The organism is Bacteroidota bacterium (genome assembly GCA_016183775.1).
In the GTDB taxonomy this organism is placed as follows: domain Bacteria; phylum Bacteroidota; class Bacteroidia; order JABDFU01; family JABDFU01; genus JABDFU01.
In genome coordinates this window covers 1-42345 of sequence record JACPDY010000090.1, presented here as the reverse complement: position 1 = coordinate 42345, position 42345 = coordinate 1, and the positions used below count along the sequence as shown (strand labels likewise).

The 42345-nt window shown below is 40.8% G+C and carries 33 protein-coding genes and 2 pseudogenes; 14 read left to right on the top strand and 21 right to left on the bottom strand.

Features of this window, described 5'->3' with window-relative positions:
* The 6 genes from HYU69_11415 to HYU69_11390 form a co-directional block, all read right to left on the bottom strand.
* On the bottom strand, positions 1-1253 hold a 1253-nt coding region (locus HYU69_11415), incomplete at its 3' end, for a tetratricopeptide repeat protein (GenBank protein MBI2270942.1).
* A 5-nt stretch (positions 1254-1258) separates the two neighbouring features.
* Complete coding sequence (locus HYU69_11410) at positions 1259-2170, bottom strand: type IX secretion system membrane protein PorP/SprF (GenBank protein ID MBI2270941.1); 912 nt, start codon at positions 2168-2170, stop codon at positions 1259-1261.
* Positions 2167-4557: a gliding motility-associated C-terminal domain-containing protein gene (locus HYU69_11405; GenBank protein ID MBI2270940.1), complete on the bottom strand. Its 2391-nt coding sequence runs from the start codon at positions 4555-4557 to the stop codon at positions 2167-2169. Before HYU69_11405 ends, HYU69_11410 begins: the two co-directional genes overlap by 4 nt.
* A 48-nt stretch (positions 4558-4605) precedes the next feature.
* Complete coding sequence (locus HYU69_11400) at positions 4606-4842, bottom strand: YqgE/AlgH family protein (protein MBI2270939.1); 237 nt, start codon at positions 4840-4842, stop codon at positions 4606-4608.
* On the bottom strand, positions 4839-5120 hold the full coding sequence (locus HYU69_11395) for a YqgE/AlgH family protein (GenBank protein ID MBI2270938.1): 282 nt from the start codon (positions 5118-5120) through the stop codon (positions 4839-4841). The genes HYU69_11400 and HYU69_11395 overlap by 4 nt, the downstream gene beginning before the upstream one ends.
* Positions 5121-5149: 29 nt before the next feature.
* Positions 5150-7171, bottom strand: a complete 2022-nt coding sequence (locus HYU69_11390) for a tetratricopeptide repeat protein (protein MBI2270937.1) — start codon at positions 7169-7171, stop codon at positions 5150-5152.
* 273 nt (positions 7172-7444) lie between these two features.
* Between HYU69_11390 and HYU69_11385 the strand changes: the two genes are divergently transcribed.
* The 4 genes from HYU69_11385 (at position 7445) to pdxH (ending at position 14015) form a co-directional block, all read left to right on the top strand.
* Complete coding sequence (locus tag HYU69_11385) at positions 7445-9784, top strand: tetratricopeptide repeat protein (GenBank protein ID MBI2270936.1); 2340 nt, start codon at positions 7445-7447, stop codon at positions 9782-9784.
* 14 nt (positions 9785-9798) lie between these two features.
* Entirely contained in the window at positions 9799-12948 is a 3150-nt protein-coding gene (locus HYU69_11380; GenBank protein MBI2270935.1) for a SpoIIE family protein phosphatase, read from the top strand.
* Between the two features lie 87 nt (positions 12949-13035).
* Positions 13036-13350: a hypothetical protein gene (locus HYU69_11375; GenBank protein MBI2270934.1), complete on the top strand. Its 315-nt coding sequence runs from the start codon at positions 13036-13038 to the stop codon at positions 13348-13350.
* Between the two features lie 8 nt (positions 13351-13358).
* Complete coding sequence (pdxH, locus tag HYU69_11370) at positions 13359-14015, top strand: pyridoxamine 5'-phosphate oxidase (protein ID MBI2270933.1); 657 nt, start codon at positions 13359-13361, stop codon at positions 14013-14015.
* Between the two features lie 32 nt (positions 14016-14047).
* On the opposite strand, the gene HYU69_11365 is transcribed toward pdxH, so the two are convergent.
* The 7 genes from HYU69_11365 to HYU69_11335 all read right to left on the bottom strand — a co-directional run bounded on the left by HYU69_11365 (position 14048) and on the right by HYU69_11335 (position 20047).
* Positions 14048-14236, bottom strand: a complete 189-nt coding sequence (locus tag HYU69_11365) for a 30S ribosomal protein THX (protein ID MBI2270932.1) — start codon at positions 14234-14236, stop codon at positions 14048-14050.
* A gap of 62 nt (positions 14237-14298) precedes the next feature.
* Positions 14299-14976 carry an RNA methyltransferase gene (locus HYU69_11360; protein MBI2270931.1) on the bottom strand — a complete coding sequence of 226 codons (678 nt, stop codon included), beginning with the start codon at positions 14974-14976 and terminating at the stop codon, positions 14299-14301.
* A 63-nt stretch (positions 14977-15039) separates the two neighbouring features.
* Positions 15040-16089, bottom strand: coding sequence for an agmatinase family protein (locus tag HYU69_11355; GenBank protein MBI2270930.1), 1050 nt, complete (start codon positions 16087-16089; stop codon positions 15040-15042).
* A gap of 149 nt (positions 16090-16238) precedes the next feature.
* Positions 16239-16514: an HU family DNA-binding protein gene (locus HYU69_11350; protein ID MBI2270929.1), complete on the bottom strand. Its 276-nt coding sequence runs from the start codon at positions 16512-16514 to the stop codon at positions 16239-16241.
* A 225-nt stretch (positions 16515-16739) separates the two neighbouring features.
* Positions 16740-17714, bottom strand: a complete 975-nt coding sequence (locus tag HYU69_11345) for a methionyl-tRNA formyltransferase (protein ID MBI2270928.1) — start codon at positions 17712-17714, stop codon at positions 16740-16742.
* A gap of 11 nt (positions 17715-17725) precedes the next feature.
* Complete coding sequence (locus HYU69_11340) at positions 17726-19660, bottom strand: tetratricopeptide repeat protein (GenBank protein ID MBI2270927.1); 1935 nt, start codon at positions 19658-19660, stop codon at positions 17726-17728.
* A 27-nt stretch (positions 19661-19687) separates the two neighbouring features.
* Positions 19688-20047 carry a hypothetical protein gene (locus tag HYU69_11335; protein MBI2270926.1) on the bottom strand — a complete coding sequence of 120 codons (360 nt, stop codon included), beginning with the start codon at positions 20045-20047 and terminating at the stop codon, positions 19688-19690.
* Positions 20048-20214: 167 nt separating this feature from the next.
* Here HYU69_11335 and HYU69_11330 point away from each other — a divergent pair, with 167 nt between their 5' ends.
* The gene (locus HYU69_11330; GenBank protein MBI2270925.1) at positions 20215-21687 is read left to right on the top strand and encodes an SLC13/DASS family transporter; all 1473 of its coding nucleotides are present in this window, start codon (positions 20215-20217) and stop codon (positions 21685-21687) included.
* On the opposite strand, the gene HYU69_11325 is transcribed toward HYU69_11330, so the two are convergent.
* The 4 genes and pseudogenes from HYU69_11325 to HYU69_11310 all read right to left on the bottom strand — a co-directional run bounded on the left by HYU69_11325 (position 21675) and on the right by HYU69_11310 (position 26886).
* Positions 21675-22874: a class I SAM-dependent rRNA methyltransferase gene (locus tag HYU69_11325; protein MBI2270924.1), complete on the bottom strand. Its 1200-nt coding sequence runs from the start codon at positions 22872-22874 to the stop codon at positions 21675-21677. The genes HYU69_11330 and HYU69_11325 overlap by 13 nt on opposite strands.
* 33 nt (positions 22875-22907) lie before the next feature.
* Positions 22908-23534, bottom strand: coding sequence for a DUF4159 domain-containing protein (locus HYU69_11320; protein ID MBI2270923.1), 627 nt, complete (start codon positions 23532-23534; stop codon positions 22908-22910).
* Between the two features lie 59 nt (positions 23535-23593).
* Positions 23594-24267: pseudogene (locus HYU69_11315) on the bottom strand (16S rRNA (uracil(1498)-N(3))-methyltransferase).
* A 72-nt stretch (positions 24268-24339) separates the two neighbouring features.
* The gene (locus tag HYU69_11310; GenBank protein ID MBI2270922.1) at positions 24340-26886 is read right to left on the bottom strand and encodes an ATP-dependent Clp protease ATP-binding subunit; all 2547 of its coding nucleotides are present in this window, start codon (positions 26884-26886) and stop codon (positions 24340-24342) included.
* 294 nt (positions 26887-27180) lie between these two features.
* On the opposite strand from HYU69_11310, the gene gyrA reads away from it, so the two are divergent.
* The 6 genes from gyrA (at position 27181) to HYU69_11280 (ending at position 35248) form a co-directional block, all read left to right on the top strand.
* The gene (gene gyrA / locus HYU69_11305) at positions 27181-29757 is read left to right on the top strand and encodes a DNA gyrase subunit A (protein ID MBI2270921.1); all 2577 of its coding nucleotides are present in this window, start codon (positions 27181-27183) and stop codon (positions 29755-29757) included.
* Positions 29758-29919: 162 nt separating this feature from the next.
* Positions 29920-30204 carry an insulinase family protein gene (locus HYU69_11300; protein ID MBI2270920.1) on the top strand — a complete coding sequence of 95 codons (285 nt, stop codon included), beginning with the start codon at positions 29920-29922 and terminating at the stop codon, positions 30202-30204.
* A gap of 1 nt (position 30205) precedes the next feature.
* On the top strand, positions 30206-31363 hold the full coding sequence (locus HYU69_11295; GenBank protein ID MBI2270919.1) for an insulinase family protein: 1158 nt from the start codon (positions 30206-30208) through the stop codon (positions 31361-31363).
* Entirely contained in the window at positions 31335-32672 is a 1338-nt protein-coding gene (locus HYU69_11290; GenBank protein ID MBI2270918.1) for an insulinase family protein, read from the top strand. Before HYU69_11295 ends, HYU69_11290 begins: the two co-directional genes overlap by 29 nt.
* A 104-nt stretch (positions 32673-32776) precedes the next feature.
* On the top strand, positions 32777-33949 hold the full coding sequence (locus HYU69_11285) for a tetratricopeptide repeat protein (GenBank protein MBI2270917.1): 1173 nt from the start codon (positions 32777-32779) through the stop codon (positions 33947-33949).
* Between the two features lie 12 nt (positions 33950-33961).
* A complete protein-coding gene (locus tag HYU69_11280; GenBank protein MBI2270916.1) occupies positions 33962-35248 on the top strand; it encodes a hypothetical protein in 1287 nt (428 codons plus the stop codon).
* Here HYU69_11280 and HYU69_11275 read toward each other — a convergent pair whose 3' ends face one another.
* From HYU69_11275 to mnmE, 3 genes are all read right to left on the bottom strand, one after another.
* Positions 35249-36904, bottom strand: a complete 1656-nt coding sequence (locus HYU69_11275) for a tetratricopeptide repeat protein (GenBank protein MBI2270915.1) — start codon at positions 36902-36904, stop codon at positions 35249-35251. It abuts the gene before it with no gap.
* Between the two features lie 257 nt (positions 36905-37161).
* Positions 37162-37302, bottom strand: a complete 141-nt coding sequence (locus HYU69_11270; GenBank protein MBI2270914.1) for a hypothetical protein — start codon at positions 37300-37302, stop codon at positions 37162-37164.
* Between the two features lie 271 nt (positions 37303-37573).
* Positions 37574-38977: a tRNA uridine-5-carboxymethylaminomethyl(34) synthesis GTPase MnmE gene (mnmE, locus tag HYU69_11265; GenBank protein ID MBI2270913.1), complete on the bottom strand. Its 1404-nt coding sequence runs from the start codon at positions 38975-38977 to the stop codon at positions 37574-37576.
* 176 nt (positions 38978-39153) lie between these two features.
* Here mnmE and sucD point away from each other — a divergent pair, with 176 nt between their 5' ends.
* The 3 genes and pseudogenes from sucD to HYU69_11250 all read left to right on the top strand — a co-directional run bounded on the left by sucD (position 39154) and on the right by HYU69_11250 (position 41406).
* Positions 39154-40035, top strand: a complete 882-nt coding sequence (gene sucD, locus HYU69_11260) for a succinate--CoA ligase subunit alpha (protein ID MBI2270912.1) — start codon at positions 39154-39156, stop codon at positions 40033-40035.
* Between the two features lie 15 nt (positions 40036-40050).
* A pseudogene (gene fabG, locus HYU69_11255) lies at positions 40051-40765 on the top strand (3-oxoacyl-[acyl-carrier-protein] reductase).
* A gap of 5 nt (positions 40766-40770) precedes the next feature.
* On the top strand, positions 40771-41406 hold the full coding sequence (locus tag HYU69_11250; protein ID MBI2270911.1) for an aquaporin: 636 nt from the start codon (positions 40771-40773) through the stop codon (positions 41404-41406).
* Here HYU69_11250 and HYU69_11245 read toward each other — a convergent pair.
* Positions 41403-42179 (bottom strand): phosphatase PAP2 family protein, encoded by a 777-nt coding sequence (locus HYU69_11245; GenBank protein MBI2270910.1) that lies wholly within the window; start codon positions 42177-42179, stop codon positions 41403-41405. The genes HYU69_11250 and HYU69_11245 overlap by 4 nt on opposite strands.
* Positions 42180-42345: the final 166 nt, after the last annotated feature.

The following is a 42345-nucleotide window of genomic DNA, read 5'->3' as shown; positions in this document are numbered from 1 at the left end:
AGTTTCAGCTGAACGAAACTGTAAATGTCATCCGCGCCCTGGCCATCAGCCCTGTCGGATGAAAAATAGCCGGATATATTATCCTCTCCGAATAGAATACCGAAATCGTCTGTGGATGAGTTAAGTGGCGTACCCAGGTTCTCGGGCTCATTCCATTTACCATCGATCTGTGATGATGAAAAAATATCAAATCCTCCCAGGCCTGTATGACCGGTTGAACTGAAAAACAAAACATTGTCCTTACGGATATATGGGAATACCTCATCAAGCACAGTATTTATAACAGGTCCGAGATTTTGCGGCGCGCCCCATTTGTCACCTTCTTTTTTCGATACATAAATATCTTTCCCTCCAAAACCTCCGGCGATATCCGCCGCGAAATACAATTGCTGTCCATCGGCCGACAGGCTTGGATGTGAAACCCAGGCGCTGTCGTTTGCCAGGGGAACAAGTTTTCCTTTATCCCATTTACCATTGGAAGCCTTGGAAGAATAGATATGCGGCTCAAATATTTTGTTCGATGCCGAACGCGTTTCAATACGTGTAAAGAACATTTGCGTCTGATCACTATTGAAGGTTGCAATACCATCATGATAAGGACTGTTAACCTTTTTGGAAAAGCGTTGAGAGGACTTGAATATAGTTTTATCTTTCGGATCCTTTTCGGCAAAGTACAGGTTGAAGTACGGATGCTTGTTCCATTCGCTATTCTGAAAGTTAACGAGATCGGGCTCGCGGTCGCTGGTATAAACCAGGCCATTCTTATAAAACGCCGGCGCGAACTCCGAGCGGAGCGAGTTGAGGGCTTTTACGTTGATTACCTCATAATGGGATGGCTGCGACATGATGAGTTTTAATTCCTGCATCGATTTTACCGAGAGGTCGGCCTTTTTATCGGAAGGTACCAGCTCCATATAACGGTTAAACTGTTTTTCGGCTTCTTCATACTTTTTATTGTTCTTTAAAACCAGGCCGTAATAGAAAAAGGTAATGGGATCAACACCCATTTGCTGCACAGCCTGTGCATAGTAGATCTCCGCCTGGGTATAATTTTTTGTGAGCCTGTAACAGTGAGCCAGGTTTTGTAAAGCAGGTAGGTTAGTTCCTTTTTTAACAACTTTTAAATAGCAGGGTATGGCATTAGCGTATTCGTAATTCGAATAGTATTTATCGGCTTTCGTGAGCTGCGCGTTCATCTTCGCGGAACAGATCACGGCAAGAATAATAAATAGTATACCTGTTTTTTTTACCATACGGATCAGAGAAATCTGAATGACTGCATTTTCCTGCTAAATAAACTAAAATTATATCCCAACATGATTTCGTGCGATGAACCGCCAATGATACCGATATCATTGCGGCCGAGATCATACGCGTAACCTATTTTGAATTTTTCGGTGATATTGTATTGCATTAACAGAACGTAACCATATCCCATTCTGCCCGATATGCCTAACCAAAGTTTATTGCTGATAAGGAAGTTACAGTTTAAATCAACACCCATGGCACCCTGAACCAGTTTAACTAAAACGGAAGGGTTGATTATCAAATTATCGGATATGCTGAATGATTTACCTGCTGTGACAAAGAAATGGGGGAGAAGCAGCTGGGAATAATTCAGTGTGGGCATTCCTGTCCCGATTAGGTTTGTGGCGCTAAGCCCGGCGTAAAATGTATTGTTGTGATAATATACACCGGCGTCGGAAAGCACACGGGAAACATTTGTAACCCCTGCTCCTAACAACGCGTCAACTTTATCCTTTACGTCGACATCCTCCCAGTTATAAGAAACATTCGCGACACCCAGGCGTAAGCCAAACGACAATGTACCGGTGGGCATAATAAGACGATAAGCATAGGTGCCAAAAACCGCATTTGTTTTTGAGAACCCGATCTCATCGCTGAATACATTAAAGCCAAGCGCGACCTTTTCGTTTTTCAGGCTGCCATGAAATGAGAGGGAAGAGGTATTGGGCGCATTCTGTATACCTACCCATTGATTACGTATCATGGCTGTAGCCTGGAACGTGTTGTAATTACCGGCATAGGCAGGATTGATGGCGAACCGGTTGAACATATACCCGCTGTACTGCGGGTACTGCTGGGCCGACAGGGTGCCGGCAAAAAATAAAATGATAAAGTATAAAAATAAGTTACCCGTTTTTATCATTTCAGAAGTTCTACCTTTCCCGAATATTCAATTGAATTTACTTTAACAACGTAAAAGTAGGTTCCTTCGGGCATTGCTGTTCCGGATTGATCAGTGCCTTTCCACGCACGATCTGTGTTGTTGTACCCATCCGTCTGCCATATCCTGTTGCCCCAGCGGTTAAAAATGGCGACATTATTTAAGGCGTACGCTGTAATGCAGTCGATGTGCCAATAGTCATTATTGCCATCGCCATTGGGTGTGATCATATTGTAAAAATGCAGGTTGCAGCCATTTAGTGTATCAGAGAGCACGACACTGTTCCTGAACTCACAGCCTTGGCTATCTGTAATTGTATAAGCATAAAGTCCGGTGCAGAGACTGGAAATAACAGCGGTTGTAACACTATTCGACCATTGATAAGAATAAGGCGGAGTTCCGCCGGATGCCGCAGAAGTGATAGACCCATCGCAGCTTGTTGCTGATGCAGCATTTACTATAGATACAGCGTCAGTAAGCTGAGGTGGCTCGGCTATTACGGCAACAGTGGTGAATTTGCAGCCGTTGTTATCAGTGATCGTAACAGTATAGCTTCCCGCAATAACTCCTGAAATTGAAGAATTTGTTGCTCCGTTATTCCATGAATAAGCGGAAATGAGATTTCCGCCGGATAAAACGGCACTTGCGCTTCCGTTACTGCCTCCCTTACAGCTTACATTAGACAGAACTGTGGCTACAGCTGTACTTCCGCCTGAATAGACGATATTAATTGTTGTGCTTTTAATACAGCCATTGGCATCAATTGCGGTTACGGAATGTGTGCCCGGTGTAAGCCCGGAAACAGTTTGTCCGGTCGCGCCGCTGCTCCAGCTGTACGTGAAGGTACCGGTTCCGCCCATTGCTGTTGCAAGAGCGCTGCCATTTACAATAACGCAAGGAATGGTTAATGAGTTGGCCGTTAATGTAATTGCAGGAGGTTCTGTAATAACGACTGATCTGCTTGTAGCACATCCGTATGAATTGGTTACTGTAACAGCGTAAGTACCGGCCGTTAAACCGCTGATACCTGTTGTTCCTGTTACTCCATTGCTCCAACTGTAGGTATAAGGCATACCTGTGCTGCTTGCAACAGCAATTGTTGCAGAACCATTGCTATCACCATTACACATCAACGGACTGGCAGTTAAAATTACAATTGGAGCTGTTATACCCAGCAGCATTGCGACATCTGAAGTTTTACAATTATTTGTGTCTGCAACAGTTACGCTATAAGTTCCCGCCGGAAGCCCCGATATGGTTTTGGAGGTGGCGCCGTTACTCCAACTGTAATTATATGACCCGGTACCCCCGGTTGCATTGGCAGAAGCATTTCCATTTGCCGAACCACAGATGGGTTGGTTGACTGTCAGAGTTACTTTCAGGGGAGGAGGTTGGGTTATATTAACAATAGAGCCGGTCAGGCAGGAAGCGGCATCACGCACTATTACATAATATGTTCCTGCCGGAAGCCCGCTGGCGACCTGTGTGGTCGCTCCATTGCTCCAGCTATAAGAATAGGGAGTGATTCCTCCCGACATATTTACTTTGGCGGAACCATTGTTCCCGCCAAAGCAACTTACATTTGAAAGTCGAAAAGCACTGGCAGTTCCGCTGCCCGCGTTGGGAATTAATGTGATTAAGACTTTTGAGCATGCATTAACATCTTTAACAGTCACTATATAAAACCCCGCTGAAAGTCCGCTTGCAACATTCCCTGTTACTCCATTACTCCAGAAATAATTATGTGTACCGGTTCCCCCTGTAGAACTTACGATTGCAGAACCATTCGAAGCTCCGCATGTTGCCGCTGCTGGTATTACATTGGCACTTATTGCTGATGGCTGGCTGACCATAACTGTGGCTGCGGCGGAACAACCTTTGCTTTCTGTCACAGTAACTTTATAAGTCCCGGCACCCAGGCCCGAAATGCTTGGAGTTGTTTGACCGGTATTCCAAATGTATATAAACGGAGGAGATCCGCCATTTACCGGGGTAACAGTCGCGATACCATTAGTGTCACCAAAACACTTTAGCATTATTGACGGGGCCGCTATATTTAAGGGAGGTTTTACCGTTACCAAAGCGGTTGTAGTTGCTAAACCACCGGAAGCATCAGATAATGTTACTGTGTAATTAGTACTTGTTGAAGGACAAACACTTATAGTTGAAGCTGTTTCCCCATTACTCCATAAATAGGTGTAAGGAAAAGTTCCGCCAGCTCCTGTTGCCACTAATGTAGCGCAATGGCCCATGCAAACTGTAGCATCATTAACAGTAACGGTTTGGGCACTTATTACACCTGTTGAAGCTGCAATAAAAGCGGATAGACACTTAATAAACAAGGATATACGCATACCCGTATTGTTCATACGCTAATTTAAGCATACTTAATCAGATAACAAAGTCAGTACTTTTGATTAATTTAATTGTGGATCCTCCGGGTAATTAGCCATCATTTTATATTCTCCGCCTAACGATCTGATCACTTTTGGCCACAGTTCATTTGCCTTCGGATCCATGATAACATTTATTTTTGGTTCTGCCACGATCCACGAATTTTCTTTCATTTCTCTATCCAGCTGATCGGGATCCCAGCCTGCGTAACCAACAAAAAAACGAATTTGTTCGGGACCGATCTCTTTCTTTTTGATCATTCAACACCTTTTGTAATTACATCACCAAGGGTGTGAATATAAAACAGCTGATCGGTCGCTACAGGTCCACCCAGGTAAATGGGTTCTGTATATTCAGGAAAGTCAATAACGGCATCATATATTTTCATCTCAATGGCTTTGTTCAGTATAAAACCAAATGATCCTTTCTCATTATGATCGGCAAGGATAAGCACCGACCTTTTAAAATATGGATCTTTCATGAAGGGCTCCGCTATCAGTAGTTTTCCCTTATCCGGCTGAATCGTTTTCTTACTCATCGCGCAATATATTCATTAATTTCCAATTTTTATCTCGACTGTTTTAACAAGACTGACCTATCATTGTATATCCTTGCATTAACAGTATCTCCCATAAACCCATAGGTCATGCCAATATAAGAATACAAGCCGGGGTCATTATTTTTTATTTTAAGCCCTTTCAAAAAACAACCCAGCGCTTTAGTGTAATCCTTCATTATTCCGTAACAATTGCCCATATTGACGTAAGCATCGTAAAAGCCGGGGACGAGTGCTATCGCCGTTGTATAGCTATCAATGGCTTTCTTTTGCATCCCCCGCGCTGTATAAACAGCTCCTAAGTTACTGTATGCTTCCGCATAATCGGGCTGCATTTTAATTGCTATGTTCAGGTATTTCATGGCGCTATCCAATTGGTTGAGACGGTAATAATTCGTTCCCAGGTTGTTGTACATATAAAGGTATTGGTTGTTTCTGGACATTACTTTCTTATAATATTCAATTGATCTTGCATAATTTTTTTTGTAGCCTGCCAGTTGTCCGAGCAAATAATAAGGTTCAACATACCCATCGATTATTTGCAAAGCGCGATTAGCGGCGGTTATTGCTTCATTATAAACCCGTTCCTGTTCAGCTGGTGTTTTAATTGAATCGTGTACAAGTTTTGTGGTGAGATCTTTTGCATAGTTAAACTGGGCCCGTGCGCTGTTGGGAATATATTGCAGATCGGTGCGAAACAACGTGAGGTTATCTTTCCATGTTTCAGCCCTCTTATATGTTTTAAATGAATAGAGGACAAGCAGCACTCCGACCAAACCAAACAATTTCATATTGTTTTTAATAAGTGTTGAAATGCTGTAAAAATTTCGTTTGACAATTTCTGTTCCTGTGACTTTTGCCAACAGTAAGGATGCGATGATAGCGAATCCAAGTGAAGGTTGGTACAAAAAACGTTCAGCAGCAGTGGAGCGGGTAAGAAAGAATATATTTGAGACAAGGATCACAGGAAGCAGGTAAATGATCAGGCTAAAAACGATCGTATCCTTCTTCAAAAAATTTCTGAAAATATAAATACCGATGCTTACATACACCAATACCGATAATAGTGCCCAAACATTCCCGGGACCAACAATTTTAAAGGTGGCGAATGAGTAGTCGTAAACAAGTGGATGAGGAATAATCAACAGCTTAATATAGGTTCCTATAATTACCATAGCGGTAGCAAAACGATGTGGGTAATCGCTTGCGGAAACTGTATTGTCAATTACCGAAGCTATTTCTCCGACCATCTGCCTGTCAAGCACGGAAGCTCGTATGATCATGTATATAACCGCGGCAAACACATACCCGGCCATAATTACCGCATTCTTCTTAACCGTAGCACTTGTATAGTAAAATACAGCAACGGGGAAAATGACCAGGTACAGGATCGATGATTCTTTCGACATTAAGGCAAGAAAAAAACAAAACAACGAGATAATTAATTTACGCGGCACATTATTTCTCACATAGTCCAATAGCGTATTTAATGAAATAAGGAGAAACAAAAATGACAGGATCTCATCGCGGCTTTTAATATTGGCGACCACTTCCGTATGCAGAGGATGAGCAATAAATAAAAGGCTTGCGGCAAAAGGAATAAGCGGACTCATGTCAATGAATAATTTCCGCAGCGTAAAAAACAGAATGAAACCTGTCAGCGCGTATAGCAAAACATTGATTACATGTCCCGCAGTAGGATTATCAGGCCATAACTCCCATTCCGCCGCGAACATTACCACAGATAGGGGCCGGTAAAACATCTCATTTTTACCATCACTTCCGTACCAATATGCCGTCTGTAATAATTTAGGGATCCCCGCAAAACCTTGTTTAGTAAGAAAATTCCCCTTTATGGTTGGGATATCATCCAATACAAATTTGTGATTGAATGTATTTGAGTAAAGTACAAAACCAAGCAATGCTACAATCAGCGCCATAATTACCAGCCGCTTTTTATTAAGCTCGGGATGTAAATTTTTATTTACTACGGCAGGATTGCCCTGTTGTTTATTGGTGCTTTTTTTTACCATTTCCGCTATTGATGTGTTAAAAATCGCAATTTATCCTTAAACAAAAGCTAAAACATAAAAATAAGGGGATTGCAAGGACACGAGCGCTGAAAATTGATAATAAATAATAGTAATTAAGCCTTCTATAATACAGTATTTTTATATTTTTGTCTGTATAATATATTGGTTTTTATGGAGTTTGCCATGCGGACCATGTGGGAACTGATTATATCAGCAGCATAAGAAACCAGATGTAGTTAAATTACCGATCATCCATTTGTTAAGCGCATAACTATGTTTAAGAAAACACTCCTGTTATTTTCCCTTCTGATATGCACTTTATTTGTAAAAGGGCAGAGTGCAAAAAAATTTTACAGCACCGGAGGGAAATTTCTTGAAAGTCTGTCCTACCAGGATGCAATTGCCAGTTATACGAAAGCAATAGAACTTGATCCCAAGTATGTTAAGGCTTATCAGGCCCGCGCATATTGCTATGAAAAAACAGGAAAAAGTGCTGATGCGGCCGATGACTACAGGCGCGCAACTGTTTTTGCACCCAAGGATAAAGAAAATTATTACAATGCAGGACGTCTTTATTATGATCTCGGTAAGTATACGGAAGCCGACGCAATGCTCAGGGATGCCATTGTTAAGGATAAAGAATATAGTGAAGCCATAGAGGTTTTTCTCAAGGTTCTTTTGAAGCTCAAAAATTTCAAGGATGGACTGGAGGCTTCACAACTCTGGATTGATAATAAAAGAACAGCACCGGCCTATTACTATCACGCGGTTATGTTGGACAGTCTGAAAAATTATATTGAAGCGGAGAAGGACTATAAAAATTCCAAATACTATGACTCAAAGTTTATCCCAGCTTATGTCGGACTTATTCTTGTACAGGATAAACTGAAAAAGTATGACGAAGCATTAAGCATTGCTGATGTAGCGATATCGAAAGATCCGACCAATAAAGATATTTTTTATGCCCGCAGCTGCATCTTTGCCAGCAAAAATGATTTCGGAACAGCTGTGAATGATATTTCAAAGGTAATTGTCAGCGATCAGAACAATGAAATGTTATTCATGAAGAGGGGAGAGTATTACGAAAAATTAGGTCAATACCAGAACGCGATATACGACTTCTCAAAAGTGATCGGGATGAACGGGAAGGATCTTTTGCAGGCTTATTACAAACGCGCCTGGAACTATGAACAGCTTACCAATTTTAAATCGGCAGCGGTCGATTATGAAAAGATAATGACACTTGCTCCGAATAATGAGAAAGCCAGAGAGATGATGAAGGCCGCTATAGAAAAACTGTTCGAGTTGAACCGTGAAAGTTATAAACCCGAAATAGAACTTCTTACACCTAAAGCAAATGAAAAGAATGTAGTTAAACTTCCCGGCGATAAAACGGAGATCGTAGTAAGGGGGACTGTTAAGGATGCAAGTAAGATCAAGGCTATAAACATCAATAATGTTCCTGCTAATTTTAGTAAGGACACTCTTAATCCCGATTTCAGTGGAGGAATTCAGATAGGCACCGGAAATGAATTTTCGATAACGGCAAGCGATATATACGATAATACTAAAAAAATTATCTACACTATCGATCGCACGGAGATCAATAAGCCTTTGGTTGAATTAATATCGCCGATGGCTTCGTCTGACAATGAAATATTCATGGATAATACCAACCCCGAACTTTATATTGAAGGCAAAGTAAAGGACGAGAGCCTGATCGAATCAATTATCGTTGAAGGTGTTTCGGCCAGTTATGCGCTTGAAGCTTTAAATCCGACCTTTTCCATCAAAGCGAGCATTGCCAATAAAAACGATATAAATATCAGGGTGAGAGATATCAATGGAAATGAAACAAATGTAAAATACAAACTCAACAGGGAAGGGGCGCTTGTGGCCAGGGATAATCCTATGGGTATTACCTGGGTCGTATTTGTTGAAAATACCAATTACAAGAACTTTCCGATACTCGAAGGACCCGGTAAGGACGTGACCATGATGAAATCAGCACTTGTAAATTATAAGGTGAATAAAATAATTCATAAAAAAGATCTTACCAAAGATGGTCTTGAAAAATTCTTCTCTATTGAATTGCGCGATCAGTTAAGGCTGAATAATGTAACATCAGTTGTTATCTGGTATGCCGGTCATGGTAAGTTCGTGAACCAGACAGGCTATTGGATACCTGTGGATGCCAAAGTGGATGATGAGTTCACTTACTTTAGCATAAATAATTTAAAAGGATCGCTCCAGGGATATGATAAATTGGCCCACCTCCTCGTAATAACTGATGCATGTGAATCCGGTCCCTCATTTATGCTTGCCATGCGTGCAACACCTAAGGAAAGACGCTGTGATGATTGGGAATCAACAAAACTGAAATCCTCCCAGGTACTTTCATCCGCCGGTTTCGAATTGGCTGCCGACAACTCCCAGTTCACAAAAACATTCGCTGCCTCATTGAACAACAATCCGGATGGCTGCATTTCAATTGACAAGATTTCGGAAAAGGTAGCCTCTGCTGTTCAGAAAACAGCTAACCAGGCCCCGAAACTTCGTAAGATCAAGGATCTCGAGGATGAAGACGGCACCTTCTTTTTCATGAAAAAATAATGTAGAAATGACTCATGTATCGTAAAAAAGATGGTTTCTTTTTAATTCTCCTTTGCTTCCTTTCAGGTCAGTTATTCTCACAACTTTATTCATTCGACAATTACTCCGTAACCGAAGGTCTTATTCAATCCAATGTCATTGGTATTGTACAGGATAAAAAGGGGAATATATGGCTCGGAACAGAAGGCGGACTTTCACGATTCGATGGAAAGACTTTTTACAATTACACAACCGACGATGGCTTAGCTGATAACAATATCAGCGCCATGCTCTTGACCAGTAACGACGAGCTTTGGCTTGGGCACAGTTCCGGTACCATAACCCGTTATATCGACAACAAGTTTGAAAAGCTATCACCTGACAGTATCAGGGATAAAAAGATCTATTCTATTTATGAAGATAAGACAGGCAAAATATGGGTGTCCGTTGCCATGTTTGGTGTTGTACTGATCAATAAACCAAATGACGAACTTACTGCTGAAGGGAATTTAAAATTCTATTGTTCCGGCGACGGCCTGAGCAGCTATGTGTTCAGTATGTTTGAGTCGAAAAACGGAAACATCTGTTTCCTCACTGATGTAGGAGTAAAATATTTATTACCCGGCTCAGACAAGTTCGAATTCCTTCGTATAAACGGACAGTCGGTAGCTTATGTGTCCGCTATCAAAGAAGATGAACAAGGTAACCTTTGGTATGGTTCCACTTTAGGTCAACCGGCACTTGTAAAGTATGATCCGGTGAAAAGATCAACCAGGTCATTTCCCGTTCCTGTATGGATACGCGATATTGTTTTTGATAAGAATGGTAATACCTGGGCGGCCACATGGGGCGACGGACTGGTTAAACTATCCGCTGATGGGAAATTGACGAACTATCACGCAGGTAATGGTTTGCCAGCCTTGAAAATTTACGCGCTGAGTATTGACCGTGAAGGCAATATACTGGTTGGTACGCAGGGCAGCGGGTTATTCATCTTTAAAGGTGAGCGCTTTATTACGTATAATGTTTCCCAGGGATTGATCAATGACAAGGTATGGGCTGTTCAGGAAGTGGAGAATGGAAATATTTTTATTGCAACAGGCAACGGTGTATCTGTATTAGATCCTGTCGCAGGCACGTTTAACAATCACGAAAAGATCATAGGCAGCGGAAAGGTGGCATTTCGTGCGGCAGTCCGCGACAGCAAAGGAGATGTTTGGCTGGGTACCTACCAGGATAAATTATTGAAGTACAACTCCAAAACAAATGAGTTCGGTGCTGTTTCTGTTGTTAATGACTTTATAAGTAATCCATTCATTGCCGCGTTGTGCGTTGACGCAAAGGATAATATCTGGATCGCTACTGGTAATGCTTTGGTTGTGTTTGATCCTGAGGCCACCAGTATAAGAGACTTTGTAGGCACAAGGAATTTCGACGCGAAAGAAATAAACGCGTTATATTGCGATTCAAAAAATAATATATGGATCAGTGTTGTCGGAAGAGGGTTGTATAAATACAATGGAAAAGATTTTAAATTATATGCTAAAAAGGAAGGATTAACAAATACCTCACCCACAGCATTAACAGAAGACAAAGCGGGTAACTTATGGATCGGCACATCGGGCGGCGGGGTATTTGTATACAATGGCACAGCATTCAGGCACTATACAACACAGGATGGTTTGGTATCGGATTATATTAACCTGCTTGTTACAGACAATAAAGGAGATGTCTGGATAGGAACAAACAAAGGCCTCAGTCGTTTTGTTCAAAATTCAAAAAATTTTATTTCCTATGGTAAATTCGAAGGGTTCACGGCCATTGAGACCAAGCCGAATGCTGTTCATGTCGATAAAAAAGGAAATATCTGGTTTGGTACTGTGAACGGGGTAATAAAATACAACTCTACATACGATCAGCTGAATACGCTTGAAGCGCTTACCAATATCACTGATATCAAATACAATTACTCACGCTCTATTCCCCTTGAAAATAATTATTCTTTGGGCTATGATCAAAACACATTGATGTTCAGCTATTCAGGTATATGTATTTCCAATCCCGACGCGGTAAAATTTATGGTAATGCTTGAAGGGGAAGAAGAGAACTGGCGGCCTGCAACAAATCAAACATCGGTCATTTATTCAAATCTTGCTCCCGGTAATTATACCTTCAAAGTCAAAGCTTCCAATAACCTGGGAGTATGGAACAAGGAACCTGTAACATTTTCATTCCGCGTAAGGCCTCCCTGGTATTTCACCTGGTGGGCATACCTTACCTATGTGGTTGTCGGAGTGGTATTATTCTTTACATATGTAAAATGGAGGGAACGCAAATTAGTGGTGGAAAAACGTGTGCTTGAGGAAAAAGTTCGTAAAAGAACGGCGGAAGTAGTGGAAAAGAACAAGCAGTTGGATGAAAAGAATAAAGATATAATGGCCAGCATACGCTATGCAAAACGTATACAGGATGCCATACTGCCGCCTGATGAATTTGTGGAAAAATATTTGCCGAAAACATTTATCCTGTTTAAGCCTAAGGATATTGTGAGTGGAGATTTTTACTGGCTGCACGACAAAGGAGATAAAGTGTTGTTCGCAGCAGTTGATTGTACGGGACACGGCGTTCCAGGAGCATTCATGTCGATTATCGGGCATAACCATCTTGAGCAAATAGTGGGTGAACAGGGGATCACTCAACCCGCGCTTGTTCTGGACGCGTTGAATAAAAGTGTAAGTGAAACTTTGCGCCAATCACACGCGGAAGAGCAGGTAAAAGATGGCATGGACATTGCGCTTTGTATGTTCGATCGTAAAACAAACGAGCTGCAGTATTCAGGAGCGTTTAATCCATTGTACCGGATACGTAACGGTGTTTTAAATGAAATAAAAGCGAATAAATTTCCAATTGGCAACCTTAAGTCGGGTGATCAGCATAAATTTACAAATCACAGTATACAACTGGAAAAAGGGGATAGTATATATATCTTTTCTGATGGCTATGCTGACCAGTTCGGAGGGGCGAATGGGAAAAAACTGAAATACAGCGCGTTTAAGAAAATGCTGCTTGATACGCAACACCTGGATATGAAAGAACAGGGCGAATACATGACCAAAGCGATTGATCAATGGAAAGAGGGATTTGAGCAGGTCGATGATATATTGTTGATAGGAACACGCCTTTAACTCACATTGCTTTTAATGAAGATAGTTAATAGAATATTTCTTCCAATTCTCTTCGGCCATATTGCAATTACCTGTTTTGCCGGCTCCTTGCCAAAGGATTCGGCTGTTGTGAATAAGACTATTGCGTTGGGAAAGATTGATGGGGATAAGGTCACCGACGATTGCAAATTCAATGGAATGAAATTATATGGTAAGATCAAATATGTAACCGCCTTTCCCGATATAAAAATCCAGATAGTTGACGCGTTCCCTGATATTAAAGTAAAAATGGTTGAAGCTTTTCCTGACCAGTGTGGGAAATGGCAGGTAGTCGAGGCCTTTCCCGACCTGAAGGTTCAGATAGTAGACGCGTTTCCGGATATAAAAGTTAAATTTGTGGAAGCATTTCCCGGAATTAAATAACAGATGCCATGGATGAATTGAATCAGCAAATACGAAAACTCCGTTCTGACTATTCGCGGATGGAGCTGAATGAAAGTGAAATTGCAAAAGATCCTGTCCTGCAGTTTGAATTATGGATGAAGGAAGCCATCGCGGCCAACGTAAGCGAACCCCATGCCATGGCCCTTTCCACTGTCAGTGCTGATGGAAAGCCATCTTCCCGTATTGTGTTATTGAGAGGTTTTACTGATAAAGGATTTGTTTTCTATACCAATTATAACAGCAAAAAGGGCGTAGATATTGCTAAAAACCCATATGCTGCGCTGACATTCTTCTGGCCGCAGATAGAACGCCAGGTACGTGTTGAAGGCCGGCTGGAAAAGGTAAGTGCAGAAATATCAGAAAAATATTTTAATTCGCGACCGCGTGAAAGTAAGATAGGAGCATGGGTTTCTGAACAGAGCCAGGTTATAAAAAGCAGAGAAGTGCTTGAAGGAAAATTTGTTGAATTATCGGCTAAATATCCCGGAGAAAAAGTTCCCTGCCCTCCATTCTGGGGCGGTTATTTGTTAAAGCCATCAATGATAGAGTTCTGGCAAGGCCGTCAGAATCGTTTGCACGACAGGATGCAGTTTACATTATCGGATGATGAGATTAGCTGGAATTTACAACGCCTGGCACCTTAAATCAAAAACCCCCGATCGCTCAGGGGTTTCTTTTAATCTTTTTTCTTGGCTGCCTTCTTAGGAGCCGTTTTTTTAGGAACAGCTGTCTCTGCTTTTTCAGCTTTCTTCGCTATCTTTTTTGGTGATGCGCTTCTTGATTTTTTCTTTTTATGAGGGCGACTTACGCCATACGAACCCATAAATATTTTGCCTTTGCGGCTTTTTTTGTCTCCTTTTCCCATTTTTGTTTTTATTTGGTTTAATACCGTAAAAGTAGGCAAAGCAATTCACAAGGCAAAAGCTCTTATGTATTTTTCTTCTTGTAATATTCTTCCTCTATCAGCTCCGAGCGGTTAATGGAATTGCGTAACCATTCGATCATCACCTCTTCTTTCTCTTTATTATCAAGCTGCCAGTGTATCTCCGAATGGTGCAGCTTATGCACAAGTGTATGCAGGCACAGGGCGGCTGATACTGAAATATTAAAGCTTTCTGTAAATCCAAACATGGGTATTTTAACAAACCCATCCGCATGCCGCATAACTTCATCAGATATACCTTTTAGTTCAGTGCCGAACACCAGGGCTGTTTTTGAGGTTATATCCAGTTTTTGTATGATATTATCATCCTTATGTGGGCTGGTTGCAATGATCTTATACCCCTTCTTTTTAAGGTCATTGATGCAAGCCAATGTATTATTCGGATGCTCTTTATACTTAATAAGATTGAGCCATTTTGAAGAGCCCAAGGCGATATCCTGGTTTACTGTATATTGATTTTTATTTTCAATAATGTGTACATCCTGTATCCCAAAGCAATCACAGGAACGAAGCACGGCGCTGGCATTGTGCGGCTGGTAAATATCTTCCAGTACAATAGTAAAGTGTCGTGTACGGTTATTGATCACATCGTAAAATTTCTTTACCCGCTCTTCAGATGCAAATCCCGATAAGTATTCTATCAATTTTTTATTGTCACTCATAAGCAAGTGGTTGTACCAGATTTTATTGATTTGGTAAATTAGTTCCCTCTCCTTCGGAGAGAGTTAGGCTGAGGACTTTGCCGCCAACCCGGCAATCCTATACAACAACCTTGCTCCAACATTGGCATCCCACTCATCTCTACCAGGAGTTACTTCATTAATATCAAAAGCAATGATCTGCTTTCCGCTTTCAACTATCTTTTGAAACAGGAACAATACCTGTTCAAATTCAAATCCACCCGCCACGGGAGTCCCGGTATGCGGACAAAGTTTCGGATCAAGTCCGTCAATATCAAAACTCAGGTAAATCTTTTGCGGAAGTTCTTTAATAATACCTGCGCAAATATCTGCCCAGGAAGCGCCTTCATATTGACGGGTTTTAATATCCCTGTCATAAAATGTTTTTATCCTACCATTTGAAGCTCTTTCCAGGTTAGCTTCTGCTTCGCAGTAGTCACGTATTCCAACCTGCACAAGTTTACTCACTTGCGGAATTTTTATGGCATTGAACATGATGGAAGCATGCGAGAACTCAAATCCTTCATAAGCATCACGCAGGTCGGCATGCGCATCGATCTGTAATATGGCAAAGGAAGAGTGCCTTTCAGCCAGTGCCTGCATAAGTCCAAGGGGAGTACTATGATCTCCGCCGAGCAGCGCGACAATTTTATTATTATCAATGTAGTGCAGGGCCCTTTCTTTTACCCATTCATTCATACTTCTGCAGGCTTTATTTATTTCCGCCTGGATAAGTTTCATGCTTTTATTTGAAGAAGGTTCTTTGCCCGCTTCATACATGGCAATATACTTTTCGGCTTTCTTTCTCAACCCGTTACTGGTAGTTTGAAGCTTTTTAGAAACCGGTTCCATAGCAATGCCGATCTTCCACGCGTCTTTTATATAGGGATCGTACAGGTCAACCTGGTACGATGCATCGTAAACAGCCTGTGGTCCTTTGGCAGTTCCCGAACTATAAGAAACTGTCACTTCCCATGGAACGGGAATAACAACAATGGTTGCTTCATCGGTAGAGAAAGGGAGCCCGTAAATATTGTTATTGGTATCACCAATACTATTAGGGTCGAAGTTTTTTATTTTATCCTCTTTGCTCATAATATCCGTTTAAGTTTAAACTGAGTTAAGCACGCTGCTCAATGATTTCGCTTCGTCACTGAGCGAAGTCGAAGTCCGGCAAAACTACATAAAATAAAAAGTCCCCCCGCTTAATGCGGAAGGACTTTTTGTTCTGAGAACAAGCGAAATTACTTGTTAACTGTCTTTTTCAGATCAGCACCAGCTTTGAATTTTGCTACTTTTTTAGCAGAAATTTTGATGGTTTTTCCGGTTTGTGGGTTACGACCGTTTCTGGCAGCACGTTTTGCTACAGAGAAAGTACCGAAACCAACAAGAGCAACTCTATCACCTTTTTTAAGTGCTTTAGATGTAGCGTTGATGAATCCATCAAGAGCACGACCAGCGTCAGCTTTTGAAATTTTTGCTTCAGTTGCAATTGAATTTACTAATTCAGCTTTGTTCATTTTTTTGAGTTTTAGGTTAAACATTTATTAATTAACAGAACAGTAGCAAAAGTAATTTAATTCAGCATTCATGCAAGGTTCAGAGGTATAAAAATGAAAGATTGTTGATAAATCGCTATTTTGTTAATAACTGCCTCTGAAGGCCTTTATCCATGATGTATTCAGAAAGCAGGTGTGCCCGGATTTACCTGATCAGGAAAAGGCAAAAAAGCTGTATCCCTTTGTTTATCGTAATTTCCATTGATTATTAATGGGAAAACCCCGCAGGAACTCAGTTGTAGTCATTCGCTTCTTACCCGCAAGCTGCAGTTCATGTATGCACACATAACCACCTTTTGCTGAAACTTTCAAATATGCAGTTGAATCTGTAAAAATAGTTGCTGCCGCCTGAGATAAAACATTCAACTCTCTGGAGGTTTTAAAAAGCTTGACAGTAAATATTTTTCCCTGCGGGGATACAAGCTCAGTAAAGGCTCCCGGATGCGGACTCAATCCGCGAATGGTATTATGTATTTCCGTTACCGACTTAGACCAATCGATTCTGCAGTCATCTTTAAATATCTTCGGCGCATGCCTTGGTATTTCTCCCGGCCTGATCAATTGCTGCTGATCTGTTTCTGTATATGATTTATGTTGAATAGCCATAACAGTTTTTAATACAAGGTTTGCTCCTGTGTTCATCAGTTTGTCGTGCAATTCACCGGCTGTTTCATTTTCATCTATTGCTACTCTCTCTCTGTATATAATCTTCCCTGTATCAATTTCGTGTTGTAGGAAAAAAGTAGTTACTCCACTTTCCACTTCACCGTTTATAACAGCCCAATTAATAGGTGCAGCGCCTCTGTATTGGGGCAGGAGGGAAGCATGGAGGTTAAAGGTTCCCAGGCGAGGCATCCTCCATACAATTTCAGGCAGCATGCGAAAAGCCACTACAATTTGAAGGTCGGCATTTAGCGCTTTCAGCCGGGCAAGAAATTCTTCGCTTTTTAATTTTTCGGGTTGTAAAATAGTAAGGCCCTTCTCAACTGCATATTTTTTTATGGCTGACTGATGTATCTCCAATCCACGACCTGCAGGTTTGTCGGGCGCCGTAACTACACCTACAATATTAAACTTGTTCTTAACCAATATATCTAATGAAGCCACAGCAAAATCGGGCGTACCCATAAAAATAATTCTCAACGGACTCTCATTTTGCATAATGGTATTCTTTAATTCTTTTTAAGAGAAGGATCAATCTGGTACGCCTTGCTCATCATTTCATCTGACTTCTTCTGATCGCCGATGTTGTGGTACGCTACACCTAAATTAAGGTATGCCTGTGCATTACCAGGCTTGAGTGTTATTGATTTTTCAAAAATCTTAATTGCTTCACTTGTATTCCCCTTCATGGCATAGGCGATCCCCAGATTTTCCAATGCTTCAGCATCTGTAGGATCATACTGCACCGCCCTTAAAAGATAGAAGATCGCTTTGTCAAAATCACCCTTAACCTTTCCGTAGGCCTTTCCGATCGCGTTTTGTGTGGCAATGTGTGTAGGTTGAAGCTCTAATACTTTATGGAAATAATAGATGGAGGAATCACCCAACTCAAGCCCGTCACAGATCAATCCAAGCGCGTAAAATGCATGATGGAATTTAGGATTTATGTCAACAGAAATTATCATTTCATTTTTAGCCTTTATAAGGTATTGCTGCTTTTCAGGATTCATTTCCTTTATTGCATTCGCTTTGCCAAGCAGAACATTTCCATAATAATAATGGACTTTTGCGCTGTTGGGAGATGACTTAACATCTTTAGCAAATAAACTGAGATCATCGTACCAGTCTTTATTACGTGTAACCGTTTTGTAACTGAAGGCGATCGATATAAACGCAAGCGGCAGGATAAGTTTTACCGGAAGTTTTAATGATCGCATATCGACTTTAAGTGTATTCAGTAACAATGCGGCAATAGCGATACAAAATGCCAATGAAGGCAAAAACAAAAAGCGCTCACCCATTGGTGCCCCTATATTAAATACAATGTTTGATATTAAAAAGACGGTGGCTATAAAGAACAGAATGCAAAAGGACAATAACAGGTTGATTTCTTTTACACTATCTTTTTTATAGATATTCAACCAAGCCCAACCGCCCAAACCTGCATAAACGGCAAAAGGAAACAATGCGGAAATGCTGCCCCAGCCAATTATAGGTATCTGGTTAAATGAATATTCGGATGAAAGAGGATGAGGAAAAAACAGCAGCCATAAATATTTCCCCAATATGCATGAAATGGTCGCGAGTTTATCACCCAGGGTAGCGTTCACAAAAGGATTCTCCATGATGTCGGGGTTCGTGCGGTCACCGATAATCCCAACAAAATGCCAGCGGATAAGAACAAATACAATTGCAACGACGAAATAGGGCATAGAGTCGCGGATATTTTTTTTAAGTGGATCATTAGTGAAACAGTACAATGAAAGCGGAATGATAAACATAAATGTGATTCCGTTCTCTTTAGCCATAAGTGAAAGAAAATAGGCCAGGCAGCCTAAGTAGACATGCTTCTTTATCCCGGACCGCACCCCCTTGAACAACCAAAACATTGTAAGTAAAAGAAAGAGCAAACTTAATATCTCATCTAAGCTTTTTATGTTTGCGACCACTTCGGTGTGAATAGGGTGGAACACAAAGATCAGTGCGGTTACAAAAGCCAAAAGGCTTTTATTCTCAAAAATAGTTTCGACAGTTATAAAAATAATGATACCGATAAGCGCGTAAAACAGGACATTTGTTAAATGTCCTACAAAAGCGTTCTTCCCGAATAATTCGTATTCTACAGCAAACAGAACGAGGGAAAGCGGGCGATACCTGCCACCACTAAGGTCCAGGGCCTTTCCATATATACCTGTAAACAGATCTTTGGTGAGCAGATCGGGAATCCCCTTAAGCCCTTGTTGTGTAAACCTGTTATTTGTAATAACTACAGCATCATCCAGCGCAAACTCATTGTATAGTGTATTAGCATATAGTAAAACTGAAATAATAAATAAGGAGCCAATATAAAATTTGCGATATCTGCTGTTGTTCAGCGGTAGTGGAGATTTAACACCCGGTCTCTTTTCCTGCACAGGTATGTTTTTCTTATTCTTTTTACTCATATTCAGAACACACTTTATACTTGCTACTTATTTGATCACTTTATAATCTGTCAGCTTTATAATATCTCCGGCCATGCATATGCTCGCCGCATTTTTATCTAATTCGTATTTTATCCAGACCTCCTTTTTCTCCTGTTTAAGTTCTTCAGGGAGACTCAGCACTTCCAGCTTCTTTCCTGAACCAAGCTGAAGTAAATAGCCGCATCCATCCACTTCGTATTTGATGACAGTGGCACGCGCATATCCGGCTTTTTCATAATCAGGCACTTCCTGCTTCTTAGCTGTATCTGTGGCTGAAGCCGCTTTCTTTGAACAACAGCAGGATATAATGCCAAGAGAAGAAATAAAAACGAATAGTATATATAGTAGATATTTCAGGTGCTTCATCTTGTATGATTTTAATTTATTTAAAGCTAAAAAAAATATCGATGCAAATTCTTCTACTTTTATACTACTATGCTCATTACTTGGGCGAAATTAAAACCTTTGTAAGTATAGTAAAATAGAGTTTTTTGTTAATATATTGTCGCCTAAGCTTCGTAGTACTCTGTATCATGAATTTATCAAACCGAATTAAAATTGTTTCCGGGCCCATACTGGCCCTGATTATTTTGTTTTCATTTGATTTGTCACCTGGCAACCCATTAGTTACCAAAATGGCTGCCGTTACCGTATGGATGGCTGCCTGGTGGTTTACAGAGGCTGTGGCTCTTGCCATAACAGCATTATTGCCATTGATCTTATTGCCAATAACAGGTATTCTCGACGGAAAAACAACAGCCGTGCAATACATGGATCAAACAATATTTTTATTTATCGGCGGCTTTATAATTGCCATAGCCATTGAACGATGGCAACTTCACCAGCGCATCGCGCTTAAAATATTGACAATTATGGGCTCAAAACCGGCCAGCATTTTATTCGGAATAATGATCGCTGCATTTTTACTGTCAATGTGGATATCGAATACAGCCACAGTAATGATGCTGATACCTGCAGTGCTTGCCGTTATTTACCAGATTGAGTACCATGTTAAAAATAAAGAACAGGTACGAGAAATATCACTCGCATTACTCCTTGGACTTGCTTATTCCGCTACAATTGGTGGTATGTCCACATTAGTAGGCACCCCAACTAATATGATATTTTTACGGCAATACAACGACAAATTCCCGGGTAATCACGATATGAATTTTGCAAACTGGTTTGTAATAGCTTTTCCGCTGGCACTCGTTTTAATGCTATTGGCCTTCTTTATAATAAGTCAGTTATTCCTGAGAAAAATAAACACCCCGGTTGTTGAAAGGGAATATTTCTCCGGCGCGTATAAAAAACTGGGACCAATGAATTACGAAGAAAAAGTTGTAAGCATAGTGTTTTCCCTCACTGCCTTACTGTGGTTCACACGGTCTGATATTGATTTTGGGATCTTTATAATGAAAGGCTGGGATAACTTGTTTAAATACAGGGAATTTTTAAACGATAGTACAGTCGCACTTTTTATGGCGGTTCTGTTATTTATAATTCCGGCAAGGTCGGAAAGGACAAGAGCTATTATGATCTGGGAAGATGCAAAACGTTTGCCATTGGATATCATTTTACTTTTTGGTGGTGGATTTGCCCTTGCAAAAGGTTTTGAAGTGTCAGGCTTGAGCACCTGGCTGGCCCGTCATTTAAGTTTTTTGTCAGGATCGAATATCTACCTGTTCATATTTATCATGTGTGTGATAACGACCTTGATCAGTGAATTCGCTTCCAATGTAGCGTGTATTCAATTAATGATCCCTGTTTTGTTAGTCATCCAAAAGGATATGAATATTCACCCTTTAATATTACTCATTCCTGCAACCCTTGCGGCCTCACTGGGGTTTATGTTGCCTGTGGCTACAGCACCAAATACTATTGTGTTTGGTACAAATAAGATAAGGACTCATGAAATGATGAAAACCGGATTTTGGCTAAATCTGATTGGTGTTATACTGATAACTTTAACTATGCTATTGATCTCAGGTACTTACTCTACGTAAACCACCAGGCCCTTTAAATATTCCCCTTCAGGATGAAAAATATTTACGGGATGATCAGGAGGCTGCGACAGCTGATGAACTATTCTCACATTTCTTCCCGCTTCAATAGCGGCAGCCATTACAGCGCTGTTAAACGAGTATCGGTCAACCACCTGTGAACAGGAAAATGTAAAGATCAATCCTCCCGGCTTTATTTGTTTGATCGCTTCATAATTGAGCCGTTTATAACCCATAATGGCATTGTGTTTTACATTCTGGTGTTTCGCAAAGGCAGGTGGATCAAGGACAATAATGTCGTATGCATTTTGCTTGTCTTTTAAAAAATCAAAGGTATCAATGGCGAATGATTCGTATTTATCCCCAACAGCTGTCGGAAAACCATTTAATTCCATATTCCTGTTTGTAAGCTCTATTGCCTTTTTGGATGAGTCGACTGAATGTACAACAGATGCACCGGCCTTTGCAGCGTAAATTGAGAATCCTCCCGTATAACAAAATGTGTTCAGCACCGATCTTCCCCTTGAATAACCGGACAGTAATTCCCGGCTCTCACGCTGGTCGACAAAAAAACCTGTCTTTTGTCCGCCTTCCCAATCCACTAAAAATTTATGATCATTTTCGGCAACCTCTGTTGAGTGTTGCTTCCCAAACAAATAACCATTCGGCGCTTTTATCTCCGATTGTTTAGGCATGGTCTCTTCGCTTTTGTCATATACGGCATTCAGCTTATCCCCATAAATTTCTTTAAGCGCATCAACAATGTGATTTTTTACAAGATGCATCCCTATGGAATGTGTTTGTAAAACAGCCGTTCCGTTGTAATAGTCAATTATTAACCCTGGCAAGCCATCACCCTCAGCATAAAACAAACGATACACATTGGTTGAAGGTGCATCGATCAAACCAATGTTTTTACGATAATCGTATGCGCGTTGTAGCTTATCTTTCCAAAAATCATAATTGATGGTTTCGTTTTTAAAAGCAAAAACACGAATGGCAATGGTTCCGATCTGACAATGACCTGTACCTAAATAATTCTCTTTATTATCATACACTTCAACAAGATCGCCCTCCTCCACGGTGCCGTGTATCCTGTCTATAGCTCCGGAAAATACCCATGGATGGAATCTGCGCAAACTGGCATCCTTACCAGATTTTAAAGTTACTTTAACTGCTGGTTTTTGCATACGTTTCAATAACGACTGATTACCGACTTCCGATCACTGATTACTGTTTTTACTCACATCACCCATCAACACATACTGTACTATATTTGCTCCCATCTTTAAAGCCTTTTGGTGAGCTTCGGGTGAATCTTTATGAACATCAAATGATTCCCAACCATCGCCCAGGTCACATTCAAAATCATAAAAGCAAACCAGGCGGCCCTCATAAATAATTCCAAAACCCTGAGGGGCTTTATTATCATGTTCATGAATTTTCGGGAGGCCACCGGGAAAATCAAATTTCTGGTGGTAAATAGGGTGGGAGAAGGGCAACTCAACTAATTCCAGTTCAGGAAAAATTTTTTTCACCTGGTTACGGATAAATTTGTCCATACCATAGTTGTCCGATATATGAAGAAAACCGCCGCCGGTAAGATACTTACGCAGGTTGTCTATTTCCTGCTGATTGAATACTACATTACCATGACCTGTCATGTGTACAAGCGGGTAATTGAAAATTTCAGGACTGCCTGCTTCAACAATCCCTTGTTCGGGGTTAATATTGGTTTTTAAATTATCGTTACAGAATTTGATGAGGTTAGGTAATGAGGTCTCGAGATTAGCGTACCAATCGCCGCCGCCGTTGTATTTCAGCAATGCAATTTGATAGGCAGGTGAAATTGGTTTAAATGAATAACAAAGAAATTAATTTACCCATTTAAAACATAGTTGCGAACTCATTAAGTGTGGTTGACAATATTAATCACATTGCAGGCCACCAAAGCCGCCGTTTCTGTACGTAAACGCGAATCACCAAGACTTATTTCTTTAAACCCGTTTTGTAAGGCCAGCTCAACTTCCTTTGGAGAAAAATCTCCTTCGGGTCCAATTAAAACCAAGACATTTTTACCTGTTATATATAATTTTTTTAGATGTAGTGGGCTCATACTCTCCTCTCCGCTTGGAGAGGAGCCGCCTGCCTGCCGTCGCGCTGGCTTTTCAGCGGCAGGCAGGGAGGTGAGGAGTGGGTGGCAATGAGCAATAAACTTCTGCCCCTCAAACGTTTTTTTTACCAACTCTTCAAAGCCCTTCATTTCATTTAGCTTGGGCAAATAAGCCTTAACAGATTGCTTAATGGCTGAAACCAATATCTTATTTAATCGCTCGGTTTTAACGACCGTGCGCTCAGAGTGCTCACATTCAATAGGCGTTATTTCATCGATTCGATAATTTTTACAACGCAACGTTTTGCATTTGCGGCTGTAAGTTCGGCTTTATAAAAACCGCCTATGCCATCCACGAGGTATATACAATCTCCTTCAGTTAAGCGCAATACACGTACAGCATGTTTTGATTCTTCTTCACTTAGCGTGTAAATAAGGGCAGTTATATCCGGGGTGTAGAATAAATTCATCTATCAAAAATACATAAAATAAAAGCCCCTCCGTCTTAGACGGAAGGGCTTCATGTTTAATTCATTATACTATTAATCCTCTTTTTTCTTCCTGCTCGTTTTAGGAGCGCCTGGAACAGTTGGTTTAACGATTTTAATACGTATTTCCTGCTTTTCCTTATCAAGATCCAGTTCAATAGTATCACCTTCGCCGAGATTTGATTTTATGATCTCTTCAGCAAGAGGATCTTCAACATACTTCTGAATGGCACGCTTCAGCGGTCGGGCGCCTAAATTGGCATCGAACCCTTTGTCCGCAATAAAATCTTTGGCTTCCTCAGTCATTTTAACAGAAAAGCCCAGTGTATTGATCCGTTTGTATAATTTTTCCAATTCAATATCAATGATCTTGTGAATATCTTCACGACCAAGTGAGTTGAATACAACCACATCATCAATACGGTTAAGGAATTCAGGCGCGAACGCTTTTTTCAAAGCACCTTCAATAACATTCTTGGCATTATCATCGGCCTGATCTTTCTTCGCGCCGGTAGAGAAACCTACACCTTGTCCGAAATCCTTTAACTGGCGTGAGCCAATATTGGATGTCATAATAACAATAGTGTTCTTAAAATCAACCTTGCGGCCAAGACTATCTGTCAACTGTCCATCATCTAAAACCTGTAACAATAAATTGAACACATCAGGGTGAGCCTTTTCAATTTCATCCAAAAGTACAACGGCATAAGGACGTCTGCGTACTTTTTCGGTCAGCTGACCACCTTCTTCATAACCTACATATCCCGGAGGCGCTCCAACTAAACGTGATACAGCGAATTTCTCCATGTATTCACTCATATCAATACGTATCATTGATTCTTCACTGTCAAATAAATATTTCGAGATGATCTTGGCCAACTGGGTTTTACCAACACCTGTCGGACCAAGGAAAATGAATGAACCTATCGGTTTATTCGGATCTTTTAATCCGGCACGGTTACGCTGTATGGCTTTTACAATTTTCGCTATAGCATGATCCTGACCTATTACACGTCCCTTCAATTCCTCGCCCATTTTGGCCAGCTTGGCACTTTCATTTTGTCCGACACGCTGTACCGGAATACCAGTCATCATTGAAACCACCTCAGCTACATTTTCTTCACTTACCATTTCACGATGGTTCTTGGTTTCTTCTTCCCAGGCTTTCTTAGCCGCATCCAGTTGTTCCAACAGTTGGCGCTCAGTATCACGAAGCTTGGCCGCCTCTTCGTATTTCTGGCTGCGTACTACTTTATTCTTTTCATCCTTTATGTCTTCGATCTTCTTTTCGATCTCAAGAACATTCTTCGGAACATTAATGTTTTTAATATGTACACGTGAACCGGATTCGTCAAGCGCGTCAATTGCCTTATCCGGCAAATGACGATCGGTGATAAATCGTGCGGTTAAACTTACGCATGCTTTAATAGCATCATCTGTATATGTTACATTATGGTGATCTTCATATTTCGATTTAATGTTATTCAATATCTGAACTGTTTCTTCAGGAGTGGTTGGTTCAACTATCACCTTTTGAAAACGTCTTTCCAAAGCCCCGTCCTTTTCAATATACTGACGGTATTCATCAAGCGTTGTGGCACCGATACATTGTATCTCACCGCGTGCAAGAGCAGGTTTGAACATATTTGACGCATCTAACGATCCGGAAGCGCCGCCCGCACCAATAATAGTGTGTATCTCGTCAATGAAAAGGATCACATCAGGTGATTTCTCCAATTCATTCATAACCGCTTTCATTCGCTCTTCAAATTGTCCGCGGTATTTTGTACCGGCAACGAGGGATGCCAGGTCAAGTGTAACAACCCGTTTATTGAACAAAACACGCGATACTTTACGCTGAATGATGCGCAAAGCAAGTCCTTCAGCAATGGCCGATTTACCAACACCCGGTTCCCCGATCAGGATAGGATTATTCTTTTTCCTGCGGCTTAAAATCTGCGATACACGTTCAATTTCTTTTTCACGACCAACGATTGGGTCAAGCTTGCCTTCTTCAGCTGACTTTGTAAGGTCACGTCCGAAATTGTCGAGTACAGGAGTTTTCGATTTTGATTCGGTAACTTTTTTAGTGCTGCTGCCAAATGCTCCCGGATCATCATCACCTTCATCATCTGCAGGTGTGCCGGGATTTTCAGCCTTTGGATCTATCGTAATATCTTCCAGTTCCTGTTTAACCGCGTCGTAATCCACTTCAAATTTATTAAGCGCTTTTGTCGCGATGTTATTATTATCCTTTAAGATCGAAAGCAACAGATGTTCTGTTCCGATCAGGTCACTTCTATGCAACTTAGCTTCAAGATAGGTGACCTTAAGTGCCTTTTCGGCCTGCTTAACCAGAGGTATATTAGCCAGATTGTTGACTTGCTTGCTGCCGGGAACCAATAATTCCTCAATGACCCTTCGCAATTCCGCCACATTAACATCCAATTTTTTAAGGATCTTTATAGCCAAGCCTTCACCTTCCCTGATTATACCCAGCATAAGATGTTCAGGACCTATATAATCGTGCCCAAGGCGTAAAGCCTCTTCACGACTGAAGGTAATCACGTCACGAACCCTGGGTGAAAATTTTGCTTCCATAACATGCGTTTTTTTAGTTTAACGTAATCTTCACTTAACTTGTTTCAATTTACCTTCCTTGTTTAAAAATACAGCATTTTATTGATGTTTCAAAGCTAAGCACAGGTTTCAATTACATAGTCCGTGGCATCTATTATTTATCAACAAATCATTGTGAGATTTGTTGATAAATCTACCTCATAAATGAGGGAAATTTAGGGTAATTAACTACCTTCGAACGCCTTTGTAATTAAAGGGTATAGCTGCCACTAAACAAATATTGTGCTAATCTGAAATAACTGACAACATAGCATTATGAACGGAGAAAAAATCATCCTGATCAACATAGAAGAGGAAATGAAAACAGCCTACATCGACTATTCGATGTCGGTAATTGTGTCACGTGCCCTGCCTGATGTACGTGATGGCCTGAAACCTGTACACCGCAGGGTTTTATTCGGAATGCTCGACCTGGGCGTAATGTCCAACCGGCCTTATAAAAAATCCGCCCGTATTGTGGGCGAAGTGCTTGGAAAGTACCACCCACATGGAGATACATCAGTTTATGACACAATGGTGCGCATGGCCCAGGACTGGAGCCTTCGCTATACACTGATCGATGGACAGGGTAATTTCGGTTCCGTTGATGGTGATCCACCGGCTGCTATGCGATACACAGAAGCGCGTCTTCGCAAAATAGCTGAAGAAATGCTGGTTGATATAGAAAAGGATACGGTCGATTTCCGGCCCAATTTTGATGACTCTTTGACAGAGCCTACTGTACTTCCTACAAAGATCCCTAATTTATTAGTGAATGGCGCTTCGGGTATCGCTGTGGGTATGGCCACCAATATGCCTCCGCATAACCTTACCGAGGTAATAGACGCTACAATTGCCTATATCGATAACAGATCTATAGATGTTGCAGGACTGATGCAATATGTTAAAGCCCCCGACTTTCCTACAGGCGGAATTATTTATGGTTACGCGGGTGTTAAAGAAGCCTTTGAAACCGGTCGTGGCCGTATTGTAATGCGCTCCAAGTCAAATATTGAAACATTGCCTAACGGACGCGAACGTATAATTATTTCCGAGATCCCTTACCAGATCAATAAAGCGGAGATGATAAAGAAAACGGCCGACCTGGTTAATGATAAAAAACTGGAGGGCATTTCTGACATACGTGATGAGAGCGATCGCAATGGTATGCGTATTGTGTATGAATTGAAGAAAGACGCTATCGGGAATGTAGTACTTAATAATCTGTTTAAGCAAACTGAATTACAATCTTCCTTCAGTGTAAATAATATCGCGCTTGTAGGCGGTCGCCCGGTAATGCTTAACCTGAAAGATCTGATCACTCACTTTGTGGCTCACCGTCATGATGTGGTTATCCGCAGGGCTAAGTTCGACCTGTCGCAAGCTGAAAAACGTGCGCACATATTACAAGGCTATCTGATCGCGCTCGATCACCTGGACGAAGTAATTAAACTTATCCGTGAATCCGCAACTCCACAGGATGCGCAGGATGGCCTGATAAAAAGTTTCGGCTTTACCGAGGTTCAGGCAAAAGCCGTTCTTGAATTAAGACTGCGTGTGCTGACAGGTCTGGAGAGAGATAAGATCAAAGAAGAGTATAACAACTTAATGGAGCTGATCAAATATTTGAAAGATGTTTTAAGCGACGAGATACTTCGGATGGAGATCATTAAAGATGAGCTACGTGATATAAAAGAAAAATACGGCGACAAGCGCAGAACAGAAATTGTTTTTGCAGGCGACGAGATCCGTATGGAAGATATTATAAAGGATGAGGATGTGGTTATCACTATATCTCATATGGGTTACATTAAACGCACAGCGCTTGCCGAATACCGCAGGCAGGGCAGGGGAGGCACAGGCTCAAAAGGAACATCCACACGTGATGAAGACTTTTTGGAACACCTGTTTGTAGCTTCAACACATAATTACTTAATGTTCTTTACAGAGCAGGGGCGTTGTTTCTGGTTGAGGGCTTACGAAATACCTGAAGGCAATAAAGGATCTAAAGGAAGAGCCATACAGAACCTGATCAATATTCCTCCGGATGATAAAGTGAAGGCATATATTAATGTCAACAATTTATCTGATGAGCAATACCTGAATAACAATTTCATTATAATGTGTACTAAAAAAGGTACCATTAAGAAAACAACACTGGAAGCTTATTCACGTCCACGTCAGAATGGTATCAATGCCATCACCATCCGTGAGGGTGACAGTCTGCTGGAAGTGAAACTTACCAATGGAAGCTGCGAGATCATGTTGGCCACCAAACAGGGCAAAGTGGTTCGGTTTAACGAAGCCAAAGTCCGTCCGATGGGTCGCAACGCGTCCGGTGTACGTGGTGTGAACCTGGATGATGAAGGCGGAAATACAAATGAAGTAATTGGTATGATTGCATTACCTGATCCGTCGGTGAACGTACTTGTGGTTTCTGAAAAGGGGCTGGGTAAACGCTCGGAACTGGAAGAGTATCGTGTAACTAACAGGGGCGGCAAGGGTGTGAAAACGCTTAATATGACTGAGAAGACAGGTAACCTCGTTGCAATAAAAGATGTTACAGATAAAAATGACCTGATGATCATTACCAAATCAGGTATTACTATACGTTTAGCGGTGGCTGACCTGAGGGTTATGGGCCGCGCCACTCAAGGCGTACGTCTTATCAACCTGAGAGATGATGACGAAATAGCTGCGGTTACAAAAACTGATGTTGACGATAGTGCAGTAGATGTTCCAGCAGTAACTGATGGAACTCCTGCAGCTCCAACTGATACTGATACTCCGGCGAATGAGAACACTTCACCTGAACAAGGAACAGAAGAAACATCTCCTCCGGCTGTTGAATAAGACAATTTTATTGTCTCAATTAAAAATAACCCCGTCCATACTCATTATTGACGGGGTTATTTAGTTTTTAACCCGCAGGTACAATTTATTCAGCCGAATGAATAATTCTCTTATTTTTATGATGTTTTTAACAAAGAAACAATACACTAAAACCCTATACATATGATAAGTAGAATCAGGAAAACACTTTTTGCGCTACTATTTATTGCTGCACCTTTCGTTTTTATACAGGCACAGCCGCAACTCATTGAAAAGATTGAACCACGTGCGGATGGATTAATTATCCCGTATGAAAAGTATAAGATGCCTAACGGACTTACTGTTATAATTCACGAAGACCATTCTGATCCGGTTGCGACAGTAATGATAACCTACAAAGTGGGATCTGATCGTGAAAGTGTCGGAAAGTCAGGCTTCGCTCATTTCTTTGAGCACATGATGTGGTAATATGAATGGAAATACAACCCAGGATCGCACTCAATATTTTAACAATATCCCAAGTAACCAGGTCGAAGTGGCACTGTGGCTTGAAGCTGACCGTATGGGCTATTTACTGGATTCACTTACAAGCAAAAAATTCGAAAATCAGCGTGACGCAGTAAAAAATGAAAAGGCACAGAACCAACAGAACCAACCATATGGTATGATAAGTGAGATCATGGGACAAACACTTTACCCCTTTAAGCATCCGTATAGCTGGCCTGTTATAGGCTATGTTGATGATCTGAACAGGGCTTCACTGAATGATGTGAAAAATTTCTTTCTTCGCTGGTATGGTCCTAACAATGCGGTTTTAACGATTGCCGGCGACGTTGACACAAAACAGGTATTGGCATGGGTTGAAAAATACTTTGGTAATATCAAACAAGGACCGGATGTAAAAAAACTTAAAATTCCGGCGATAACACTTCCCGGTGATAAGTATGCAAGTTACAGGGACAAAATATATCTACCCTTGTCACATCGTGTAATCCCCACAGTTCCAGCGTATCACAGAGATGAGCCGGCATTGGATTGCCTGGCTGATATGATGGGAGACGGGAACAATTCAATATTCTACAGGAATTTTGTAAAAAACGAAAAAGCGGCAGAGGTTGATGTTTATCACCCTACGCATGAGTTATCAGGAGAATTTACGATCAGTATACTTTACTACCCTCCACAGGAAGCATTCCAGGATTATACCGCCTATGATAAAATGTTCAAGGAAATAGAGGAGCGCACCAAAGCAACAATTGATGAATTTGAAAAGACAGAAATAACAGATGAGGCACTTCAGCGTGTTAAAGCAAAGCGCGAAGCCACCGTTTTGCGCGGAGTTGAAAGCGCATATGGCAAGGCGGAAATACTTTCGAATTGGGATTGGATGCTGGGCCGTACATACAATGTAAAGGATGAAATAGAAAGATATAATAAGGTAACCAAAGAAGATATAGTGAGAGTTTTCAATAAATACATCAAAGGAGCAGGAGCGGGAGTTGTTAACGTATACCCCCGCATTTCCGATAAAGATTCTGTTAAGAGTTATAATCCGAAGATGGGCAAAACCCACACCTTCGGCTCCCAAAACAGCAAAGGTGCCCGATTACTATTCATCACAGCTTAAAAACGGATTAAAAATAATCGGCACTAAGACATCGGAAACCCCGATCGTACAGATAGCAATAACGATTGATGGGGGAGATCTTACATTAAATACTGATGAATTAAAGAAGAATGGTATTGCCGAACTGACTGCTCAGCTCTTAAATGAAGGGACTAAAAACTATACAACTGAACAGGTCAGTGCTGAGTTGGATAAGTTAGGCAGCTCTATATCATTCTTTGCAGGTAAAACAACTTCATCAGTTTATATTTCATGTCTGAAGAAAAACCTTGACGCAACCTTAAAGTTACTTGAAGAGAAACTGCTTAATCCACGTTTTGATGAAGCCGATTTTAAACGCGTAAAAAAACAATATAAAGAAAGTCTTGTTCAGCAAAAAAGCAATCCAAATTACACCGCATCAGTTGCGTTTTCGTCATTGCTATACGGGAATAATAATATATGGGGATTAAATCCCACAAAGAAAAATGTCGAAAAAATGGAACTTGCAGACGTAAAGGGATATTATGAAAAAAATTATTCTCCTTCGGCTGCAAGGGTTGTAATTGTAGGTGATGTGGATCAAAATGAAATATTGTCGAAGCTTGAATTCCTGAACAAGTGGCAGGCAAAAGAAGTTAAGGTTAATGCTGCTGTTACTCCGGCGCCGATTGATCCTGTTGTTTATTTGGTTGATAAAATAGGCGCTCCATCTTCCATTATACGTATGGGTCAGATATCGCTGCCTTATGACGCTACAGGTGAATACTTTAAAAACACTGTTGCCAATCATGTGCTTGGTGGAAATTTCAACTCACGCCTTAACATGAATTTGCGTGAAGAGAAAGGCTATACCTATGGAATTCGGTCTGGTTTCAATGGAGATAAGTACAAAGGCACTTTCTTTATTGGATCGGCTGTAAAGCGTAAAGAAACCGGCAACTCTATGGTCGAGATAATTAAGGAGACTAAAAATTATATTCTGAATGGTGTTACTGACGCGGAAGTGGATTATACCAAAAACTCCATGCTAAACGGCCAGGCCATGAACTATGAGACCAATTTTGATAAGGCATTTTTCCTTGGGAACATACTTGAGTATAACTTAAGCAAGGATTATCCTTTACAGCAGGCCCAGATCCTTAAAAGCATGACCAAAGAGGACTTTAATAACCAGATCAAAAAGGCTTATGACCCAAGCAAAATGGCTATTTTAATAGTAGGAGACAAGGTGGCCATTAAACAACAAATGGAATCTCTGAATTTTAACGTTAAGGATTTCAATGAAAAACTTAATCTTAAAAAATTCAAGGAACTTGATGTTGATTGATCCGCTTATACGATAATATTCCGATCAGGAAAAACCTTTCCATATATGGGAAGGTTTTTCTATTTTTAGGCACGTTTATTGTAAAATATAGAAAAATTAAGACTATGACTAAACTGAAATTATTGACGGTAATGCTTACAGTTTCTATCACATCTCTGTTCGCGCAAAAAAACAACCTGGTAAATACATGGAATTACCTGCGTTCAAAGGAACTTGATAAAGCAAAAACTGCAATTGATGCGGCTGCTCAAAATGATGACACCAAAAACAGCCCCAAGATGTGGCTTTATCGTGCACAAACTTATATGGCTATAATGGAAAGCAAGGAAGATAAATACAAAAACCTTGATCCTGATGCGGCAGAGAAAGCTTTCACCGCGGTGGTCAATTGTTTTAAAACAGACAAGGACAAAGTTTACTATGATGATGCCAAAGGAATGCTGATGCCCGCATCTGTGAGGTTATATAACCGGTCGATCGAAGCTTTTAGCGCTAAGGAGTACGATAATGCTATCCGGTACACTACAGCTCTTTTTGAGGGTTTGCCTTTTGATAAGGATGACGCGATGAAGCACCAGAACATTACCGCCGACAAACTGAATTATCAGCTATTCAGCATTGCTTATTCGGCCAAAAACTTTACGCTTGCCAAAGAGTACCTTCAAAAATTGATCGATGTGAAATATAAGGATCCTAATATCTACCTCAATATGGCAGGCATTTATGAGAATGAAGGAAACGCGGAGAAACAATTAAGTTATATTGAGCAGGGGCGCAACCTCTTTGACGACAACGTTGATCTGATCACTGCCGAATTGAATTATTATATCAAACAAAACAAAATTGATGTATTGCTGGATAAAGTGAGCAAAGCCATTGATGCTGCTCCCGACAATGAAATTTTACATTATACGCAGGGTAATATTTACCAGGGTAAAAATGAACTTGATAAAGCCGAAGCAGCATACAAGAAAGCTATTGAGTTAAAGCCGGACTATGGTGACGCAAATTATAATTTAGGTAAATTATACCTGGATAGGGGCATCAATTACAACAATACCGCCAACAATTTACCACCTAAAGAATCAAAGAAAGCACAGGAATTGTCTGATAAAGGTAAAGGGGAGTTTGTAAAGGCCATTCCTTACCTGGAAAAAGCTCATTCAGACAACCCGAAAGATGGAAATGTCACCAAGGCACTTTTGCAGTTATATGTTACCACCGGCGATAATGATAAATACGCGAAGCTTAAAGAGGAGATGAAGAATAATAAATAATCAAAATTGTTCATGAAAAAAAATATTCTTGCCTTATTGATCAGCGGTGCACTGTCATTACAGGCTCAGAATAGCAAAGTTGTTGCCGCCTGGAAATACCTGCAGGATTACTACAATGTAAAAGACACTTCGTCGCTGAGACACGCGAAGGAAGCCATTGACATTGCATCGGCAAATGCCGACTCCAAAACATCGGCAAAAACATGGACTTACCGTGGAAAAATATATCAGACCATATTTGAACAAATGTATCAGGTAGAGTATGATAAACGTCAGAATATCACCGATGTAAACAAAAGAGTATTAGAAGCCTATTTGAATTCAAATATGGATTATTTGCTTATCGCGAATGAAGCCTATTTGACCGCGAGGCAGTTGGATAAGAAGAAAGATTATGAAGAAGAGATAATGCCGCGTTTTTCCGATTGCGCCCGCCACTTTGAAAATTGCGCTGTGGCCAACTACAACCAGAAGAATTATGACAAGGCCTTGATTGGATTTGAAAAAGCAATGGAGATCAATTCAATGAATGGTTCACCCGACACAACCAATATGTCGAATGCGAAGGTTGCTGCCGAGTTGGCACAGAATAACAATAAGGTGAAGATGCTCTATGAAAAACTGCTGGAACACAAGGTAGGAAAGGCTTCTACATATCATAATTACCATTATTTTCTATTGAACAAACTGAATGATGAGCCCAAAGCAATGGAAGTGATAAAAAAGGGACGGGAGCTTTACCCGAACGATGTAACATTAATAAATGATGAGACTAATTTTTTCCTGAAATCGACCAACCCGGATGACGCTGCCAAAGCCCTTAATAACCTTAAGCTGGCACTGGAAAAGGCACCCAATGATGCGATCCTGAATCTCGCCTTAGGAAACCTGTACGATCGCATGGCAAATCCCAAATCAGCTGATACCGGTAAGGATCTGCCCAAGCCCGCTAATTACGAAGAGCTTTGGGCCAATTCCGAAAAATATTATAAAGCGGCTTACCAGCTGAACAAAAACGATGGAACAACATTGTTCAACCTGGGAGCGCTGTACAACAATAAAGCCAGGCGGATGCTGGAACTAAGTTCGGAGATAAAGGATGATACAAAATACAGGAAAGCAGTGAAAGAGGCCAACGATGTTTTAAAGCTGGCCAAACCATACCTGGAAGAGGCCTTTAAGTTAAATGGAAGCGATTGTTCGGTTATCCTGGCGCTGAAACGCATGTACATCAGCACCGGGGAAACGGAGAAGTTTGACGCGATGGATGCGAAGGCGAAGTCCCTAGATTGTCAATGATCACAAGCGACTTGTCCTGTTAACTTCCTCAACGCACTTTTTAAAATTTACCGTGTCGTTTATCGATTTGTAGTATTGAGCGAGCTGCTGATAGGCATTCACAAGATTTTTATTGAATTCCAGCGATTTTTTCCAATAGGCGGCAGCTTCTTCGTTTTTTCCTATCCGTTTTTTCACCAGGCCCAGGTTAAAATAGCCCATATAGTTATCGGGAAATAGTTCGATCTCCTTTTTTATTTCAAGTTCTGCCTGTTCGTAGTTCCCCAGGTAAATGTAAGCCGCGCCGATATTATTATGCAGCAATCTTTCCTTCGGATTTCTGTTGAGCCCTTCACGATATGCATCGATCGCTTTCTGATATTGCCCGATGCTTTCATACGTTTTTCCCAGATCGAGGCAGGCCAATGATGAATGATCAGAGGTTTTAACAGCGCTTTCCCAATAACTGATCGCGTTATTAAAAATGGGAAGCCTGTAAATGGTAATACCCGTGAACAGTAACAGTATGGCCGGAATGATGTATTTATATTTTCTTATGGCTTCGCGCTTAAAAATATCAAATTCACTCACCACAATAAAAATTCCAACCATTGATAGGTAAGTGCGGTGTTCCAGTCCCCCGAAATAGCCGGTGAGCAAAGAAGGAGAGATAAATGCTAAAAACCATATAAACCCAAACAAAATATAATTCCAGCGCTTTTGCTTCGTGAAATATATTCCAACAGCCAATAGCAGCAAAGCAATGCCGGCAAGTATGTAATTGGTATCACCAACAGTCGACATGACAGAAAGGTTAAAGGGAAGTACCATTTTTTGAATGTATTGCAGCAATAAAGGACTGTTTATAAGCAATTCGTTAAATGGGCTTTTAAGCGTGGCTTCATTGGGCATACCTTCAAAAGCCCTGTATCGCATAAAGTACCAGGCCGCGATCACAACTAAATAACCCGAAAGCAGGTAAATGCTTTTTAATGAGAGTAGTTTTTCACGACTTATAATGAGAAGAAATAAAAACGAAATAGCTGTCAACGCCATAGCGCTTTCCTTTGTAAGCAAAGCGACAAAGAATAATAACAGGTGAAGAATAACGTTCTTTACAGAACCCGTTTCGGCATACTTTACCAGGTTAATAAAACTTAACAGGCAAAAAACAGTAATAAGCGAATCGTTACGGCCCGGTATCCAGGCCACAGCCTGGGTTAAAAGCGGATGAGCCGCGAATACAAGACTGAACAGGAATGTGGCCAAAGGATCAATGCGCAGCTGGTGAAACAGAATAAATAAAAGAACGCAGGAAAGAATATGATAAATGATATTTGTGAAATGGAAAAACTTGGGACTGGGTTTGCTTGAAAATTGAGCGTCAAGCAGGAAAGAAAGGGTTAAAATGGGCCGGTAATAATCACGGGGATTATCGGTATGATGTTTTGCATAAAAAACATGTTGTTTAAAGGCCTGGGGGATATTGGAAGGATCCTTTAAAAACGAATAATTATCAATTATAAGGGTAGGTTCATCAAGGCCAATAAACTGGTACGAAACTATGCCGGAATATAAGAACAAAGTGAATAATGAAATGATCGCGATTTGTAATCGTTTGTTCTCTAAAAATGGCAGGCGTTTATTGTTTGAAGTAGGGTTGTTCTTATTTGCCATTCGGCAAACATACTGAATAAATTTGAATAGGAGAAGTGCTTAATTGCCTGATTACCATTATTTAGCTATTTAACATAATGCAAATTATAAGACAAAACAGTATAAGGCGTGAAGAACGCCAAACACTATTTTTTCCTATAATTACGATTATGTGTAAATAGCCGCACAGCCATTATTTTAATGGACTACGTCTTTATTTAATGGAAGCGGACAAATTGTTATGATTGGTCGTCTTAAAGACGGCCTTCCAGACAATATTAAGGAAGAGTTTTTAAAATTTCTTCGACACCCTTAGGCGAAAAAACTATTGGAGTTCCCTTGTTGTTTTTCATATTAGCCTCAAGAACTTCAAATAAAGATTGTGGCGTCATAAAGTACCCCTTTTCTTTACCGTCCATTATAAAAGTAAAAACTATTTGACCAGTATAGTGATGTTGCTACTCATTTTAATATCATTTTGTATCCTGATGTAACATGTTGTAACATTTTGTAAACCTCTTTAGGTAGAATTTGTACCTCAAAATGTCGAGGTACAACGAAGGTACAACAATATAAAAGTCCTAAGGAAATTTTCTGAATTAAAAATAATTAACAAGTGGCCTGTAAGCCTTGACAATAAAGGAGTTGGTCAGATAAAAAATGTTTTTGTCAGATTAACTAATAGGGGGTCTACTTTCCGATACAAAACTTCGAAAAAATATTCTGAAGTAAGTCCTCGGTGGTCACTTCTCCGGTTATGAGGCCCAGTTGGTGTAAAGCATTTTTAATATCCACAGAGATTAATTCCCCGGATATATTTTTACTCAACCCGTCATACACTTTTTCGAGCGCGCTGCCGGCATTGTGTAATGCCTGCATGTGACGTACATTGGTAACAACAGTTTCGGTAACATTAATGGTACGGCTGTCGAACAGGTCAACAAAACGTTTCCGTAAAGCATCCATATTAATCCGTTCCTTGGCAGAAATAAAAAGTATATCCTTAAATGCGGCAAACTCACGCTCTGTATAGACCAGGTCTTCTTTATCGATCTTATTGCCAACTATGATCAGCTGCGAACGCTCATTCAGGTGTTCCTTAATTTCATCTATTTCCTTTTGCAATTCTTTGCTGGTCAACTCATGTACATCAAACAGATACACTATAATAGACGATTTCTGAATTTTCTCAAATGTACGCGATACACCAATTTGCTCGATCAGGTCGGAAGTCTGGCGGATACCTGCCGTATCGATAAAACGAAACAAAATACCATCAATACTGATATCGTCTTCAATAATATCACGCGTGGTGCCGGGAATTTCGGAAACGATCGCCCTGTCTTCCTCCAGCAGTACGTTAAGTAAAGTTGATTTGCCAGAATTCGGCTTCCCGACTATAGCTACAGGTATCCCGTTCTTGATCACATTACCCAATTCAAAAGATTCCACAAGACGATGGATCACTTTTTGAATAGAAAGAACAAGTTTTTTGAGATCATCCCTGTCAGCAAACTCCACATCCTCTTCACTGAAATCGAGCTCCAGTTCTATAAGTGAGGCAAAATTCACGAGGTTTTCACGCAATACCTTTATTTTGGTTGAGAATCCGCCGCGCATTTGCTGCATGGCGACCTGGTGAGAGGTAGCCGAAGTAGATGCGATGAGATCGGCTACCGCTTCAGCCTGCACAAGATCGAGCCGCTTGTTAAAAAAAGCACGGAAGGTGAACTCGCCGGCATCAGCCAGGCGGGCACCTTTACGGATAAGAAGCTGAATCAATTGCTGCTGGATAAACCGGGAACCATGACATGAAAATTCAACAATGTTCTCTGCAGTATAGGAATGCGGACCCACGAATACAGTAAGCAATACCTCATCCAATACAATATCTTTCTCTTTTATTACTCCAAAATGAACCGTATGCGACTTTAATTTAGAAACATCAACGGATTTACCATTCTTTTTATAAAAAAGCAGGCTCGCAATTGCAAATGCGTTTTTTCCCGACACACGAATAATACCAATAGCCCCTACTCCATCAGGAGTGGCAAGGGCTACAATTGTTTCGCTATTTAATGGATCGTATCTGATTTATGCAAAATATGAAATACTTTCTAATATAGCAATTAGCGAAAAATCCGGCTATAATCAGCTGTTTGATATTTATTAAAAGATTCTAACAATTTACCATATTTATTCGCTTGTTTTTATTGGTAATACTGCATCAAAAAATTAACTTCGCAAACATTATAAATAACTGAAAAGATATGAGCGTTTTAGTCAACAAAAAATCGAAAATAATCGTACAGGGGTTCACCGGTACTGAAGGCACCTTTCATGCCTCTCAAATGATTGAATACGGAACTAATGTAGTTGGTGGAGTAACTCCAGGTAAAGGTGGTTCCAAACACCTGGATCGTCCCGTTTTCAATACGGTTCAGCAAGCTGTGGAGTCAACAGGAGCTGATGTTTCCATCATATTTGTCCCGCCCGCGTTTGCAGCGGATGCTATTATGGAATCGGCTGAAGCCGGAATAAAAGTGATCGTTTGTATTACCGAAGGTATTCCAACCCGCGATATGATCACGGCTAAAGAATATATTAAGGGTCGCAACTGCCGGCTTATAGGACCCAACTGCCCGGGGATTATTACTGCAGGTGAAGCCAAAGTAGGTATCATGCCGGGATTCGTTTTCAAAAAAGGGAAAATAGGTATTGTTTCGAAATCAGGAACATTGACATATGAAGCGGCTGACCAGGTTGTGAAAGCCGGGCTCGGAATTACCACTGCTATTGGCATTGGTGGCGACCCTATTATCGGAACATCGACAAAAGAAGCAGTGGAACTATTAATGAACGACCCCGAAACCGAAGGTATTGTTATGATCGGTGAGATCGGTGGAACAATGGAAGCGGATGCCGCATATTGGATAAAACAAAATGGCACCAAACCTGTTGTAGGATTTATTGCAGGTAAGACCGCACCTGCCGGACGTACCATGGGGCATGCCGGTGCGATAGTCGGAGGGGCCGATGATACAGCAGAAGCTAAAATGAAAATTTTACGTGAGTGCGGTGTTCATGTGGTTGAATCACCTGCTGTTATAGGAAAAACAATGGCTGCTGCTTTGAAAAAAGTTACAGCTTAATCTGACAATTTGATTATGAAGCTATTAGAAGGGAAAGTCGCTTTGGTAACCATTTAAGCTGGCCGAACAGGGTGCCAATATTGCTTTTACCTATTTATCGTCAGTAGAAAAAGGCATGGCTCTTGAAAATGAACTGAAAGCGCTTGGAATAAAAGCAAAAGGTTATCAATCGGACGCGGCCGCTTTTAAGGCTGCTGACGAACTGGTGACAGCTGTAGTGGCTGAATTTGGAACTGTAGATATATTGGTGAACAATGCAGGCATTACCCGCGACACGCTTTTAATGCGCATGAGCGAAGAACAATGGGACCAAGTGATAAATGCCAACCTGAAATCGGTTTTCAACATGACAAAAGCCATACAGCGCCCTATGTTGAAGCAACGCAAAGGCAGTATCATAAATATGAGTTCGGTGGTTGGTGTAAAAGGCAATGCTGGACAATCTAATTACGCCGCCTCCAAAGCCGGAATCATTGGTTTTTCAAAATCGGTGGCGCTTGAACTAGGATCACGAAATATTCGCTGTAATGTAATAGCACCCGGGTTTATTGAGACTGAAATGACGGGAGCGCTTGACCCTAAAGTTGTAGAACAATGGCGCGAAGCAATTCCATTAAAGCGCGGCGGTACTGCAGAAGATGTAGCCAACCTCACTTTATTTCTTGCTTCTGATCTATCAGCATATATAACCGGGCAAACCATTAATGTTTGTGGCGGCATGTTAACATAAAGTTCATGAGTAAATATATCATCGAGTTTATTGGCACTTTTTTTCTTGTTCTTACAATTGCGTTTACCGGAAATCCGGTCGCGATCGGAGGAATATTAACAGCACTCATTTATATGGGTTACGGAGTTTCGGGCGCCCAATATAATCCCGCGACAACAATTGCCGTTTGGATACAAAAAAAGATTAACGCCAAAGAAGCTGGTCTCTATATTTTAAGCCAGGTGCTTGGTGCTGCCAGTGCTTCAATTGCCTTTCATCTGGTCTATGGAAATACCCGTGTGTTTTTTCTTTCACCTGACATAAAGATTAACATCCTGAAACCACTATTTGTTGAAGGAATGTTCACATTCGCCATGATGATGGTTATTTTGTATACTGCAGTTGCTAAAAGAAATGCGGGCAACCATTATTATGGGTTAGCTATCGGAATAATTGTTACAGGAATCGGCTATGCCGGAAGTTATATATCGGGCGGGGCTTATAACCCTGCTGTTGGTGTTATACCTATTTTAATGGAAACTATTCTTGGTGTTTGTCAATGTCACCCGATAAATCATGCCTGGATATACCTGGTTGGACCAATAACCGGTTCCGCAGCTGCAGCACTCCTTTTCCGATATATTCTGAAAGAAGAAGTTTAGAACGTCCGTACTTTCCAGTTCTTTTTTCTTGTAATAAATTTCCCAATGCTGTATCCTAAAACAGCTCCCATAAAAACATCTGAAGCCCAATGTTTGTTCGACTCAACGCGCGACAGGCTTGCTAAACCAGCTAAAGTATATGAAACCACCGGAACCCATTTTTTGTATTTGTATTGTTCGGATATAACAGTTGCCATGGCAAATGCCGATGTGCTGTGCCCCGATGGAAATGAATTATCACTTGATTGAAAAAAAATATTCACATAAGTCGCACAACCGGCATCAGGTTTTCCGCCATAAATAGATGGACAAGGCCTGTGGCGATGAAAAAACTGCTTGGGTATGGTAACAATTATACCGCTCACAACAAATGCTTTTAATCCCAACAAAGCGGTTTGTTTGCTACGCTCATCACTTTTAACTGAACCATATAAATAAAACAGACCTAACAGGGGCATGGAGTATTTGCCGCTTCCCCAGGGCTCAAGGCCGTATTGTTGAATATCCTGAGTTGTTGAATTTCGGTTCCTTAAAGCAAAATCGCGGACGGCAGCATCCTGCGAAGCAATGGTAATATCAGCTGCAACAACAGCCGAAAATATAAGCCATTGTTTTGGGGAAGATTTAAATGGAGAAATGATTACATCACGAGTGTCATATATGTATGACTTAAAATAAGCTTTGTTAAATCCTGTCCTTACAAAACCGGTATCGGTCTGGGAAAAGCAAGTAGAGCAGAAAATAATTAATAGTATGGTAATTATTCTTTTCAATAGAGATTATACCAAATTAGATTATTATAACGTGAGCTATGGATTAAATTGACAACAAACGGTTGATAATAAAAAAGTTAAGATTAAAAAGATAAGGACTTGAGGTGAAAATTAGAGGAAAAAAATAAACCTCTACAACCCCAAGTCCTATGTTACTTACCGACAC

What these genes read in the sequence shown, in the direction of transcription:
- HYU69_11410 (MBI2270941.1), bottom strand. Translation starts at nt 2,170, where the DNA reads ATGATAAAAACGGGTAACTTATTTTTATACTTTATCATTTTATTTTTT.
- HYU69_11405 (MBI2270940.1), bottom strand. Translation starts at nt 4,557, where the DNA reads ATGAACAATACGGGTATGCGTATATCCTTGTTTATTAAGTGTCTATCC.
- HYU69_11400 (MBI2270939.1), bottom strand. Translation starts at nt 4,842, where the DNA reads ATGATCAAAAAGAAAGAGATCGGTCCCGAACAAATTCGTTTTTTTGTT.
- HYU69_11395 (MBI2270938.1), bottom strand. Translation starts at nt 5,120, where the DNA reads ATGAGTAAGAAAACGATTCAGCCGGATAAGGGAAAACTACTGATAGCG.
- HYU69_11390 (MBI2270937.1), bottom strand. Translation starts at nt 7,171, where the DNA reads ATGGTAAAAAAAAGCACCAATAAACAACAGGGCAATCCTGCCGTAGTA.
- HYU69_11385 (MBI2270936.1), top strand. Translation starts at nt 7,445, where the DNA reads ATGTTTAAGAAAACACTCCTGTTATTTTCCCTTCTGATATGCACTTTA.
- HYU69_11380 (MBI2270935.1), top strand. Translation starts at nt 9,799, where the DNA reads ATGTATCGTAAAAAAGATGGTTTCTTTTTAATTCTCCTTTGCTTCCTT.
- pdxH (MBI2270933.1), top strand. Translation starts at nt 13,359, where the DNA reads ATGGATGAATTGAATCAGCAAATACGAAAACTCCGTTCTGACTATTCG.
- HYU69_11365 (MBI2270932.1), bottom strand. Translation starts at nt 14,236, where the DNA reads ATGGGAAAAGGAGACAAAAAAAGCCGCAAAGGCAAAATATTTATGGGT.
- HYU69_11360 (MBI2270931.1), bottom strand. Translation starts at nt 14,976, where the DNA reads ATGAGTGACAATAAAAAATTGATAGAATACTTATCGGGATTTGCATCT.
- HYU69_11355 (MBI2270930.1), bottom strand. Translation starts at nt 16,089, where the DNA reads ATGAGCAAAGAGGATAAAATAAAAAACTTCGACCCTAATAGTATTGGT.
- HYU69_11350 (MBI2270929.1), bottom strand. Translation starts at nt 16,514, where the DNA reads ATGAACAAAGCTGAATTAGTAAATTCAATTGCAACTGAAGCAAAAATT.
- HYU69_11345 (MBI2270928.1), bottom strand. Translation starts at nt 17,714, where the DNA reads ATGCAAAATGAGAGTCCGTTGAGAATTATTTTTATGGGTACGCCCGAT.
- HYU69_11340 (MBI2270927.1), bottom strand. Translation starts at nt 19,660, where the DNA reads ATGAGTAAAAAGAATAAGAAAAACATACCTGTGCAGGAAAAGAGACCG.
- HYU69_11335 (MBI2270926.1), bottom strand. Translation starts at nt 20,047, where the DNA reads ATGAAGCACCTGAAATATCTACTATATATACTATTCGTTTTTATTTCT.
- HYU69_11330 (MBI2270925.1), top strand. Translation starts at nt 20,215, where the DNA reads ATGAATTTATCAAACCGAATTAAAATTGTTTCCGGGCCCATACTGGCC.
- HYU69_11325 (MBI2270924.1), bottom strand. Translation starts at nt 22,874, where the DNA reads ATGCAAAAACCAGCAGTTAAAGTAACTTTAAAATCTGGTAAGGATGCC.
- HYU69_11310 (MBI2270922.1), bottom strand. Translation starts at nt 26,886, where the DNA reads ATGGAAGCAAAATTTTCACCCAGGGTTCGTGACGTGATTACCTTCAGT.
- gyrA (MBI2270921.1), top strand. Translation starts at nt 27,181, where the DNA reads ATGAACGGAGAAAAAATCATCCTGATCAACATAGAAGAGGAAATGAAA.
- HYU69_11300 (MBI2270920.1), top strand. Translation starts at nt 29,920, where the DNA reads ATGATAAGTAGAATCAGGAAAACACTTTTTGCGCTACTATTTATTGCT.
- HYU69_11295 (MBI2270919.1), top strand. Translation starts at nt 30,206, where the DNA reads ATGAATGGAAATACAACCCAGGATCGCACTCAATATTTTAACAATATC.
- HYU69_11285 (MBI2270917.1), top strand. Translation starts at nt 32,777, where the DNA reads ATGACTAAACTGAAATTATTGACGGTAATGCTTACAGTTTCTATCACA.
- HYU69_11280 (MBI2270916.1), top strand. Translation starts at nt 33,962, where the DNA reads ATGAAAAAAAATATTCTTGCCTTATTGATCAGCGGTGCACTGTCATTA.
- HYU69_11275 (MBI2270915.1), bottom strand. Translation starts at nt 36,904, where the DNA reads ATGGCAAATAAGAACAACCCTACTTCAAACAATAAACGCCTGCCATTT.
- HYU69_11270 (MBI2270914.1), bottom strand. Translation starts at nt 37,302, where the DNA reads ATGGACGGTAAAGAAAAGGGGTACTTTATGACGCCACAATCTTTATTT.
- sucD (MBI2270912.1), top strand. Translation starts at nt 39,154, where the DNA reads ATGAGCGTTTTAGTCAACAAAAAATCGAAAATAATCGTACAGGGGTTC.
- HYU69_11250 (MBI2270911.1), top strand. Translation starts at nt 40,771, where the DNA reads ATGAGTAAATATATCATCGAGTTTATTGGCACTTTTTTTCTTGTTCTT.